Raw genomic sequence first — 56,470 nt, forward strand, 5'->3', positions numbered from 1 at the left:
GACGGACCACCAGGGTCAGGGGTTCCGGGTGCAGGCTGAACATCGCGCGCAGGTGGGAGGCCGCGCCGAAGTCCTCGAAGCGGCCGGTGCCGTGGTAGGCGTGATATTGCAGGTCGGACTGGGCAACGCCGAAGTCCATGTCCCCCGAACGCACCATGTTCAGGTTGAAGACCGAGCCGCCGGTGCTTTCCGCGGTGCAACGCATGCCGTGTTCGGCCCGGCGGGTGTTGAACAGCCGGCACAGGTGCTGCCCGGCCGGGTAGTAGACCCCGGTGACTCCCCCGGTCCCGATATTGATGAAGCGCGACTCCGCAGCGAGCGCGGGGGCCGCCAGGGCTAGCCCCAGGCCGAGCAGGCCGCTGACCAGGCGGCGGCGTACGGAACAGGGGCGGTCGGGATGTCCTCGCATGCCTTCTCCGGGGAACGGGGGTATCGGAAGTTTAGGGAAACACGCCTTAATGTACAGCGTATGGCGTCCATGGCCGCCGACGCGTAGTGTGAAAGCCCCCTTTGCCGGAGGCCCCGCCCATGTGGCTGCAGACGCGCTGCGACTTCGAGTTCGAGATCGCCGAGCCCACGCCATTCGTGCTGATGCTGCGTCCGCGCAGCGGCCCGCTGCAGTGGGTCGCGCGCGAGGAATACCGTCTGACGCCCCATGCCCCGGTGTCCGAGTTTGTCGATGTCTACGGCAATCTCTGCCAGCGCCTGATCGCGCCGCCGGGTCCGTTTTCGATCCATACCTCGGCCGAGGTGAAGACGGCCGATGCCCTGGACCGTGCCCCGGGCGCGCCCTTCGTGGAGGTGCAGGCGCTGCCCGACGCGACCCTGGGCTACCTGCTCCCGAGCCGCTACTGCGAGTCGGACCGCTTTAATCAGATGGCCTGCGAGATCACCGCCGGGCGCGCGCTTGGCTATGACCAGGTGGCGGCGATCGAGCAGTGGCTGCGGGCCCGCATCCAGTACATCCCGGGCAGCAGTGACATCCCCATCTCGGCGGTGGAGGTCAACCAGCGCGGGCAGGGTGTGTGCCGCGATCTGGCGCATCTGGGCATCGCGCTGTGCCGCAGCCTCAGCATCCCGGCGCGCATGGTCGTCGGATATCTGCATGGTCTGGAGCCGATGGACATGCATGCCTGGTTCGAGGCCTTTGTCGGCGGGCGCTGGTACACCTTCGATGCGACCCAGACCGAGCTGCGCGGCGGCTACGTGGTGGTGGGCTACGGGCGCGATGCCGCAGACGTCGCGATCTACACTCAGTTCGGCCTGCCGGTCTTCCCGATCCGGTATGAGGTCGACGTCCACCGGATCACCCCGCCCGGGCCGAATCCGGCCACCACCGACTGATTTGTATGCCGGGGGGCGCGCCCCGGGGCATGCGAAGGATTACCCGGTGCCCTTCGGGGCTTCGTCCGGTTTCCTGAGAGGCCGTGCGCGCGGCCCGAAACCCACTGATTCCGGGGCCGGAATCCGGCCTCGTCGCGGTAGCCGCCCGGGAGTCGGCCTGAAATGAAGGCCGCAATAGCGTATGCTGATGGACCTTTTCGACGGCGGCGTCCCAGAGAGGACGCGGGTCCAGTCGCACCTCCGCGCGGGGACATTCGGTCCCCAGTCTGGCGTCTCGGTGTGCCTGTCCGGCGAGGCTGCGCTGCAGCGGCCGCAACCGGACAGCAAGCCTTCCGAGCCGTGCGCGGACGCGCGACTGCATCTGCGTTTCCCCGATGGCTGGCGCGCCGAAAATCCAGTATCCAAGGCTTTGAACGGGAGATCCGAATGTTTTCGATCGACATGAGTATCCACGGCTACGACGACGAACTCTGGGGCGCCATCAGCAAGGAAGCACAGCGCCAGGAAGAGCACATCGAGCTGATCGCGTCGGAGAACTACACCAGCCCGCGCGTGATGGAGGCACAGGGTTCGGTGCTGACTAACAAGTACGCCGAGGGCTACCCGGGCAAGCGTTACTACGGTGGCTGCGAGTACGTGGATATCGTCGAGCAGCTCGCGATCGACCGCCTCAAGCAGCTCTACGGCGCCGATTACGCGAACGTGCAGCCGCATTCCGGCTCGCAGGCCAACGCGGCCGTGTACATGGCCCTGCTGCAGCCGCATGACACTGTGCTGGGCATGAGCCTGGACGCCGGTGGTCACCTGACCCACGGCGCCAAGCCGAACTTCTCGGGCAAGATCTACAACGCGGTGCAGTATGGCATCACTGACGAGGGACTGATTGATTACGACGAGGTCCAGCGTCTGGCCACCGAGCACCAGCCGAAGATGATCGTCGCCGGCTTCTCCGCCTACTCGCGCGTGGTCGACTGGAAGCGCTTCCGCGAGATCGCCGATTCCGTGGGCGCCTACCTGATGGTGGACATGGCCCACGTCTCCGGCCTGATCGCCGCCGGTGAATACCCGAACCCGATCGACCATGCCCACGTGGTCACCTCCACCACGCACAAGTCCCTGCGCGGGCCGCGTGGCGGCTTCATCATCACCAAGGGTCAGCCGGAGCTGAACAAGAAGTTCCAGTCGCTGATCTTCCCGGGGACCCAGGGCGGCCCGCTGATGCACGTGATCGCCGGCAAGGCGGTGGCGTTCAAGGAGGCCCTGGAGCCGGAATTCAAGACCTACCAGAAGCAGGTGATCGCCAACGCCCGCGCGATGGCCGAGGTCCTGGTCGAGCGCGGCTTCGACATCGTCTCCGGCGGGACTGACAACCACCTGTTCCTGCTGAGCCTGGTGTCCAAGGGCATGACCGGCAAGGCCGCGGACGCCGCGCTGGGCCGCGCCAACATCACGGTCAACAAGAACGCCGTGCCGAACGATCCGGAGTCCCCGTTCGTGACCTCCGGTATCCGCATTGGCACCGCCGCGCTGACCACGCGCGGTTTCACCGAGGCCGAGTCGCGCGAGCTGGCCGGCTGGATCGCCGACGTGCTGGACGACCACGAGAACGAGCAGGTGATCGACGCGACCCGCGCCAAGGTCGTCGAGATCTGCCGCCGCTTCCCGGTCTACGGCGCCGGCGAATAGGCACGGCCAGCGCGACAGGCTGACGGCCAGGATTGACGGCACGGGATGCGCTGTCCGTCCTGTCATGCCCAGGACACCCGCGTAGTCGATTCGCGGGTCGCCGGTCCGGAGCAGGAGCAGATCCGGCGCCGGCGCCAGTGCCGCGCCTGCGGGGCGCGTTTCACCACCTTCGAGCGGGCGGAGTTCAGCCTGCCGCGGGTGGTCAAGCGTTCCGGCGAGCGCGTCGCCTTCGACGAGGAAAAGCTGCGCAGTGGTCTGCGCCGGGCCCTGCACAAGCGCCCGGTGAAGACCGAGGATGTCGAGCGCGTGATCGACGACATCAAGCGTCAGCTGTCGGCCCTCACCGCACCCGAGGTCAAGTCCGACCGCATCGGCGAGATGGTGCTGGCGGCCTTGCACGTGCTCGACCACGTGGCCTATATCCGGTTTGCCTCCATCTATTTGAGCTTCGCCAGCGTGCAGTCCTTCCGCGAAGCCATCGAGCGGCTGGAAGAGGATCTCAGCCCCGAGATGCGCCGTTCGCAGCTGCGCCTGATCGACGAGGAGGCAACGGACGGGGCCGGGGATCCGGCTGCCGGAAAACGGCGCGATCCCGGGATGGGGCGCGATCCGCAGGAGGGTGCGTGATGGAAACAGCGACCACGGCGCAGACGGCCCACGACCGGCGCCACATGGCGCGGGCACTGGAGCTGGCGGACTACGGCCGCTTCAGCGCCGACCCCAACCCGCGCGTGGGCTGTGTGCTGGTGCGTGACGGCCGCGAGGTGGCCGCCGGGCTGCACTGGCAGGCCGGCGCCGCGCATGCCGAGGTCAATGCCCTCGCGGCCGCCGGAGTCGCCGCCCGCGGCGCGACCGCCTACGTCACCCTGGAACCCTGCAGTCACCATGGGCGCACCCCGCCCTGTGTCGCGGAGCTGATCCGCGCGGGCGTGGCGCGGGTGGTGATTGCAATGCAGGACCCGAACCCGCGGGTCTGTGGCGGCGGGATCGCGGCACTGCGGGACGCGGGTGTCGAGGTCATTACCGGCGTCCTCGAGGAGGCGGCGCGGGCGCTGAATCCGGGTTTCGTCCAGCGCATGGAACACGGGCGGCCCTGGGTGCGCGTAAAGCTCGCGGCCAGTCTGGACGGGCGTACCGCGATGGCCTCCGGCGAATCGAAATGGATCACCGGCCCGGCCGCACGCCGCGACGTGCAGCTGTGGCGCGCACGCGCCGGCGCGATCCTGACCGGTAGCGGTACCGTGGTCGCCGACGACCCGCGTCTGACCGTGCGTCTGAAGCCCGGCGAGCTGGCGGCCCAGGCGGGCTTCCCGGATCTTCCGCAGATCCACGATCTCCCGCCCCGGCAGCCGCTGCGCGTGATCCTGGACGCACGCCTGCGCACGCCGCCAGGGGCGCAGATCCTGCAGACCGGGACCGTGTGGATCCTCACCGGGCCCGAGATGGCGCAGACTCCGGCGGCGGACGCCCTGCGCGGGCGCGGGGCGGAGGTGCGCCCGGTTCCACTGGCGGACACGGGGGCCGAAGGCGGACTGGATCTGGCGGCGGTGCTGCAGGAGCTGGGTCGCGCCGAGATCAACGAACTCCACGTCGAATCCGGCCCGGGCCTGGCCGGGGCCCTGGCTCGCGGCGGCTGGGTGGACGAGTGGCTGATCTACCAGGCGCCACTGCTGCTGGGCTCGAATGCCCGCCCGCTGGTGGAATGGCCACTGGCCCGCATGGACGAACGCGCCGAACTGGAGATCATCGAGAGCCGCTGGGTCGGCGACACCCTGCGCCTCCGCGCCCACCCGCGCTCCTGAACGCCACGTTCTCTACGCAAAAGGTCAAGGGCGATTTCACAGGAAGAAGGGAAGGGTGGAAGGATGACTGGGTTTGCAATGGCGTGCACACCGGCATTGCTGGGGCCGACCATGGCCACCCGCCATTTTTCTTCAACGTATCCCCCTTCCAGTCTTCCCATCTTCCTGTGAATCGCCCTTGACCTTCCGCGTGTGCTGCGTGGCGAACAAGGGGTTTCCCGGGAAGAACCGGGCAAAAGGCCGGGTCGTGGTGCGAATCCATTAGGGTTTCCCTATGATGGTCGCCTTGTCGTGCCCCATGCCGGGGCCGCGTACCAATGAAACAAGGCCCATGTTCACCGGAATCATCGAGACTCTTGGCAGCCTGGATCGCTTGACCCCCAGCGGCGGCGACGTGCGCCTGTACGTGAATGCCCCCGGGATGGACCTGTCGGACACGCGCCTGGGCGACTCCATCGCGGTCAACGGCGTGTGCCTGACCGTGACCGACCTGACGGCCGCGGGCTTCGCCGCCGATGTCTCGCGCGAATCCCTGAACGTGACCACGCTGGGCGGACTGGGGCCGGGCGACCGGGTCAACCTGGAGCGGGCGCTGGCCCTGGGCGACCGCCTCGGCGGCCACATGGTCTCGGGCCACGTGGATGGAGTGGGCGAGGTGGTCGCGATGGAGCCGGACGCACGCTCGACCCGAGTGCGTTTTCGTGCCCCCGCCGCGCTGGCACGCTACGTCGCCGCGAAGGGCTCGATCACCATCGACGGCACCAGCCTGACCGTGAACCGGGTCGACGGGGCCGAGTTCGAGGTCAACATCATCCCCCACACCTGGTCGCTGACCCGCTTCTCCGTCTACGCGGTGGGCACGCCGGTGAACCTGGAGGTGGACCTGATTGCCCGCTACCTGGAACGGTTGATGCTCGGCGAGCGCGCGGCCGAGCCGGGCATGGGCGCAGGTGACCTGTCCGAGGCCTGGCTGGCCGAACAGGGCTTCCCCAATCATTCCGGGCCGCGCGACTGAACGCACGGCCCCTGACCGAAGGCACGCATGGAATTCTCCAACACCGAAACTATCCTCGAAGAACTGCAGGCCGGACGCATGGTGGTCATCGTCGACGACGAAGACCGCGAAAACGAGGGTGATCTGTTGATGCTCGCCTCGCATGTGCGCCCCGAGGACATCAACTTCATGGCCAAGTACGGCCGCGGCCTGATCTGTCTGACGCTGACCCGCGAGCGCTGCAAACAGCTCGCGCTGCCGCTGATGGTGACCGACACCAACGATGTGCACGGCACCAACTTCACGTTGTCGATCGAGGCCGCCGAGGGCGTGACCACGGGTATCTCCGCCTATGACCGCGCGCACACCATCCGCACGGCCGTGGCCCCGAACGCGCAGCCGGACGACATCGTCCAGCCGGGGCATGTCTTTCCGCTGATGGCACAGCCCGGCGGGGTCATCGTGCGCGCCGGCCACACCGAGGCCGGCTGCGATCTGGCGCGTCTGGCCGGGGCCGAACCGGCGGCGGTGATTGTCGAGATCCTGAACGAGGACGGCAGCATGGCTCGGCGTTCGGATCTCGAGCGCTTCTGTGCCGAGCATGACCTCAAGATGGGCACCATCGAGGACCTGATCCGCTACCGCATCGAGAACGAGAAGACCGTGCGTCGGGTCTCGGAGCGCCCGTTCCCGACCGAGCATGGCGAGTTCCGCCTGCTGGCGTTCGAGGACGAGGTGGATCACGAGCTGCATTTCGCACTGGTGCGCGGGGAGCCGAAGCCGGACCAGGAGACCCTGGTGCGTGTCCACCTGGAAAGCACGCTGTACGACACGCTGGGCTATGCTGGTCCGGATCGTGGCTGGCCGCTGGATGACGCCCTGCGCCGGATCGACGCGGCCGGCGAGGGCGTGGTGGTGGTGCTGCGCAAGCACGAGAGTGCAGAGGCACTGGCCCAGCGTCTGGAGCATATCGGGCAGCCGCCGCAGGAGGAGCGCGGTGGGCGCGAGAACTCCGCGGAGTGGCGCATGTACGGTATCGGTGCCCAGATCCTCGCCGACTGCGGGGTGGGGCGCATGAAGCTGATGTCCGCGCCCAAGCGCTTCCATGGCCTTGGTGGCTTCGGCCTGGAGGTCGTGGACTACGTCCACGAGTAGCCCCCGGCCGGCAGGCGGCCCGTTGCCCGATTCGGGCGGGTGCGCTCTACCGCGCGGGTTCGCGGTGCTACACTAGGTGGCCTTTGTAACTCGGCCCCGCGGGTCGGCCCCGAAAGGTCGCCTCGTCTCCGTCTCAATCGGAATAAAACCATGCACGACATCAAGACCCTGGAAGGCGTATTCACCGACGCCGCCGACCATCGCTATGGCCTGCTGCTGGCGCGCTTCAACAGCCTGATCGTCGAGCGCCTGCTGGAAGGTGCAGTGGATACCCTGAAGCGCCACGGCGTGCAGGAAAAGAACCTGACCATCGCCCGTGTGCCGGGTGCCTACGAGCTGCCGCTGGCGGCCCAGGCCATGGCCCGCTCCGGGCAATACGATGGCGTGATCGCGCTGGGCTGCGTGATCCGGGGCTCCACCCCGCATTTCGACTATGTCGCGGGCGAGGCGGCCAAGGGCCTGGCCCAGGTGCAGATGGCCGAGGACCTGCCGATCAGCTTTGGCGTGCTGACCACCGACTCCATCGAGCAGGCGATCGAACGCGCCGGCACCAAGGCGGGCAACAAGGGCGCGGACGCGGCCATGGGCGCGATCGAAATGGTCAGCCTGCTGCGCCAGCTGCGCGGCTGAGCCCGCGCCGTTCCATGCCGTCTGCCGATACCAACAGGCCTGCCGTGACAGAATCCTCCGACTCCCGCCCCGAAGGCCGCAGCCCGCGCGACCACAGCGCCAGCGGCAAGACCGGCCGTGCCCGGCGCCCCCGCAGCACGCCCGAACAACGGGCGCGGCACGCGCGTTCCTTCGCGCGCCGGCGCGCGATGCAGGCGCTGTACTCCTGGCAGATGACGGGTGCGCATCCCAAGGACATCCTGGCCGAGTTCCGCGAAGACGAGGAACACGCGAAGGCGGATGCCGAGTATTTCCGCGAGCTGCTGATCGGCGTGACCCGTGACCGCGAGGCCCTGGATGCGCGCATGGAACCCTACCTCGGGCGCCCGCTGGCGCAGCTCGACCCGGTGGAGCACGCGCTGCTCTGGCTGGGGCAGTGGGAGCTGGCCGAGCGCATCGAGGTGCCCTACCGCGTAGTGATCAACGAGGCGGTGGATCTCGCCAAGCGCTACGGGGCCGAACAGTCGCACCGGTATATCAATGGTGTGCTGGACCGGCTCTCGGTCGATCTGCGCGGCCCGGAACGTTCTGCCCCGCGCTGACCCGGGCGGGTCAGCACCACGGCCATGGCCGGCCCCGATTCCGAATTCGACCTGATTCAGCGCTATTTCGACGCGCCGGCGGCGGCGCTGGCGCCCGGCGCTGGCGTGCGCCTGGGGATTGGCGATGATGCCGCGCTGCTGGCGCTGCGCGACAACCACGAGCTGGTGGTCAGCGTCGACACCCTGGTCGAGGGCACCCACTTCTTTCCCGATCACCCCGCGGCGAGCCTGGGCCACAAGGCCCTGGCCTCGAACCTGAGCGACCTGGCGGCGATGGGCGCCGAACCGCTGGGGGCGCTGCTGTCGCTGACCCTGCCCCGCGTGGACCACGACTGGCTGGCCGCTTTCAGCCAGGGCTTTCTGGATCTGGCCGGGGCGGCGGCCGTCCCGCTGGTGGGCGGCGATACCACGCGCGGGCCGCTGGCGGTCAGCGTGACGGTGCTGGGGCAGGTCCCCGCGGGGCAGGCCCTGCGGCGCGCCGGGGCCCGTCCCGGTGACCGCCTGGTGGTCTCGGGCGCGCTGGGCGGCGCCGCCTTCGGGCTGGCGCACGAGACCCGCCGCCGCGCCGCGGGCACGGCCGCAGTGGATAAGGAGCCTGCCTGCGAGCGGCTGTTCTGGCCCCGCGTCCGGCTGGAGCTCGGGCGCATGCTGCGCAAGCGGGCGCGGGCGGTGATCGACATCTCCGACGGCCTGCTGGCGGACCTTGGCCACCTGTGTGCGGCCTCCGGCTGCGGCGCCCGCATCGACTGGCCGGCGGTTCCGCTGGACCCGCTGCTGGCGCAGGCGCCGCCGGCGCAGGCGGAGGCCGCCGCGCTGGGTGGCGGCGAGGACTACGAACTGCTGTTTGCACTGCCGCCCGGCGAGTCGCTGGATCTGCTCGCGTTCGGGGTGGATGCCCCGCTGACGGTGATCGGCGAGTGTACGGAGGCGGCCGGGGTCGTGGTGGTGGATGCAGCGGGCCAGCCACTGGACGTGGCCCGGGCGGGCCACGACCATTTCGCCGGGGGCGAGGCGCACGAGGTGGAACCAATGCCAACGGGACAGGGGACCGATGTCAAAGCCAAAGACTGACAAACCGACGATGCCGCCGGCGAAGACCGTGTTCGGCGATCCGATTCACCTGCTGGCCTTCGGGTTCGGCAGCGGGCTGTCGCGCTGGGCGCCGGGCACCACCGGCTCGCTGGGCGCGCTGGTGCTGTACTTCGCGATCATGAACGTGCCCGAATGGGCCTATATCGCGATTACCGTAATCGTGGTGATGGCCGGCTTCCATATCTGCGGCGAGAGTGCGCGCAAGCTGGGCGTGCACGACCACCCCGGGATCGTCTGGGACGAATGGGCCGGCATGCTGATCACGCTCGCGTTCGCCCCCGCCGGGCTGATGTGGGTCGTGATCGGCTTCCTGCTGTTCCGCCTGTTCGACATCCTCAAGCCCTGGCCGGCGAACTATTTCGACCAGAAGTGGCACGATGGCCACGGGATCATGATGGACGACGTGGTCGCCGGCCTGTACGCCGGCTTTGCCCTGGTGATTCTCGGCGGCCTCTACCAGCAGTTGGTGCTGGGGGCCGCCGCGTGATCCGTGTATTCATGAGTGTGTACATGGATCAGTGTTTCCCTGGGAGCCTCTCGGGTTTGGGCGGTTGTCGTGAGCGTAGGGGAAGAGTGAGGCTTTTTTCGGTCTCTTGAGACGCAGCATAGTCGGGCCTGTGTAACGAGAGAGAGCGGAAAAAGGACTGCTCTCTGAGACGCGCAGCAGATCCGTTTCAAATTCGACAGACTCTCAGGGCTGGGAATCTTCGGTTCGCTGCGCCAGACTGGCTTATATGACACGGAAAATTGTTGGTGGAGCGTCGACGGCGGTACGACCGGAACGCCTGGCGGAAAAGCCGGTGCTAGTGGTCGACGACTTTCACAATATGCGCAGTACCCTGCGTCAGATGCTGTTGACCGCGGGGTACGCGGCGATCGACGTGGCAGTGCACGGCGAGGATGCGATCGACAAGCTGGCGCAGCGGCGCTACGAGATCGTGCTGTGCGATTACAACCTGGGCGAGGGCCTGGACGGCCAGCAGGTCCTGGATCTGGCCCGCGCGCGGCGGCTGATTGACCTCTCGACACTGTTCATTATGGTCACGGCGGAGACCACCAGCGACATGGTGATGGGCGCGGTCGAGAGCATGCCCGACGGCTATCTGTCCAAACCCTTTAGCAAGGATCTTCTGGCAGTGCGACTGGATCGCGCGCTTCGCCGCAAGCAGTCACTCAAGCCACTGGACCCGCTGGTGCGTCGGGATGACCTGGCGGGGGCCATCAAGGAAGCCGGGCGGATGCTCGACGAGGGCGAGGGCCGGGAATCGGATCTGGTCCGGCTGCGGGCCACCTGGGCATGGCGGATCGGGGATACGGATCTGGCCCGAGCCTCCGCCAGCACCGCATGGGCGAGTGCGCGTCCGGCCTGGGCGGGAAGCCTGCTGGCCGATCTGGATGCACTCGCCGGCGAGGTCACGGCGGCCGAGGCCGGCTATCGCGAGGTGATGCGGGAGACCCCGCAGTTCATGCCGGCCCACGACCACCTGGCCGCGCTGCTGCGGGAGCAGGGTCGGGGCCCGGAGGCGCTGGAAATCCTGCGCGCAGCAGCGGAACGTTCCCCAAAGTCGCTGGAACGTCAGCGTGCCCTGGGCGAACTGGCGCTGGCGAACGGGGATGCAGAACGGGCCCTGCAGGCCTGGCGACGGGCGTTACGGATCGCGCGTCAGCTTGGCCAGCCACACCCGTCGGATGCGGTGGCCCGAATCGAGGCCCTGCTCGCCAGTGGGGACAGCCGCAAGGCGCGTCAGGCGGTGCGCGACCTGGACCGTGATTTTTCGAGTCATCCGGAGTGTCCCTGGTATTCCGTGCTGGCACGCCTGCGACTGGCTGCGGCCGGGTCGCGGGACGAGCTGGATGGTGCGCTGCGCGAGCTCGAGGCCCTGCCGGATGCGGGTATGCCGGAGCCGGTGCGCGAGCCGCTCAACCGGGTGCTTGCCGAACTGGGGCAGGTTTGATGCCGGCCAGGGCGCTCGCCCATCCCATCAGTCCGGCGCATCCGCTGGCCGGCGCCCATGGCCTCAGACCATGGCAAGTGAGGCGGCCGCAGTGAACCGAGTGGATTTCAATACGCTGATGGCGATCGGCATTCACGACATGAAGGGGGCGCTGAATGCGGTGATCAGCACCATCTCGGACCTGGTGGATCCAGTCACGGGCGAGTGCCGCTGCGAGCGCGAACGTCTGATCCATCTGCAGTACGAGGCGCAGCGCGTCAACGACACCCTGGTGCAGCTGCTCACCCTCTACCGCCGCAACGAGGGCTTCTATACCCCGCGGTTCGTCTCCACCGCGGTCTACGACCTGCTGGAAGAGCAGGCCCTGCGCCAGAAGCCGCTGATGGATTATCGCGGCGTGGTCTGCGAGATCGATTGCGACGAGGATCTGATCTGGCCCCTGGATACCGAGTTGATGGGCGGGCTGCTGGAGAACGTGATCACCAACACCATCCGCTATACCGGCGGCCGTATCCTTTTGACGGCGGCACGTGACGGGGACTGGCTGCGGATTGCAATCGAGGACGACGGCCCCGGATTCCCCGAGTCCATGCTCGGCCGGCGCGATGAGGATCAGCAGGGCGTGCTGGATCGTTCCGCCGGACGTACCGGGCTGGGCCTGTACTTCTGCGCGGTGGTCGCCCAGTTGCATGCGGGCCCCCGACCGGAGGAAGGGGATGAAGGCGCGGCCGATTCGGCCCCGGCACACGGCGGACATGTCGAGCTCCGCAACCACGGGCTCCTGGGGGGTGGAACATTCGTTGTGACTCTCCCCCGGCTTTATCCGGGCTGAGGAGGTGTCGAGGCCCGTTTTCCTGATTTGATCGCTTGGCAGATCATGATCAGCCACGAGCGTCAGCCAGTGGCGGGGCCATTCGGGGACGTGCATGGCCCGCCCGGGATTGCGTTGATCCAGGCCTTCCTGGGAATGTCACCATCCCGGGGCCCTTACCCCCGCCCTGTCAGCCCGATCGGAGCGCATCCTGATGGTGATCCCGGCTGTAGCGCAGCGGAGAGCCGGGATCTCCGCACGCCGGTCCAGCCCCGACGTACGGGTACCCCTTACCCAGGAAAACGCTGATTAGTGTGCACACTCGCGTTCGAGTCGCTTTTGCGTGCTTTTGATGCGCGGTGACGGCCGTGCAGCCATTCTGCACAAGGGAGCCGCAACGCCGTTCCCGAGCCCGTTTTCGATCAACAACGGGCGTCCGAGCCTCTACTTTCAATGACTTGTGGGGTTGGTGCCCCCCCCGATTCTGAATGAATATGGCCCGATCCTGCGTTGCGCCCCGCAACCCATCAAGAGCGGGCGGGTAGAACCACTACCCGCTGCACTCCTTGTCTCGGAACGCTTTGTCTCGAAAAACTGGGGGGCACCAACGTGGACGTGCTGATTCAATCAGCGTTTCCCTAGAGGGCCTTGCGGCCCAGCTCGCGCATGCGTTCCAGCCAGCGCTCGCGCGTGGCGGCGTCGCCGCCGTTGCGCCCGATCAGGGTGTGGCGGACCGGGCCAAAGCCGCAGAAGCGCAGGATGTTCCGTTCCAGGTTCTTCAGGCTGTGGGCGCCGAACCACCAGCGGTAGGCGAGGGCGGGCATGCCCATGCTGACCACGATGCGAACGGAGCGGCCTCGCAGGCGCGTGTGACGCAGTGCGTTCATGTCGCCGTCAGCCACGAAGGCCGGGCGCAGGGTCTGTTCGAGGAAGGCCTTGACCCCGGCCGGCATGTCGCCGAGCCACAGCGGATAGATGAGGAACAGGTGCCCCGCGCTCTCGATCAGTTCCTGGGCCTCCAGCACCGCCGGTGGCACGCTCTCGTCGAGAAACTCGGCCTGGTTGTGCAGCAGCGGGATGTCGCGCCGGGCGATGGTGTAGGTGTCGACCGCGTGCCCGCTCTGTTCGGCCCCTTCCTGGTAGGCGGCTGCCAGCGCGTGGTCGAGATGCCCCGGTTGCGGATCGGGATGGCCCTGCAGGATCAGGATGCGGGTCATGCGCGGTTCCTCCAGCCGATGAAGCCTGCTGTCTGGAGCTTAGATCAGACGCCGCGGGGAGGCAGGGTGCCGCCATGCCGGGTGATTGCACCGCATCGTGACTGGACTATGATCGCGACTGTAGCGATTCGGGGTGCCGGCACACGGAGGCGAGATGGCATTCGATCCAGTTGTCCTGTTCTTTCTCCTGGGCGCGGTCGCGGGGCTGGCGAAGTCGGATCTGAAGATCCCGATGGCGATCTACGAGGCGCTGTCGATCTATCTGCTGCTGGCCATCGGCCTGATGGGCGGGGTCAAGCTGGCCGAGAGCGAACTGCTGCCGCTGTTGCTGCCGGGTCTGGCGGTGCTTGCCGTTGGCGCGCTGATACCGCTGATCGCCTTTCCGGTCCTGCTCTGGCTGGGGCGCATGCCGCGCGCGGACTCGGCCTCGATTGCGGCCCACTATGGTTCGGTCTCGGTGGTGACCTTTTCCGTGGCGGTGGCGCTGCTGGCCGCGCGCGGGATCGACTACGAGGGCCACATGGTGGTCTTCCTCGTGCTGCTGGAGATCCCGGCGCTGATTATCGGCATCCTGCTGGCACGGATGGGAACGCCGGGCACCACCCGCTGGGGCAAGACGTTGCACGAGGTGGTCTTCGGCAAGAGCATCTTCCTGCTGGCCGGTGGCCTGGTCATCGGCTTCATTGCCGGGCCGGTGCACATCGAGCCGCTGGAGCCGCTGTTCTTCGACCTGTTCAAGGGTGTGCTGGCGCTGTTCCTGCTGGAGATGGGTCTTGTCGCCTCCAGCCGCATTGCCGATGTTCGTCAGTACGGCGTGTTCCTGGTGCTGTTCGCGATTATCATGCCGGTCGGCTCGGCGGTACTGGGTACGCTGCTGGGATTTGCCCTGGGTCTGTCGCTTGGCGGCACGGTGCTGCTGGCCACGCTGTACGCCAGCGCGTCGTACATCGCCGCGCCCGCGGCGATGCGAATCGCGGTGCCCCGCGCCAACCCGGCCCTGTCGATCGGGGCCTCGCTGGGGGTGACCTTCCCGTTCAATATCTTCCTGGGCGTGCCTCTTTATTTTTGGATGGCCCAGACGCTGTACTCGCTGGGAGGCTGATGCGATGCAATCCGAGGAGATGTTCCTGCTGACGGTGGTCGCCGAGGCGATCCTGGAGGAGATGCTGATCGAGGAGATCCGTCGCCAGGGGGCCGCTGGCTATACGGTCACCGACGCGCGGGGCTGGGGGCGGCATGGAAAGCGCCGTGGCAACTGGCGCCAGGGAGGCAACATCAAGGTCGAGGTCGTCGCCAGCGCCGAGCTGTGCGACCGGATCGCCGCCCGCTTCAAGGAACAGTTCGAGGCCGACTACGGGTTGCTGATGTTCACGGTCCCGGTGACGTTGAAGAACTGATCCGCGGTGCCACGAAGTGAAGCATTTCGCGAAATTTGGGGGAACTCGGGTCGGCGGTTTGAGGAATCCCGCTCCCGGCTGCTACGCATAGTGGCTCAGTCATCGGGCACCTACGCCCCGAAGGAGGACCTGAATGTCGCAATTCCGCACAACCGCGCTGCTGGTCGCGCTGAGTTCCCTGTTCGTCGTGGGCGCGGCCCACGCCCAGGCCCCGCAGCAGGGTGATCAACCCGGGCAGGGGGGCATGGGGCAGGGCATGCCGCCCGCCGAGCGGGGTGCGCCACCGGCAGGCGGGCAGGATGTCCCCGGGCAGGGTGGCATGCCGCGCGGGCAGGGCGGCGGGCCGGGCCAGGAGCGTGGCCAGGAACGCGGTCAGGGCATGCCGCCTGGGCAGCCGCAGCAGGCGCCCGGGCAGCCGCCGGGGCAACAGCCGCCAGGCCAGATGGACCGGGAGCGACCGCAGGCGCCGGGGCCGACCGGCACACCGCCAGGCCAGGGCCAGCCGCCTGAGGACCCGCCCCCGCTGGGGCAGGATGGGCAGCCGGACGGTCAGGATGCGCCGCCTCTGGGCGGGCAGTCGCCCACGCGCCCTGACACCGGCGCCCCGCCGACCGACGCGGCCCCGTCCTCCGACCCGCCGGCCTCGGGCAATCTGCCGCCGCTGGAGTAGTCCATGCGCCCGTGCTGCTGCCGCCGCCGGCGGCGGCCGGGCCGGGGCGTTTCAGGTCTGGGCGAGGAGCCGGTATGCGCCGGGGTGCCCGTCGCGGCCGGACTCGACCAGCACCACCGTGTCCGCCCGCCAGCACACGGGCGGCTCGACCCGCTCGCGCGCGGGCGGGTCCGCGTGCCGACGCAGGGACACGTGGGGCCGGAATGGCCGTGCCGGGCCCAGATCAATGCCACAGTCCCGGCACAGGTCGCGTGCCCGCTCGGCGAGGGCGGACAGCGCCGGTGGCGCGGTGCTGGGGCCAATCCAGGTGATGCGCGGGCCGGCGAAGTGGCCCAGGCGGTCCAGCGTCAGCTCGATGGGATTCGTCGCAAGCTGCCGAATGCCCGCGGACAGGCATGCGGCCTGCGCGCCGGCTACACGGCCGGCAAACGCGAGGGTCAGGTGCAGGTGCGCACGGGGAACGGCGCGGCCGGGACCGTCCAGGCTTGCGCCCACGCGTGCCAGTGCGGCGCGGGTCGCGCCGTCCGGCCACAGGGCCAGAAACACACGCCGGATCTCGGGCTCGGTGGCCATCACGCCACGGCTCAGGTGCGCGGGCGGGGCAGGTTCTCGCGCTGGCGGCGTTCCCACAGGGTCTTGCGGCTGATCCCCAGGGCCCGCGCCAGCTCGGTTTCGGTCATCCGGTCCTGGTTTTCCTGCACGAACTGGCGGAAGTACTCGTTCAGGCTGGAGCCCCTGGGTTTGCGCCGGGTGGGAAACGCCGGGTTCGGCACGTCATCGCTGCCCTCCGAACGGCCCGTCTCCAGGCCCATGTGCTCCGGCCCGATGTGGCCGTCGGGGCTGAGTACCCAGCCACGCTCCACGGCGTTAGCCAGTTCCCGCACGTTGCCCGGCCATTCCTGCGCCTCGAGTGCGTCGCGGGCGGCCGGGGTGAGCTGTGGCGCCGCATCCGGCCCGGCGAGGCCCTCCAGAAAATGGCGCGCCAGGGGCAGGATGTCCTCGCGGCGCTCGCGCAGCGGGGGGATGGAGAGCTCCAGCACGCGCAGGCGGTAGTAGAGGTCGGCGCGGAAGGCCTGCTCCTCGATCATGCCCTCCAGGTCGCGGTGGGTCGCGGCGAGCAGGCGCACATCCACTTTCAGGTTCTCGTTGGCACCGACCGGACGGATCTCGCCATCCTGCAGGACCCGCAGAAGACGTGCCTGCGCGGCGGGGGCGAGCTCGCCGATCTCGTCCAGGAACAGCGTGCCGCCGTGGGCGCTCTGAATCAGGCCGGTGCGGGCCTTGACCGCACCGGTGTAGGCGCCCTGGGCGTGCCCGAACAGCTCGGCCTCGACCAGACCCTCGGGGATGGTCGCGCAGTTGACGGCCACGAACGGGCCCCCGGCGCGCGGGCTCAGCTCGTGCAGGGCGCGCGCGGCCAGTTCCTTGCCGGTACCGGACTCGCCGCGCAGCAGCACGGTCGACTGGGTCGCGGCCACGCGCTGGATCTGGTCGCGCAGCTGGCGCATGGCCGCGCTGTCGCCGACCAGCCCCAGGCCCGGGTGTGACGGGACGGCGGCCCCCGGGCTGGCGGCCCCGGACGGGCCGCGCTCGCGATCCGCGCGTTCGCGCAGGGCGGCCCGGAGGGTCAGCAGCAGGGCGTCGTGGTCGAAGGGCTTGGCGATGTAGTCGGCCGCACCCTCCTTCATTGCGTTGACCGCCGAGGGGACCGAGGCATAGCTGGTCATGATGACCGTAGGCGTGCCGGGGAACTCGGACAGCAGTTCGATGCCCTCGCCGTCCGGCAGGCGCAGGTCGACCAGCTGCAGGTCGTAGGGGTCCGCGGCCGCCAGGGCGCGCGCCTCCGCCAGGTTCTCGGCCACGCCGACCTCGAAGCCATGATGCTCCAGGAACCGGCGCACGGCGCGGCGGATCGGGGCTTCGTCGTCTACGAGCAGGATGCGGGTCATGGGTCTTGGCGTGGCAGCGTCAGGAGGAATCGGGCCCCGCCTTCGGGGCGGTTGGCGGCTATCAGGGTACCACCGTGATCGCGCACGATGCTGTAGGCCACCGGCAGGCCCAGACCGGTGCCCTGACCCGCCGGTTTGGTGGTGAAGAAGGGCTCGAACAGGCGTTCCAGGCTGGATTCTTCGATCCCGGGCCCGGCATCGTCAATCGTGATCTGGATGTGGCGGCCATGCAGCCGCGCCGCGATGGCCACCGTGGAGGCCTCGGGCGCGGCCTGTTCGGCATTGGTCAGCAGGTTGATGAACACCTGCAGCAGGGTGGCGTGGGAGCCGCGTACGTGCAGCCCTTCCAGGCCACGGGTGGTGAACTGCAGGTCCTTGCGCCCCGCCAGACGGGTCAGGCGAATGGCCTCGGCCACGAGATCATCCAGTGCGATGGTCTCGAAGCGTCCGGCGGAGGGCCCCTCGTCGGCATGGGCAAAGGTAATCAGGGACTGGACGATGGCGTTGATGCGTCGCGTCTGCGCAAGGATGTCGTCGGCGATGCCGCGGATCTCCTCGGGATCGTCTTCCAGTGGCACGGTCTGCGCCAGCGAGGCGATCCCGGTCAGGGGGTTGCCGATCTCGTGGGCGACCCCGGCGGCAAAACGGCCGATGGAGGCCAGGCGGTCGCCGTGGGCGATTTCGGACTCGAGCTGGGCGCGTTCGGTCACGTCCTCGATCAGGACGACCCGACCCTCCAGCTGGCCGTGGGCATCCTGCAGCTCCGAGCGGTGCAGGTTCAGACGGCGACTGCCAGCTGGCAGGTCCACGTTCAGCTTGTACCACTGCCGGTCCGGGGACTCGAGAAAGGCCGTCAGCAGGCCGCTCCAGGGGCTGTCCAGCTGTGCGACGTTCTGGCCCACGGCGTCTTCCGTGGGGACATCGGTCAGCCGCGCCAGGGCCTGGTTCCAGCCGGTAATCTCGCCGGCGTTGGTCAGGCTGGCCACCCCCAGCGGCAGTTCGTGCAGGATCTGGCGGTGAAAGCGGCGCAGGGCGTCCAGCTCGGCGGCCAGGCCGGACAGCGGCAGGGCGCGGGTCTCGAGCTGTTCCTCGATGCGGCGCAGGCTCTCGCTGAGGGTGTGGCGGCCGGCGGCATCCAGGCGCAGGTGCTGGTCGACGATCATGCGCGCCAGCACGGGCCCGAGCAGGCCGGACAGGTTGCGTTCGATGCGCTCGCGCAGCTGTCGCAGGTCGCCGCGCGAGCGTGTATGCCGCGGCAGCCCCAGGTCGTCCAGAGCCCGCTGCACCTCGTGGTGAGCGGCACCGGGGCCCAGCGTGGCCGCGAGTGCGGTTTCCATTTCGGTCACGTCGCCGGCGAGAGGCAGGCCGGTACCGCCACCGCCGGATTCATTCGGGCAGCAGGCCCGCCCGGCCTCGATCTCTTCGCGGTTGGGGCGGCTCAGCAGGGAGCCGACCACAAACAGCACCGCGTTGGCGCCCAGGCTCAGCATCAGGGCGAAGGACCACGGGTCCAGTATCCCGGCGCGCAGCAGCTGCTGCGGGTCCGGGAGTCCGGTGGCGATGCCGGCATCCGACAGCAGAGGCATCACCAGCGTGAACGCCCAGCCGGTAATGCCCGCAGCCAGACCGAGCAGGAAGCCGACCCGGGTGGCCTGTTTCCACAGCATCAGGCCGACCAGCCCCGGCAGCAGCTGGGCCACCGCGGCAAACGAGATCAGCCCCAGCTGCGCCAGCCCCTCGACCACCTGCAGCAGCCCGTAGAACGCGTAGCCCAGGCCAATGATGAAGACGATCCAGATCCGGCGACCCCAGAGCAGGCGGGTGTAGATGTTGGCGCTGCGCTCTTCCTCGTGCAGTCGCGTCAGCGGGGAGAGGTAGTTGGTCCCCATGTGCGCCAGCGCAAGGGTGGTCACGATCATCATGGCGCTGGCGGCGGACAGGCCGCCGATGAAGACCAGCAGCGCCAGGCTGGGCGACTGCAGGAGCCCGGCGATGCCGATGGCGTAGTAGTTGGGCGAGATGTCCAGGCCCACGGCCTGGCCGGCCCAGTAGAGCACCGGCATGGGCAGGTTCAGCAGCAGCAGGAACGCGGGGAACGCCCAGGCCGCGGTGTTCAGGGCCCGCGGGTTGATGTTCTCGGTAAACAGCATGTGGAACTGCCGCGGCAGCAGGAACGCCGCGGCAAACGCCAGGATCATCATCGCGAACCAGCCACCCTCACGCACCGGGGCGTACAGGGCATCGACCGCCTCGGGGTGCTCGGCCAGCCAGTCGTTGAGGCCGCCGAGGCCGCCAAAGACCGCGTACAGGGCGACCCCGGCGATGCCGAGAATGGCAATCAGCTTGACGATGGACTCGAAGGCGATGGCGAGTACCAGCCCGGCGTGTTTCTCGCGCGGGGCGATGTGGCGAGCACCGAACAGGATCGCGAACAGTGCGATGGTGGCGCTGAAGGTCAGGGCCAGCAGGTGGGGCGGGGTCTCGGCGGTCAGGACCGCGGCGGATTCGGCTACAGCTTTGATCTGCAGCGCGATGTAGGGGAGTACCCCGGCCAGCATGAACAGGGCCACCACCGGGCCGGTGAAGCGGCTGCGATAGCGAAAGGCGAACAGGTCGGCCAGCGAGGTCAGCTGGTGCTCGCGGGTCAGGCGCAGGATCGGACGCAGCAGCCACGGTGTGGCGGCAAAGGCCAGGGTGACCCCGAGATAGATCGTCAGGTACAGGTAACCCTGGTCGGCGAGGAAGCCGAGGTTGCCGTAGAAGGTCCAGGAGGTCGCGTAGACCCCCAGTGACAGGCTGAAGACCCAGCCGTTCGCCGCGATGCGGCCGATCCGCGGCACGCGATCGGCCAGGAAGGCGATGCCGAACAGCAGAGCCAGGTAGGCGACCCCGACGGTATAGATCAGGCCGAGGCTAAGGGTCACGCCGGCCGCTCTGGCTGAAGGCCGCAATCGCCGCAACAAACGCCGCCCAGGCGGCGAACGGCCACCACCACGCGGGGCTCAGGTAGGCCACCCAGATCACCAGGGGGCTCAGGAACAGCAGGGCCCCGAGAAGGGCAATCAGGATCGCGCGCGTGGCGTCCACGTTCAGACGCCCGCCCGCGCGCACCCGTCACGGGACGCGAGTACCTGCGGGGCCTTCCGGGTTGGCGCGCGGCGGGGCAGCATGCGGCGAGTCTACACCGCGCCGGCGTCTCCGGGCAGCGTTGCGCGCACGGGCAGGGTCTCCGCCAGCGGCCTTTGCTGCAGGCGCTCCAGCCCCTCGGCCAGCTGGCGATCCGGCCGGTCCGGGGCCCGCATGTCGCTCGGGGCCAGGCCGATCCGCGCCAGGGTGTCGGCCAGCTGGCGGCGCGCCGCATCGGCACGAATGGCAGCCGCGCCGGTGGCCTTAGCCAGTTTGTGGCCGTCCGCGGCGACCAGCACCGGGTGGTGGGCGTAGACCGGCGGGGGCTGGTTCAGCATACGGTAGAGCTGCATCTGGCGCGGTGTGGAGCCCAGCAGGTCGATGCCGCGGACAACATGGTTCACACCCAGGGCGAGGTCGTCGACCACCGTGGCGAGCTGGTAGGCGACGATGCCGTCGGCCCGGCGGATCACGAAGTCGCTGCCCAGGGCCTCCAGATCAAAGGCCACGGCGCCCAGGAAGCGGTCCTCGATGGTCCAGTGACGGGTGTCGACGCGGGCGCGCAGGGCCCGGGGTTCGCGCTCGGGTGGCAGGCCGTTGCGACAGGTGCCCGGGTACACTGGCCCTTCCCAGCCGTGCCGGCCGTGGTGGGCCAGATCCTTGCGGGTGCAGCCGCAGGCAAAGGCCTGCCTGGTGTCGAGCAGGGCCTCCAGAGTCTGCTGGTAGGCGGGGGCGTGCCGGCTCTGCCAGGTGACGGCACCATCCCAGCCGAGGCCGTAGGCCTCGAGAGCACCCAGAATGGCATCGGCCGCCCCGGTTCGAACCCGGGGGCGGTCGATGTCGTCGATGCGCAGATGCCAGTCGCCGCCGACGCTCCGGGCGTCCAGCCAGGAGACGACGGCGGCGAGCAGGGAGCCCGCGTGCAGCGGGCCGGAAGGGGTCGGGGCGAAGCGGCCAACGTAGTGCCTGGCCGCCGAGTTCGGTTCGGGCGTGTGATTCACGACCCGGCCGGCATCAGGCCCGCTGCTTTTCCTTGATCTCGTCGAGCTGCTTGCAGTCGATGCACATGGTGGCCGTCGGGCGGGCCTCCAGGCGGCGGATGCCGATTTCGACACCGCAGGTTTCGCAGTAGCCGTAGTCGTGGGTCTCGATCTTGCGCAGGGCCTCGTCGATCTTCTTCGACAGCTTGCGCTCGCGGTCGCGGGCGCGCAGTTCCAGGCCGAACTCTTCTTCCTGGGTGGCGCGGTCGGCCGGATCGGCGAAGTTGGCCGCGTCCTGGCGCATGTGGCCCACGGTGCGATCCACTTCCTCGGCCAATTCCTGGCGCCATGCCTGCAGCAGGCTGCGGAAATGGTCCAGCTGCTCCGAGTTCATGTACTCTTCGTCCGGCTTCGGCTGGTAGGGCGCAATGCCCCCGGCGACCATGTGCTGGGTGGAGGGTTTGGCGGTCTTGTTGTCGGCAGCCATGCGGGCTTTCTCCGGCTGGAAAAATGAGGCGCACTAAGTACCAGAGTCAGGCGGGCCGGGCAAGCCCCGTGCCATGAACCCTGTGCGCAGTCCCGGGGATTCTGTCGGGTTTGACCCACAACGCGGGGCGCCGCAGCAGCCATCCACGCATGCAACAGACCAAGGGACGGGAGCAGCAGAATGAAGCAATTGCAGGCACTGATCTTCGACGTGGACGGCACCCTGGCCGATACCGAGCGTGACGGGCACCGGGTGGCGTTCAACAAGGCGTTCGCGGAGGCCGGCCTGGACTGGGACTGGAGTGTCGCGCGCTACGGCGAACTGCTGCGGGTCACTGGCGGCAAGGAACGTATTCGCCAGTACCTGTCGGAAGATCATCCCGAAGCCCTCGAGGCACCCGGGATCGACGCCCGCATTCGCGAGCTGCACGCGGCCAAGACGCGTCACTATGTGGCGATGCTGCAGACCGGTGCGATCCCGCTGCGCCCTGGTGTGCGCCGGCTGCTGGACGAGGCGGAGGCGGAGGGGCTGCGCCTGGCGATCGCGACCACGACCACGCCGGAGAACGTGACCGCCCTGCTGGAGGCGACCCTGGGCAGCGACGGCCCCTACCGCTTCGAGGTGATCTCCGCCGGTGACGTGGTGCCGGCCAAGAAACCCGCGCCGGATATCTTCACCCATGCGCTGGAGGCGATGAACCTGCCCGCCAGCGCCTGCCTCGCCCTGGAGGATTCCGACAACGGGGTGCGTGCCGCGCGCGGCGCCGGGCTGGAGGTGGTGGTGACCACCAACGACTACACCCGGCAACAGGACTTCGATGGCGCGCTGGCGGTGCTGGACGGGTTCGGCGAGCCGGACGCACCGGCGAGGGTTCTGGCCGGTCCCGCGTTGCCGAGCCCGGCGGTGGATGTGGCCACGCTGCGCGCCTGGCACGCCGGCGCCCAGTCGTAGCGGAACGGGGCAGGTCAGTCGAGATCGCGCGTCGGAACGCGTGGGTCCTCGACCTCGTGCTCGTCCAGCATCTGCGTATCCAGCATGAAGCCGATCGCGGCGTCGCTGATGCCGTTGATCACGAACTGCACGGCCAGTACCGCGAGGATCAGGCCGAAGACCTTGGTCAGGATGTCCTTCCCGGTGTCGCCCAGGTACTGGACGATGTAGCGCGAATAGATCATCGCGTAGTAGCAGGCCGCCATGCAGGCCAGCACGCCGAGGAATACGAGCCCCGTGTGATAGACCGTTGGGGCCTCGCTGGTCAGGATCATCACTGTGGCGATCGCGCCCGGGCCGCTCATGAACGGGATCGCCAGCGGGATCACCGAAATGTCCTCGGTGACGTGCCCCTTGTCGGCCTTGACCTCCTGGGCAGTCTCCTTTTCGGTCGCCCCCTTCTGCCGGATCATGCCGATCGCGATGCCGAACAGGATGATGCCGCCGGCGATACGAAACGCCGCCAGGGTGATCCCGAACAGCTGGAAGATCACCCCGCCCAGCAGGGCGAAGGCGAACAGCAGGGAGGTGGCCACCTTGACCGAGCGCAGCGCGATCGCCCGGCGCTTCTCCTCCGAGGCGCGCGGCAGCATCGCCGTGAAGATGAACGCCGTGGTCAGCGGGTTCACGATCACGAACACCGCCAGGAAGGTAACGACCAGGTATTCGAGTAACACAAGCATGTGTTCGAGCTTAGGCCGGAATCGCGGCGGTTTCGAGAGGGAAAGGCATGGCGGCGGCTCCGGAGCGCGCGGCGACATGCGTGGGCAGGGACGGGGCCCGGTCGTTATACTCTGCGCGCATGAAGAAACGCCTGCATCCCGAATCCTTTCCGAGCCTCGAGCACTTTGTCGGCAACACGCCGCTGGTGCGCCTGCAGCGCATGGCGGCCGACCTGCCGTCCACCGTGCTGGTGAAGCTCGAGGGCAACAATCCCGCCGGTTCGGTCAAGGACCGGCCCGCGCTGAACATGATCCAGGCGGCCGAGCGCCGCGGTGACATCCAGCCCGGCGATACCCTGATCGAGGCGACCAGCGGCAATACCGGCATCGCGCTGGCGATGGTCGCGGCGATGAAGGGCTATCGCATGATCCTGGTGATGCCGGACAACATGTCCGCCGAGCGCCGCGCCTCGATGAAGGCCTTTGGCGCCGAGCTGGTGCTGGTCTCGCGCGAGGAGAGCATGGAGGGCGCGCGCGACCTCGCCGACCGCATGGAGGCCGAGGGCAAGGGCCGGGTGCTGAACCAGTTCGGCAACCCGGACAACCCCGAGGCCCACTACATCGGGACCGGGCCGGAGATCTGGCGCGATACCGAGGGCACGGTGACCCATTTCGTCTCGGCGATGGGGACCACCGGCACCATCATGGGGGTGTCGCGCTATCTGAAGGAGCGCGATCCCGGCGTCCAGATCGTCGGTGTGCAGCCCGCCGAAGGGGCCTCGATCCCGGGCATCCGGCGCTGGCCGGAGGCGTACCTGCCGACCATCTTCGAGGCCTCCCGGGTGGACCAGACCGTGGACGTGACCCAGGAGGAGGCCGAGGACACCATGCGCCGGCTGGCCGCCGAGGAGGGCATCTTCGCCGGGGTCTCGTCCGGGGGTTCCGTGGCCGCGGCCCTGAAGCTGGCGGCCGCGACCGAGGGCGGGACCTTCGTCGCGATCATCTGTGACCGCGGCGACCGCTACATCTCCACCGGCGTGTTCCCCGCATGAGCGCCCCGATCCTGATCTTCGATCTCGAGACCGTCCCCGACATCGATGGCGCTCGGCGCCTTCACGACTTCGAGGGTCTGAGCGATCACGAGGTGGCCGAGGCGCTGTTCGCCCTGCGCCGCGCGCAAGCCGGAACGGAGTTCCTCAAGCACCCGCTGCACCGGATCGTCTCGATCGGTGTGCTCTACCAGGGTGGCGACGCGCTGAAGCTCTCCGCCTTCGGGCGCGAGGGCGAGGACGGCCAGGCGCCGACCGAGGCCGAGCTGCTGCGCCAGTTCTTCGACGTGATCGACAAGCGCACGCCGCAGCTGGTCAGCTGGAACGGCGGTGGCTTCGACCTGCCGGTGCTGCACTACCGCGCGCTGGTCAACGGCGTACAGGCCCCGCGCTACTGGGAGCAGGGCGATGACGACCGCGAGTTTCGCTACAACAACTACCTGTCGCGCTTCCACTGGCGCCACGTGGACCTGATGGACGTGCTGGCCGGTTTTCAGGGCCGCGCGGTCACCAGTCTCGACATGATGGCGAGCCTGCTTGGCTTCCCCGGCAAGCTGGGCATGGATGGCTCCAAGGTCTGGCCGGCCTGGCGTGACGGCCGTGCCCGCGAGATCCACGACTACGTGGAGCACGACGTGCTGAACACCTACCTGGTCTGGCTGCGCTTCGAGTACATGCGCGGCAATCTGACCGACGCGGCCCTGGCCAGTCGGCAGGAGCAGCTGGCCGAGTACCTGGAGGCCAGCGGCGCGGGCCACCACCGCGAATTCCTCGACGCCTGGCAGCCGGCCGGACGCGCGGACTGATGGCACGCATCGACAAGACCCCGTTCGAGGCCACCATCGAGGAGGTCACGCTGGACGGCCAGGGCGTGATCCGCCGCGATGGCAAGGCCTGCTTCATCCACGGGGCGCTGAAGGGCGAGCGTGTGATGGCCCAGCAGACCGGGCGCAAGCGCCGCTTCGACAGCGCCGAGGTGGTCGAGGTGCTGGAGCCGGCCCCGGGCCGGGTCGAACCGCCCTGCGAGTTCTTTGGCCTGTGCGGCGGCTGCAAGCTGCAGCATGCCTCCATCGAGACCCAGCGTGCGATCAAGGAGCAGGCCCTGTTCGATGCCCTGGAGCGTATCGGCCACGTGACCCCCGAGGCCCGTTTCGAGCCGCTGACCGACACCACCCTCGGCTACCGCCGCACCGCGCGGCTGGGGGCGAAGTACGTGCCGAAGAAGGGCGGGGTGCTGGTCGGCTTTCGCGAGCGTGGCAGCCCGTATCTGGCCGAGATGACCCACTGCGAGGTGCTGCACCCGGCCGTGGGGCAGCGCATCCGGGCCCTGCGCGAGCTAATCGGTGGACTCGAGGCGCGCGACCGCCTGCCGCAGATCGAGGTGGCGGTGGATGATGACGAGCGCGTGGCGCTGATCTTCCGCAACCTCGATCCGCTGTCCGAGGCGGACAGCGCGCGCCTGTCCGCCTGGGCGGAGGCCGAGGGCATTCAGGTGTATCTGCAGCCTGGCGGCCCGGAGACGGTGGAACCGCTGGCCGGGCCGATCGAGCCGCTGCTCTACCGCCACCCGGATTACGACGTGTCGGTCCCGTTCATGCCGACGGACTTCATCCAGGTGCATGCCGGGATCAACCGCAAGATGGTCCCGCAGGCGCTGGCCGCGCTGGACCTGCAGCCGGGCCAGCGGGTGCTGGATCTGTTCTGCGGGCTGGGCAACTTCACCCTGCCGCTGGCGCGCAGCGTGTCGGATGGCGAGGTGCCCGGCGAAGTGGTTGGCGTCGAGGTGGACGACGCGATGCTGGCACGGGCGCGCGCCAATGCCCGCGACCAGGGCATCGCCAACACCCGCTACGAACGCGCCGATCTGGATGACGTCGAGGCCCTGAAGAACGCGGCATGGCTGGTCGAACGCTACGACCGCGTACTGCTGGACCCGCCGCGCACCGGCGCGGCCGCGGTGATCGAGGCTCTGGCGCCGCAGCGCATCGAGCGCATGGTCTATGTTTCCTGCAACCCGGCCACGCTCGCCCGTGACGCCGAGCGCCTGGTGCATCATCATGGCTATCGCCTGGAGCGGGCCGGGATCATGGACATGTTCCCGCATACCGCCCATGTGGAATCCATGGCCGTGTTCCGGCGCGACTGACGCGCCGGCCCGACGAGCCAAGAGGGAGAGACCGAATGCTGGAGATCGTACAGGCAGGCGGCTGGCTGATGCTGCCGATCCTGCTGTGTTCCGTACTCGCGGTGGCCATCGTGCTGGAGCGGCTGTGGACGCTGCGCCGCTCGCGCGTGGTCCCGCCGCGCCTGCTGACCTCGGTGTGGGAGCAGATGCGCACCCAGGGCCTCAAGCTCGACGACATCCAGCGCCTGCGCGCGGGTTCGCCGCTGGGCGCGATCTTGGCCGCCGGTCTGGCCACCCATGACCGCGCGCGCCAGATCACCCAGGAGAGCATCGAGGAGGCCGGCCGTCGCGTGGCCCACGAACTCGAGCGCTACATGAATACGCTGGGCACCATCGCGATGATCACCCCGCTGCTGGGCCTGCTCGGCACCGTGGTCGGGATGATCGAGGTCTTCACCGTGATTACCGAGATCGGCGTTGGCAGCCCGCGCGATCTGGCCGGGGGTATCTCCCAGGCACTGATCACCACTGCCGCCGGCATCGGCGTGGCGATCCCGGCGCTGGCCTTCCACCGCTACTTCCGCGGGCATATCGACGAGCTGGTGCTGGAGATGGAGCAGGAGGCCACCAAGCTGGTCGAGGTGATCCACGGCGAACGCCCGTCCGGCGCCGCCGAAGGTGAGGCCCGGGCGTGAATTTCCGCACCCCGCGACGACAGGAGGAGCCGGGCGTCAACCTGACGCCGCTAATCGATGTCGTCTTCCTGCTGCTGATCTTCTTCATGGTCTCCACGACCTTTGACCAGCACGCGGATATCGAACTGACCCTGCCCTCGGCCGACCGCGAGGCCGAGGCGGTGGAGCGCGCGTGGATCGACATCATCGTGGATGCCAACGGTAACTACTTCGTGAATGGGCAGGAGCTGGTCAACCGCCGCGCCGAGACCCTGGAGCGGGTGCTAGCCGAGGCACTGGAGGGGCGCGAGAGCGATCCGGTGCTGATCCGGGCCGATGCCAATGCCAGCCACCAGTCGGTGGTGCGTGCCCTCGATGTGGTGGGCCGCCTCGGGATCACGTCGGTCTCCATTGCGACCCTGGGCCAGGGTGCCGATGACAACTGACGAACATCACCCGCAGCATTTTGATTCCGGCTGGACGGTCTATCGCCGTCTGCTGAGCTATGCCTTCGTCTACTGGCCGCTGCTGGTGATCGCGACCGTGGCCATGCTGGGCATGGCGGCGACCGAGGCCGGATTCGCGGCCTTGATGAAGCCGCTGATGGACGAGTCCTTCGCCGAGGGCGAGGGCCATGCACTGGTGGCTTGGATTCCGCTGGCCCTGATCGGCCTGTTTCTGGTTCGCGGCGTGGCCGAATTCGGGTCCGTCTACGCGATGCGCTATGTCGGCCGGCAGGTGGTCAAGCGCCTGCGCGAGGAGTTGTTCGAGCGCCTGCTGCACATGCCGGTGCAGCGTTTTCAGGAACAGAGCAGCGGCGAGCTGATCTCGCGCGTGACCTACAACGTGGAGCAGGTGGCGACGGCCGCGACCGACGGGTTCAGCACCCTGGTGCGCGACACCCTGACGATCATCGCGCTGCTGGCCTGGATGTTCTGGCTGACGCCGACCCTGACCCTGACCATCCTGATTATCGCCCCGGTGATGGCCGTGCTGGTGCGCGTGGTGACCAAGCACTTTCGCCGCATCTCGCACCGCCTGCAGTACAACATGGGCGATGTCACCCACGTGACCCAGGAGGTGATCGAGGGCCACCGGGTGGTGCGCATCTTCGGCGGCGAGACCTACGAACGCGGGCGCTTCGAGGACATCAACGAGCGCAACCGTCGGCTGCACATGCGCATGGAGGGCATCAAGGCGGCCTACACCCCGACCATCCAGTTTCTGGTCGCGGCGGTGCTTGCCTTCGTGATCTGGGTCGCGACCTCCGACTTCGGTGACGACACGGTCACGGCCGGCACGTTCGTCTCCTTCCTGACCGCCATGCTGCTGCTGTTGAGCCCGATTCGCCGGCTGTCGATGATCAACGCGACCCTGCAGCGCGGCATCGCCGCAGGGCAGAGCATCTTCGCGGTACTGGACGAGACGCCGGAGCGCGACACCGGCCACGTGCCGCTGGACCGCGCCGAGGGGCAGCTGGCATTCGAGGACGTGGCGTTTCGCTACAGCGCGGACGGCCCGGACGTGCTCAAGGCCATCTCCTTTGCGGTGAAGCCGGGCGAGAACGTGGCCCTGGTCGGCCGCTCGGGCAGTGGCAAGACCACGCTGGTCAACCTGCTGCCACGCTTCTATCACCCGACCGAGGGGCGCATCCTGCTGGACGGCCACGACCTCGAGACCATCCGCCTGCGCGACCTGCGCCGGCAGATTGCCTATGTCGGCCAGAACGTCACCCTGTTCGCGGATACCGTGGCCGCCAATATCGCCTACGGCCGGCCCGAGGCGACCGAGGCAGAGATCCGCGAGGCGGCGCGCGCCGCGCATGCACTGGAGTTCATCGAGCGCCTGCCCGACGGCATGCAGACCCTGGTGGGGGAAAATGGCACCCGTCTCTCCGGTGGCCAGCGCCAGCGTCTGGCGATCGCCCGCGCCCTGCTGCGGGACGCCCCGATCCTGATCCTGGACGAGGCCACCTCCGCCCTGGACAACGAATCCGAGCGCCAGGTGCAGGCCGCGCTGGATGCGCTGGTGAGCACGCGTACCACGCTGGTCATCGCCCACCGCCTGTCCACGGTCGAGGGCGCCGACCGCATCCTGGTGATGGACAACGGCCGCATTCTGGAGAGCGGGCGGCACGAGGAGCTGATCGCCCGTGGCGGGGTCTACACCCACCTGCATCGCCTGCAGTTCCGCGAGGAGGCGGGGGATGCCGGGTGATGCCGGGGGGTACGGGGATCACCCGCTCCCGGTCTGGCGTGCGACCTGGCGCGATTACCGTCGGGGCGATGGCAGTCGGGCACGGGCCCGGCGGGGTTTCCTCACCCCGCCCGCGGATCGCGGGCGGCTGATCTGGATCAAGGCCGGCGGCAGCCCCGAGGACGTGCGCCTGGGGATCGAGCTGCTGGGTGCGGTGCGCGACAAGCGCCAGGACGTGCGTATCGTCCTGACCTTCGAGCAGGATTACCCGGAGCTCTTCGAGCGCCACATGCAGCCATTTCGCAAGGTTGGGGTGGGCTACGGCCCCTGCGACCGGCCGCGGGTGGTGCGCCGGGTGCTGCGGCGCTTTCAGCCCCACGGCATCCTGCTGGCCGGTGGCCGGGCCCCGGTCAACCTGTTGCAGGAGACCGAGGCGCCGGTGATCGCGGTGAACACCGTGCCGGCCACCGGGGCCATGTCCCCGGTGGCCTGCCACTGGCCCGTTGATCCCGTCGCCGCCGATGGCTGGCCGCTCGCCGCCCGCGCGCGGGCGCTGGACCCGGCCGACCCCCAGGCCCGGTTCGTCGAGGCGCAGGCCGATGTGGTGCTGCGCTCGCTGGTCGGGGGCGGGGTGGAGCGCCTGTGGTGGTGGCATGGTACGCCGGCGCAGTGGCCGGCCTGGCGGGCGGCCTGGGAGGCCTCCGGCTGGGGTCAGACCGACATCCTGCTGGCCAGCCTGCGCGGGGAGGCGGACGCCGTCCCGTTGCCGGGTTCCGACCAGGTGGTCTCGGACTGGGACCGGTCGGCGCTGGCACCGGGCACCATCCTCCATCTGGACGACCGGCGCTGGTTCGCGGCCGCGGCCAGTGCCGCCCATGCGGTGCACCTGGCCGCGCCGGATCGCCAGGCCCTGTGGCAGGGCCTGGCTGGCGGGGCGGCCGTGAGCCTGGGCAAGCCGCCGGCCGCGGAGGTGCCCTGTCCGGTACTGGGCGAGTCGGCTGCGGTGCTGGCGGCCTGGCAGGCACTGCGCGACGACCCAGCGGCGCGGCGCCAGCAGGGTGATGCCGCACGCCGGCGCTTCTGGGACGAGCGGCGCCAGGTGGATGCGAACTTCGACGCCGTGCTGCAGCAGGTCTGGGACTGGTAGCCATGGGATCGCTGCAGGCATGGCTTGGTGCCCGGCTGTGGGATCAGTGGAGCCAGCGCGGGCCATTCGCGGCGGCGATGTTTCCGCTGTCGCTGGTATACGCCGGTCTCGCCGAGTGGAACCGTCAGCGCCAGGAACAATTGCGGCGCGACATCACCATCCCGGCCAAGGCGGTGATCGTGGTGGGGAACCTGACGCTGGGTGGCAGCGGCAAGACGCCGATGACCGTCTGGCTGGCCAAGCGTCTGCGTGCCGCCGGGTATCGGCCGGGCATTGTCAGCCGTGGCTACGGCGGTCGCGGGGACGTCGCCGGGATCGCGGTCACGGCCGATTCCGACCCGGTGGTGGTGGGCGACGAGCCGCTGCTGATCGCGCGGCGCACCGGGGTGCCGGTGCAGGTGGACCGCGACCGGGTCCGCGGCGCGCGGGCCCTGACCGAGCAGGGGGTGGACGTGGTGATTGCCGACGACGGCATGCAGCACCACCGCCTGCCGCGCGACATCACCATCCTGATGGTCGACGGCAAGCGCCGCTTCGGCAACGGGCTGTGCCTGCCGGCGGGGCCGCTGCGCGAGCCCAGGCGGGCCCGCGAGCGGGCGGATTTCGTGATCGTGACCGGGGGCGAGCCGGGCCCCGGCGAGATCGCGATGGAACTGGTCCCGGCCAGCCGGCTGCTGCGGGTGGACGGGGCCGACGAGTCGCGCAAGCCCCACCGGTTCGCCCGGCGCGATGCCCACGCGATCGCCGGTATTGCCGATCCGGAGCGCTTCTTCCGTACCCTCGAGGCGGCGAAGATCGGTATCATTCGACATCCGTTTCCCGACCATCATCGGTTCCTGCCGCACCAGATCCGCTTCGATGACGAGTTGCCGGTTCTGATGACTGAGAAGGATGCCGTAAAATGCCGGTCGTTTGCGCAGGACAATCACTGGTACTGGCCGATCGCGGCCCGGTTGCCAACCACTTTCGAGCCGGCGCTGCTCGCGCGTCTGGAGACCGTCAGTCGGCTCAAACACCTGGGGTAATGCATGGACAAGCGTCTGCTCGATATTCTGGTCTGCCCGGTCACGAAGGGTCCGCTGAAATATGACCGCGAGAACCAGGAGCTGATCTCGGTCTCCGCCGGGCTCGCCTATCCGATCCGCGACGACATCCCGGTCATGCTGGAGGACGAGGCCCGCGCGCTCTCCGAGGACGAGAAGGAACGCTGGCGCGCGGCCTGAGCGTCCGCATGACGGGCTTCGTCGTGGTGATCCCGGCCCGCATGGCCTCCAGCCGGCTGCCGGACAAGCCGCTGGCGGCGGTTGCCGGGCGCCCGCTGATCGCGCATGTGATCAGCCGCGCGCAGGAGAGCGCCGCGCGCCGCGTGATCGTGGCCGGGGATGACGAGCGCATCCTCGCGGTCGCGCGCCAGTGCGGGGCCGAGGCCTTCCTGACCGACCCCGCGCTGCCCTCGGGCACCGACCGCATCGCCGCGGTCGCGGCCGCCGAGGGCTGGGGGGACGAGTCCATCGTGGTCAACCTGCAGGGCGACGAGCCGCTGACCCCCGGGCCACTGCTGGATGACCTGGCGGCCCTGCTGGCGCAGACCCCGCAGGCGGATATGGCCACCCTCGGCGTGCCCATCCGCTGCGAGCAGGACCTGGCGGACCCCAATCAGGTCAAGCTGGTGACGGACCGCAACGGCCGGGCCCTGTATTTCTCCCGTGCCCCGATCCCCTGGGATCGTGAGGCCCACCGCGCCGGGCGCGCCTCGGCGCTGGATCAGGCGACCCGCCATCTGGGGCTGTACGCCTACCGCGCCGGCTTCCTGCGGCGCATGAGCGCCGAGCCGCCGGCCCCGCTCGAGCAGCTCGAGCAGCTGGAGCAGCTGCGTGCTCTGCACATGGGCGCGTGGATCCAGGTCGGCCGCCGTGCCGAGGCCCATCCGCCCGGCGTCGATACCCCCGAGGATCTGGACCGCGTCGACGCCTTTCTTTCGGGCACGGCCCGCGCGTAAGGCGCAACCGAACGGCTGCCAGCCGCCCGCTCGCAGCTGCTGGGGGCGTGGTGGAGTTTCCTTTTCTGACCGGCCTGGGTTCGGGAGCGCCGGCTAGTCTTTTACGGGTTCCGGTTGTCAGGGTGGGTCGGGTCGAGGGCCGCGAGCAAGGCCTCGTGCTCCAGGCGCGCATCCTCGATTTCGTCGAGGACACCATCGACGTCCGGGGTTTCTTCGCTGTGCACGAAGTGCCCGGTCAGGGGTGTTTCCGGGGTCAGGGCGCCGTTGGCGAACAGGTCCCACATCTCGTGGGCGTATTGCGTTTCCAGCAACGCGGGCTCCGCGCGGCCGAAGGTTGCGCGCATGTTGTTCACGTCGCGCTGCAGCATACGGAATGCGTTGTTGTTGCCGGCCGCGTTGACGGCCTGGGGCAGGTCGATGATGACGGGCCCGTGCGCATCCACCAGCACGTTGTACTCGGACAGGTCACCATGGATCAGGCCGGCGCACAGCATGCGCTGGATCTGCCGGATCATGAAGGCGAACCACTCGCGCGCCGTCTCGGGGGACAGCTCGACTTCGTGTAGCTGGGGTGCGGTGTTGCCGTCGGCGTCCAGTACCAGTTCCATCAGCAGGACGCGGTCGAATACGCCGTAGGGGACGGGTACTCGCACGCCCGCGTCAGCAAGGCGATAGAGCGCCTCGACTTCGGCGTTCTTCCACTGGGTTTCCTCGACTTCGCGGCCATGCCGGCCGCGTCGGGCCATGGCCCGCGCATCGCGACTGCCACGGACCTTGCGGCCTTCCTGGTACTCGGCCAGTTTGTGGAAGCCGCGATGCTGCGCTTCCTTGTACGCCTTGGCGCAGCGTGTCGTACCGCCGCAGCCGACGAGGTAGATGTTGGCCTCCTTGCCGCTTTGCAGCTGCCCGAGGACGGAATCAATGACGCCGTCTTCGATCAGCGGCTGGAGGATCTTGGGGGTTTTCATGAGTGGCTACGGGGTCAGGGAAACGCTGGATGCCGACCTGGGGGGCTCGGAAGCCGGCGTGGTGTGTTCCGAAATGGTTGGGACCGGGCAGAAGGACCTTGGGCTTGCGTTTCTCCATTCGGGAAACACGGCTCAGTGTTTCCCTGGAGCGTTACAGCCTGCTCGTTGCTGTCGCGCTTACGACCCATGCTCTTCATGGGGTGGGTCCTCCGGGGTGCCGGATGCGTCATCCGGCTGATTGCGAGCCCGTTTCTGCTGACGTTTCTCTTCCTGCTTGGCGGCTTTTTTCAGCTCGCGCTGGCGTTTTTCGTATTGGTAGTTCGGTTTGGCCACAGGGCAGCAGGGTCTCCATCGGGGTGTCGCCAGCGAGGCGGGGTCACGAAGTGTGATCGCTCCACAATAGCACCGAAACATTGGTGCAGGGGCGAGCGCCGCAGCCGTCCGGGGGGGCGCCCGGAGTTTTCGTCTCCGTCCCGTCCCGTTCAGGCGGGCGAGTGCACGCCGGCCCGCAGGGCGCGGGCCAGGGCCTGGCCTTCGGTAATGGCCTGTTCCGGTGTGGGGTGGTGTGGTTTCAGGGTCGCAATTACCCGGTGTTCGAGCTCGGGTTCGGTCAGGACCGGGTTCGGGTCGATATAGCCGTTGTCGCTGAGCCATTCGGACAGCCGTTCGCGGGCGCTGCTCTGGAAGCGCTTGACCGTACCGCCCTCCAGTTCGAGCAGGAGCTGTTCGGCGTCGCCATTCAGCTGGCTCGCCAGGTCCGAGACGGCCTGGATGAAGGTCGCACTGACGGCCTCGGACGCCTCCAGGGCCGCTCGGTCTACCGGGCGGCCGCGACCCTGGCGCCAGGCGCGAATCCAGACGCGAGTGGCCTCGCTGCGGGCCTTGAGCATTTGGTATTCCGGAGGCTCCAGCAGCGAGTTGGCGGGGCCTTCTAGCAGCGATTCCAGAGCGCCCAGGCGATCCACCCCCAGTTCCAGGAGACGCTGCAACAGTTCCAGACGGTCCCGCAGCAGGTGAAACAGATGGATGCCCGCTGGGTCCTGCCAGGGATCGATCACGGGAATGCCCCCGATCCGCTGCGCGTAGTCCTCGGGTGTATCGCTGCCGGGGGCGGGTACCGGTTCGGTTGCCGGAAGGGTCAGCTGGTCCGGGCTACCCAGTACTTGCTGTCCCCAGCGACGTGCGGCCAGGTCGATGATCTCGACGCTGGAGCCCTGTGCCTGCCAGTAACGGGCGTCTTCGGGTTGAGCGGTCAGGTAGAAGACCTGTCGGCCGGCTTCGTGGGCCAGGGCCTGCAGGCTTTCGGCCACCGCCCGGAAGCGGTTCGGGTCCGCCGTGCCCAGCGCCTCGTCGAGGATGAGCGGGAGCGCACTGCGTCCGCGTTCGGCCTCCAGCGCAAAGGCCATGCGTACGGCGAGCAGAAGCTGCATCCGCGTCCCGCTGGAGAGTTCGGTGAGCGAGCGAATGGCCCCGCTGGCGGTCTCGCGGGCGCTGAACCGGGTCGCGGCATGAGGCGAGAACTGAAGTTGGTATTGATGGCGAGTGAAACGCTGGAACCACTCGCGGGCCTGGCGCAGGGGCACAGGCTGCACCGCCTGTTCGTGTTCGATCTCGATCTGGTCCAGCAGGACGTTTCCGGCCGTGGCAAACAGCGCCTGCTCGAGGCGCTCGCTCAGGGTGTCGCGGGCGCGCTCGCGGCGAGCGCGTGCGGCTTCCAGTTGGCGTTCGTGTCCAGCCCGGTCGATGGCCGCTTCGATGCGGGCGATCTCCTCGCTCAGTCGGTCGCGTTCCGCGGCCTGGTCGCGCAGCGTCTGAAGCTGCGATTCCAGGGAATCCGCGGCATCGGCCTCGACCGCGTCCAGCAGGTCCGGGCGGTCTTCGAGGTGGCGGCGGCGATCCCGCTCGCGTTCGTACACATTAGCCAGTTGCGCGCTCAGTTCCTGCCAGTCGGGCCACAGGCGCAGCCGCTCGCGCAGGGTCGCTTCGTCATCATTCTCCAGGCCGGCCGCTGCGTACAGCGCGGCGATCTGTTCCCGAGCGCGATCTGCGTCTCCTTGCAGGCGCTTGAGTTCGCGCTGGGCGGCCTTTTCCTCGCGCTGGGCGGTGTCCCGCGTCTGCAGCCGGGCGGCGAGACGGTCCAGGCGCTGGGCCAGGGCATCCGCCGAAGGGTGGGCGGCAGGAGGGGCCACGGAATGCCGGGAGAGAAAGTCCAGCACGGGTGCCCGGGTCGTCTCCAGTTCGGCTGTCAGGCGTTCCTGCTCTGCCCGGGCCGCGTTAACGGCCTGACAGGCCCGATCATGGTTGGCGGTCAGGTGGATCCAGCGTTGCAGCGAGGCATCCATGCATCCGGGGTCGAAGCCGACCTGCCGGGCAATCGCTTTCAGGTGCACCTCTTCCTGCTCGCGGGCGGCGCGGCGCTCTTGCAGTTCCCGTTCGAGTCGAGCGCGACGCTCCGCCGTTCGCAGTGCGGCCTCCGCGGTTCCCAGCTCATGCTCCAGATGGGCCAGGCGCTCGCGGACCGCGTCGGTCTGCCAGTCCGAGGGCTGCGCCAGACCGCTATCGCGGAAGCGCGCCCTGGCAGCCTCGCGCGAAATGTCGTGGGCCGCCGGGCGCGCAGCGACATAGGCGCCCCAGGCGACCGGCAGGGCGAGTACGGCGAAGGCGGGGTGTATCAGTGCCGTCGCTGTGCCGATGGCGCCGCCCGCCGCGAGCAGGGCGATCCCGGCGGCGGCCCGGCGCAGGCCGGTCCAGGGAGTGGGACGCGGGGCCCCCAGCCAGTGCAGCAGCTCGTCGCGGCCGCGTCGCAGTGTGTCGGGGGCGGGCAGGGTGTCCTCAGTTGCAGGCAGGGAGGCGAGTTCGTCCTCCCGTTGCGCGATTCCGGCCTGTAGCCCGCGCAGCGTCTCCAGAGACTGTTCCACCCGGTGGAGCGTGGCGGGATCCAGGGCCGGAGCCGTCTCTGGCGTGCCCCCCAATCCTTCGGCTGCCTGGCGCAGTGTCGCCTGCGCCTCGTGCAGCTCACCCGTGGCCTGTTCCAGCCCCCTCTCCAGATCCAGCAGTCGGCGAATCGCGGGGCGTTGATCGTCCACGTGATCCGCATCCAGATCGGGGTCTGTCAGTCCGGTTTCCTCGCAGCGCTGGCGTGCGTCTTCCAGGCGTGTTCGGGCCTGTTGTTGTTCGTGTTCCAGACGGCGCAGCTCGTCGTGGATCAGGGCGAGGCGTTGCAGCTCGTCGCCGCGAAGTTTGTCCAGGCCGGGAGGCAAGGCAGCCATCCGGGTCTTCAGGTCCCGGTGCTGGCGGCGCGCCCCCAGCAGATCCAGGGCGCGTTCGTATTGATCGGCCTCGTGGGTGGCGCGCTGGGTCTGCCGGCGTTGCGCCTTCAGGTCGGTCAGGCGTTGTTCGTCGTGCTGCAGGCCGCGTTGCTGCTGGCGGCGCTCGCGCAGTTCCTGTTCTGCGGCTGTCAGCGCCTGGGACTCGCTGCGGGCATGGGTCGTCTTCAGGCTCAGTGCGGGATCGTCGCGCAGGGCGGGCAGGTCGTAGCCGCCGGCCAGCTCGCGGGCCAGGCGCAAGCCGATCTCCTGCTCGGTGCCGTGGTCGGCGTTCAGCAGGTCCTCGATGTGCAGGGTGTAGCAGTCGATGAAGCGATGATCGGGCAGTGGGGGCGCCTCGATGCGTTCGCCATTGCGCGACCAGGACAGATCGGTCCCCAGCCGATGGGCCTGTAATGGTCCCTCGGCGTCGATGAAGGTAGCCTCGATGTGGACCCCGGTCTGGCGCAGTTCCTGGGTATACAGCACGGATCGCAAGGCGCGCACCAGGCTCGATTTCCCGGACGCGTTGGGTCCGACCACCACGTTCACGCCTGATTTCAGGGCCTCCAGGCGGAAACCCGGATGGAGGCCCGGCATACGGACGATATCCAGCGAGTCCAGCTTCATGTGGTCCTCATGATTCGCTCTCGCGCTGGAGCAGCAGCCGATCCAGGGCGTGCAGCGCGGCCGCTTCCAGGTAGCGGGCGACGGCCTCGTCATCCGGGAGGTCGGGGGCGAGGGCGCGATAGCGCGGGTCATGGATCACCTGGGCGAGAGGATCGCGGGCCTTCTCCAGGAGTTCGCGGCGGGCCGTGTTGTCCGGGCCTTGCAGCAACTGGAGCTTGCGGGCCAGCAATGCGGCGGGATCGCTGCCCGCGGCGAGTTCCGCCAGATCCAGGTCGGGCAGGGCCTCCAGGCGCCAGTCGTGGACGAAATACAAGCGGCCCCCGAGGTCCTGCGGTGTGGCGCGCGGGTCGTCGGCGTGCAGGCTGCGCTCCAGCGCATGGCGTTGATCGCTGCGCCCGGTAAAGCGCAGGCGGCAGCCGACGGCTGCAGGCCTGTGGCTCCAGGTCTCCAGCTCGGCATGCAGGGCTTCCATGGCCTCGGTCACCCGGCGGTGGATGTCGGCCGCTTGCTGCAGGCCATCCACGGGGATCTCGAGGGTATGCCAGTACAACGGTGCCAGTGGAATCTGTTCGATCGCGAGGTCGCCCCCCGGGGTGATCTCGAGACACCAGGGGCCATGGCGGCCGGGCTCGCCCGGGTCCATGCCGGACAGGGAGCCCAGATAGCCCATCGGCCGGGGTGCGGCCAGTGGATCGGGGCGGTGGATATGGCCCAGCAGCCAGGCCTCGACCGGCGCGGCGTCGAGTTCGCGGCTGCGCACCGGGGCGTGCGGGCTGCGGGACTGGTCACGATCACAGTGCAGCAGCCCGACGGTAGGGCAGTCTGCGGGAGCGGGGAAATCGCCTTCCAGCGGGCTGGTGGTGACGCGCGCTTCGGGGAACGACCAGCCGGCAATCCGCAGGCGCTGGCCCTCATGCCCGCGCAGTTCGCGGGTTTCCCACTGCCCCCCGGCCCCCAGCAACTCAAAGGCCGGCAGCGATTCGGCCAGGCGTGGCAGGACCTGGACGTCATGGTTGCCGGCGACGCCAAGTACCCGGATGCCCGCTTCGGTCAGGCGTTCGACACCCGCCCTCAGGTCACGGTAGGCCTCGTAGAAATCGTCCTCCTGCTCGACCACGTCGCCGGCCAGTAGCACCGCGTCGATGCCTTGTTCCACGGCGTATTCCACGCTGCGGCGCCAGGCGGCGGCCGGGCCGAGGTTCGCAATGCCGAGTGCCTCGTCCACTGCGGGCGGGATGCGTGAAGGCTGGCGGCCCAGGTGGATGTCGCCCACGCACAGCAGCTTCATGGACGCAGGGGGGTCGTCGAAATCATGGCGGCAGTTTGGAAGAATCGGGCCGCAAAGCCAATCCCGGATCGCAGGATGGGCCTCTTCATCGCTTCTGGCCCGTGGGAGCCTGCTTGCAGGCGAAGCCCCTGCCAGAGTCGGACGCGGGCGGGGGCTTCGCCTGCAAGCAGGCTCCCACGGGTGTGGTGGTGAGAGGGGTCAGGTGGAGATGCCGAGTTGCCGGGGCAGCTGGCCGAGACGGCCCAGAGTCAGGCAGGGGCGCGGGTGGCCGTGTTTCCAGGGCATGGCGTCGGGGTTGAACCAGGCGGCGCGAAAGCCGGCCTGCAGGGCGCCGAGGACGTCGGCGGCGCTGTCATCGCCGATGTGCAGGATTGCGTCGCCATCCACGCCGGCCTGCGCGCGGGCCTGGTCGAAGATGCGCGGGTCCGGTTTTGCGGCACCGGCGGGACCGGCGGCGATCGCAAAGTCGAAGTAGCGCCCCAGCGAGGTGCGGAAGACATCGGCATTGCCGTTGCTGATCGCGCCGACCCGGTAGCGGCCTCGCAGCACGCTCAGCATGGCTTCGGCCTCGGGAAACGGGGTGACTTCGTTGCGCGCGTGCCAGAACACGTCGAAGCCCTCGCCGGAGAGCCGGTCCGGGCAGCAGCCGCATTCGCCGGCGAGTTCGCGCAGCCACTGTTTGCGCAGAGCGGTGAGGTCGTGGCGCTGGTGCTCCGGGGCCGCGCGCATAAAGGCTGCACGTCGGGCGACCAGTGCCTGCGGGTCGTAGCGTTCGCAGACCCCGGGTTCTGCCTCGCGCAGCCAGGCGTAGAAGCGTGCCTCGGCGCGGTGGATGACCGGCATCACCGGCCACAGGGTGTCGTCCAGATCAAAGGTCAGGCAGCGGATGCGGTCCGGATTGAGTGGTCGCGGCCGGGGCTGTCTGGTGATGGGGGTACGGTTCATTTAGCCAAGGTTAGCGTGGGTACCGCACAAGGTGGACAAACGGCCGACGACGCTGGGGGTACTTCGGGCGCGGTGGCCTGATAGGGTGTGGTCCGGGGTAACAGGGTCGATTGGTGGAGGTGGTTCGGTATGCGACAGCTAGGGGATGCGGCCGTTTGGCACCGCTACAGTCTTGCTCAGCGCATCCTGCACTGGCTGGTGGCGTTGCTGGTGCTTGCGGCACTGGCACTGGGCGGTCTGATTGGCTGGTACGGCTTTGAAGGGCTGCAGGACCGGTTCGGTGACGCCACGACCAATGCCCTCTACACCTGGCACAAGTCTTTCGGGGTGCTGATTCTGTTGCTGATGCTGCTGCGCATCGGGCTGCGTCTGCGGCATGGCAGGCCGTCCTATGCAGTGCCTTTGCCACCGGTCCAGCGCATCGCGGCCGAGTCGGTGCACGGGCTGCTGTATCTGCTGCTGCTGGTGATGCCGGTGATCGGCTGGTGGGCCACGGCCGCCGGTGGCTATCCGGTGCAACTCGGCCCGATGATCCTGCCGGGGCTGTTTCCGGAGAATGAGGCGCTCTCGGACACCCTGTTTGTCTGGCACCAGTGGCTGGGGCGGACCCTCCTGCTGCTGGCGCTGGGGCATATCGCGGCCGCGCTCTACCACTGGCGTATTCGCCGCGACGGGGTGATGCAGCGCATGACCTTTGGCTCCTAGGGAAACACTGATCCATGTACACGCTCGCGTTGGTACCCCAGGTTTTCCGAGACAAGGCGCGGTGCGCAGCCGGTAGTCGTTCTACCGGCAAGGGGCGCAACGCAGGATCGGGGAACCTGGGGTGCCAACCCCACAACTTAATGAACGAAGGGGCTCGGCCGACCGTGATTATCAAAAACGGGCGCGCGCACTGCGTTGCGGCTCCCTTGTGCAGAATGACTGCACGGCGGTCACCGCGCCTTGTTCGCACGCAAAAGCGACTCGAGCGCGAGCGTGTACATGGATCTGTGTTTCCCTAGGCGACGCACGTGCTGCGCCTGCTGCTGACGCTGGCCGCGCTGAATGGCCTGCTGCTGGCGCTGGAGGTCCCGGCCTACGCGGGGTTCTCCGGGCGCTGGCTGGCCTGGGAGGCGCTGCTGCTGGCGGGCCTGTTCCTGCTGTTGCCGGCGGGTCGTGTCGCCCGGGGCCTTGCCGGGGTCGCGGCGGTCGGTCTGCTGGCGCTGGTGCTGCTGGCCCTGTTCGATGCCCTGACCCGGGTCAGCCTGAGCCGGCCGTTGAATACGCTCCAGGACTGGGTGCTGCTGGATGCCGTGTACCGACTGGTCACCGGCAATCTGGATCTCTGGGCGACCCTGCTATTGGCGCTCGTGCTGGTCGTCGGGCTGGTGTCGGTGGTCGCGGGCGCGGCGCGCGGCCTGTACGCACTGAGCCGGCAGCCGCTGGGTGGCGGGCGCGGGCGGTCACTGGCCGTTGCGGGGGGGCTGTTCACGCTCGGGCTGGTGGGGGCGGCGGCCACGCTGTGGGCAGTGGCGCCCCCGGGGACGGCCGCGCCGGGGGTGGCCCTGGTGCAGCAACAGGTGGTGGCGGGTCGGGCGGGACTTGCGGAGAACCGCGGGTTTCGCGCCGGTCTGGAGCAGACCCGCGACCAGGCCGAGGGGCGTCAGTTGCCGGGCCTTGCCGACGTCGACGTGATCCTCGGTCTGGTGGAGTCCTACGGGGTCTCGAGCGTGTTCGACGGGCGCTATGGGCCGGTGATCGTGCCGAGCCTCGAGTCCATCGGCGATCAGCTGGCCGCGGCGGACCTGCACGTGGTGACCGGTGTACTGGAGGCCCCGATCGCAGGGGGCCAGTCCTGGCTGGCGCAGGCCTCGCTGCTGGCTGGCCTGCAGGTACGCTACGCCGGACATTATGACCAACTGCAGGCGCGCACCCGCGACACCCTGGTGCAGGATTTTCAGGCCACCGGGCACGCGACGGCCATGCTGGCGCCGGCGATCCAGCTCGACTGGCCGGAGGGGCGCTGGTTTCGCTGGGACCGGATCGTGGACCGGCACGAGTTCGACTACGCCGGGCCCCCTTTTTTCTGGGTGACCATGCCCGATCAGTACACCTGGTCGTTCTTCGAACGCGAAATTCGCGCGCCTTCCGAGCAGCCGGTCTTCGCGATGCTCGCCCTGATCAGCTCGCATGCGCCGTGGACCCCGGTCCTGCCGGTGCTGGACGACTGGGAGGCGATCGACGATGGCGCGGTCTTCGATCAATGGGCGGGGCAGGGGCCGGCGCCGGAGGTGCTGTGGCGGGACTTCGAGCGTGTGCGCGATTTCTACGCGGAGTCCGTGCGCTACTCGCTGGAGGTGACCGGGGCCTATGCGGCCGAATACGTCGATGACCGGACCTTGTTCGTGATGCTGGGGGATCATCAGCCGGCCGCACTGATTACCGGACAGGACGCCAGCTGGGCGGTGCCGGTACACGTGATCTCGGGCGATCCGGAGTTGCTGGAGCCCTTCCGCACGCGCGGCTTTGTGCCGGGGATGCAGCCGCCGTCCGAGTCCGCCGAGTATGGGTTTGACGCCCTGCGAGGCTGGCTGCGTGACGCGTTCGGCGCGTCCCCAGAGGTGGATGGGTGACGCGGCCTGTCCGCCGCCGGTCGAGCGTTCCAGCTGCCCGGCCCTACCACGACCCTGATTCGGTATCCGGTGTTTGTGTCTTTCGTCCGGCCGCCTGCCTCATGGTGGCTAAGGGGAAGGCGGCCGGACCGAAGGCACCGTGAACGCGGAATGACGACAAAGGCCGGCGACCGAGACAGGGTGCGGCGGAAGCCGGTCGGGCTAGGGAGACGCTGATTTAATCGCACGTCCGCGTTGGTGCCCCCTGTTTTCCGAGACAAGGCGCGTCGTGCAGCGGGTAGTGGTTCTACCCGCAAGCGGCGCAACGCAGGATCGGGGAACAGGGGGCACCAACCCGACAAGTGATTGAAAGAGCGGGCTCGGCCGCCCGTTGTTGATCAAAAACGGGCGCGCGCACGGCGTTGCGGCTCCCTTGTGCAGAATGACTGCACGGCAGTCACCGCGCCTTGTTCGCACGCAAAAGCGACTCGAGCGCGGACGTGCAATTAAATCAGCGTCTCCCTAGGGGGCGTGATGACCTGCGTATACGTCCCGGTCGGGCTCAGCTCCCCGGCGGCAGCTCTTCCGGGTCGGGCAGGCGCAGCGCATTCTGCGGGACCCCGACCCCGTCCTGCCAGCGGTTCGCGATCTGGCAGAAGATATCCGCCGTCTTTTCCGCATCGAAGGCCGCGCTGTGAGCGGCCTCCGTATCCCAGCCCAGCCCGGCGGCATCAGCCGCCCGCGCCAGCACCGTCTGGCCGAAGGCCAGGGCCGCCAACGATACCGTGTCCAGGCTGGAAAACGGGTGGAACGGGTTGCGCTTGATCCCACAGCGCTCGGCGGTCGCATGCACGAAGCCAAGATCGAAGTGGGCGTTGTGCCCCACCAGCACGGCGCGCTTGCAGTGGTTGACCTTCACCTCCCGCCGTACCTCACTGAACAGCTTGCCCATGGCCTGATCCTCCGGCCATGCTGCCCGCAGCGGGTGGTAGGGGTCGATTCCGTTGACTTCCAGTGACTTCGGGTCCAGCTCCGAGCCTTCGAACGGGCGCACATGCAGGCTGACCGTGCGGTCGCGCACCAGGTGATCGTTTTCGTCGCGGCGCAGGAAGACCGCGGCGATCTGCAGCAGGGCATGCCGGCGGCAGTCGAAACCACCGGTCTCCACGTCGACGACCACCGGAAGAAAGCCGCGGAAGCGGTTCGCCATCGGGCGGTGGTTGGGGTCCAGCTGCAGGGATTCGGGCATTGGGGTACTCGGTTTCGCGCGAGGCGTCGGTTCGGGATGTGGATCGTGTCGGGCCAGGTGCGGGCCCCGTTTTTTTTGGGGTTCGGGCGGGATTGGTGCGGATTGCGCACGTTCCCCCAATTTTTCCCGACGATCGGCGCCATAGGAGGCTTTCGCTTGACCTGTTGGCGGCTCAGTCGGGATACTTGCGCCTTTTATGCCCGCCCGACACCGGCGCATGGTAGCAAATGCCCGCCCGCCCGGTGGCCTGGAGCCGTGATGGCATCCTGATTCCCAACCCGTTTTCAGGGGTAGACGCATGGACCCGAACGCGACCGAACACGATATCGACCCGCAGGAGACCCAGGAGTGGATTGACGCCCTGGCCTCGGTGCTGGAGACCGACGGCCCCGAGCGGGCGCACGCCCTGCTGGAGCGGCTGGTCGACAAGGCGCGGCGCAGCGGGGCCTACCTGCCGTACTCCGCCAATACCGCCTATGTGAACACCATCCCCACGCACCTGGAGCCCGAGTACCCGGGCGATGGTGCGGTGGAGCATCGCATTCGGTCCTACATCCGCTGGAACGCAATGGCAATGGTGGTCAAGGCCAACCGCGCCTCGGCGGAGCTGGGCGGGCATATCGCGACCTTCGCGTCCGCCGCCACGCTCTATGATGTCGGCTTTAACCACTTCTGGCATGCGCCGTCCCACGATCACGGCGGCGACCTGCTGTTCGTGCAGGGCCATTCTTCGCCAGGCGTCTACGCGCGTGCGTTCATGGAAGGTCGTCTGAGCGAGGAGCAGCTGGACCACTTCCGCCGCGAGGTGGATGGCAAGGGCCTGTCCTCCTACCCGCATCCCTGGCTGATGCCGGACTTCTGGCAGTTCCCGACCGTGTCCATGGGCCTGGGCCCGATCATGAGCATCTACCAGGCGCGCTTCATGCGCTATCTCCAGGATCGCGGCCTGGCGCAGACCAGGAATCGTCGTGTGTGGAGCTTTGTCGGTGACGGCGAGGTGGACGAGCCGGAGACCCTGGGGGCGATCACCCTGGCCTCGCGCGAGAAGCTGGACAACCTGACCTGGGTCGTGAACTGCAACCTGCAGCGCCTGGATGGTCCGGTGCGCGGCAACGGCAAGATCGTCCAGGAGCTGGAGGCGATCTTCCGCGGCGCCGGCTGGAACGTGGTCAAGGTGCTGTGGGGTCGTTACTGGGACCCGCTGCTGGCGAAGGACACCGACGGCCTGCTGCAGAAACGCATGATGGAGGCGGTCGACGGCGACTACCAGAACTACAAGTCGCGCGACGGCGCCTATGTGCGCGAACACTTTTTTGGCAAGTATCCCGAACTCAAGCGCATGGTCGCCAACATGTCCGACGAGGACATCTGGCGCCTGAATCGCGGCGGCCATGACCCGGTCAAGGTCTATGCGGCCTACAAGGAGGCCACGGAGCACAAGGGACAGCCGACCGTGATCCTCGCGCACACCGTGAAGGGCTACGGTATGGGTTCGGCGGGCGAGGCCCAGAACCGCACCCACAGCCAGAAGAAGATGGACGCGGACGACATGAAGCAGTTCCGCGACCGCTTCAACATCCCGCTGTCGGACGAGCAGGTGGAGCGTGCCGAGTACATCAAGCCGGATCCCGACTCCGAAGAAATGAAGTACATGCACGAGCGGCGCAAGGACCTCGGCGGCTACCTGCCGGTGCGCCGCCCGCTGGCCACCCCGCTGGAGATCCCGGGGCTGGACGCCTTCAACGGTCTGCTGGAGTCCTCCGGCGAGCGCGAGATGTCCACCACCATGGCCTTCGTGCGCCTGCTGACCCTGCTCGCGCGCGACAAGAAGATCGGCAAGAACATCGTCCCGATCGTGCCCGACGAGGCGCGAACCTTCGGCATGGAAGGGCTGTTCCGCCAGCTGGGGATCTACTCCTCGGTCGGCCAGCTCTACGAGCCGCAGGACAAGGACCAGGTGATGTATTACAAGGAGGACAAGAAGGGCCAGATCCTGGAAGAGGGGATCAACGAGGCCGGCTCCATGTCCTCCTGGATCGCGGCGGCCACGTCCTACTCCACGCATGGCGTGGCGATGGTGCCGTTCTACATCTTCTATTCGATGTTCGGCTTCCAGCGCATTGGCGACTTGATCTGGGCCGCCGGCGACATGCGTGCCCGCGGCTTCCTGATGGGGGCGACCGCCGGGCGCACCACGCTGGCGGGCGAGGGCCTGCAGCACGACGACGGCCACAGCCTGATGATGGCCGCCAACGTGCCCAACTGCATCGCCTACGACCCGACCTTCGCCTATGAGCTGGCGGTGATCGTGCAGGACGGCATGCGCCGCATGTACGCGGAGCAGCAGAGCGTCTTCTACTACATCACCGTGATGAACGAGAACTACCCGCAGCCGGCCATGCCGAAGGGCGCCGAGGAAGGCATCCGTCGCGGCCTGTACCGGCTGCAGGCGGGCGGGCGCAAGAAAAAGAAGGTGCGCCTGCTGGGCTCCGGCACCATCCTGCGCGAGGCCATTGCCGCCGCCGAACTGCTGGACAAGGACTTCGGCGTGGCCGCCGAGGTCTGGAGCGCGACCAGCTTCAACGAACTGGCCCGCGATGGCCGCGATGCCGAGCGCCATGCGCGCCTGCATCCGGAGGCCAAGCCGCGCACGTCCTGGGTGGAGGAGTGCCTGGGTGGTTCGGAGGATCCGGTGATCGCCGCGACCGACTATGTGCAGGCCTATGCCGACCAGATCCGCGCCTTCGTGCCGGCCGACTATCGCGTGCTGGGGACTGACGGCTTCGGTCGCTCGGATACCCGCGCCGCGCTGCGCCGGCACTTCGAGGTCGATCGTTACCACATCGCGGTCACGGCCCTGAAGGCCCTGGCCGATAACGGGACCGTCGAGGTCAAGACCGTGAGTGATGCGATCAAGAAGTACAAGATCGACGTCGAACGGCCCAACCCGTTGCAGGCCTGAGGCCGCCGGACCCGAGGCAGGAGCAGACATGAGCAACACGACTACTGTGCACGTCCCGGATATCGGCGACTTCAAGGACGTCGAGATCATCGAGGTCATCGTCAGCCCCGGCGACACCGTGGCCCCCGAGGACCCGCTGATCACGCTGGAGTCCGACAAGGCCTCCATCGAGATCCCCGCCCCGCAGGGCGGGACGGTGAAGGCCCTGAAGGTGAAGGCCGGCGACCGCGTCAACCAGGGCGACCCGATCCTGGAGCTGGAGCCCTCCGACGAGGGCGCCGCCGAGGACACCTCTGCCAAGGACGAAGCACCGAAGCAGGAAGCGTCGTCTTCCGCGGAGGCCCCGGCCGAGCCGGCTCCCGCGGCCGAGAAGCCGCAGCCATCCCCGGCACCGAAGGCCGCCGACCGGGCCGACCCGCGGCCCTCGCCGACCGAGCACATCCGTGACGAATCGGCCTTCCGCAAGGCCCACGCCTCGCCGGTGGTGCGCAGGTTCGCGCGCGAGCTGGGCGTGGATCTGAGCAAGGTCGAGGGTTCCGGGCGCAAGGGTCGCATCCTGCGCGAGGACGTGCAGGGCTTCGTCAAGCGTGCGCTGAGCCAGGGCGCCGGCGGCGGCCTCGGCGTCGAGCCGATGCCGGAGATCGACTTCTCCGAGTTCGGCCCGATCGAGACCCAGGCGCTGTCGAAGATCAACAAGCTCACCGGCAAGAACCTGCACCGCAACTGGGTCACCGTCCCGCACGTGACGCAGTTCGACGAGGCCGATATCACCGAGCTCGAGGACTTCCGCAAGTCGCTGAAGGCCGAGTACGAGAAGAAGGGCGTGAAGGTCACCTTCCTGCCGTTTCTGATGAAGGCGGTGGTCTCCGCGCTCAAGCAGTACCCGCGCTTCAATGCCTCGCTGGATGCGACCGGCGAGAACCTGATCCTGAAGCAGTACTACAACCTCGGCATCGCGGTGGACACGCCGGACGGCCTGGTCGTCCCGGTGGTGCGCGACGTGGATCGCAAGAGCCTGGTGGATATCGCAGCCGAGCTGATGGATATCTCTCAGCGCGCCCGCGACAAGAAGCTCAAGCCCGCGGACATGCAGGGCGGCTGCATGACCATCTCCAGCCTCGGCGGGATCGGCGGCACCCAGTTCACGCCGATCGTGAATGCCCCCGAGGTGGCGATCCTGGGCGTGTCGCGCTCCAGCATGAAGCCGGTCTGGAACGGCAAGGAGTTCGAGCCGCGCCTGATCCTGCCGCTGGCGCTGTCGTACGATCACCGGGTGATCGACGGCGCCCTGGGCGCCCGCTTCGCCACCACGCTGAGCGCATTGCTGTCCGACATGCGCCGCATGCTTCTGTAATCGCAACCGGAGTGACTGGATGAGCCAGACGAAGACCATCGAGGTCCCGGATATCGGGGATTTCAAGGACGTCGAGATCATCGAGGTCCTGGTACAGCCGGGCAGCGAGATCGCACCGGAGGACCCGCTGATCACGCTGGAGTCCGACAAGGCGACCATCGACGTGCCCGCCCCCGAGGCCGGTACGGTGAAGAAGCTGCATGTGAAGGTCGGCGACAAGGTCTCCAAGGGCAGCAAGCTCCTGGACCTCGAAGCCAGTGGCGATGCCGCGGGCGGAAGCGAGGACGCCCCCGCATCCGGCGGCGAGAAGACCGAATCCGCCAAGGCGGAATCGGCCGCCGCGAGCGAGTCGCAGCAGGACGTGCCCAAGGCCGCCGCCGATCCGAACACCGACAGCCAGTGCCAGGTGCTGGTGCTGGGCTCCGGCCCCGGTGGCTACACCGCCGCCTTCCGTGCCGCGGATCTGGGGCTGGACGTGGTGATGGTCGAGCGCTACCCGCAGATCGGCGGGGTCTGCCTGAACGTTGGCTGCATCCCGTCCAAGGCGCTGCTGCACGCCGGCGAGGTCCTGCACGAGGCTGAGCGCTTTGCCGCGCTGGGCATCAAGTTCGGCGAGCCGGAGATCGATCTCGACGGCCTGCGGGGCTACAAGGACAAGACGGTCAAGAAGCTGACCGGCGGGCTCAAGCAGCTGTGCAAGCAGCGCAAGGTGCGCGTGGTGCAGGGCACGGGCGAGTTTGTCGGCGCCAACAGCATCGCGGTCGAGGGTGATGGCGGCCGCGAGGTGATCGGCTTCGAGCACGCGATCATCGCGGTCGGTTCACAGGCGATCAAGCTGCCCGGCTTCCCCTGGGACGACGAGCGGGTGATGGACTCCACCGATGCCCTCGACCTGGCCGACATCCCCGAGCGCATGCTGGTGGTCGGCGGCGGCATCATCGGGCTGGAGATGGCCTGTGTGTACGAGTCGCTGGGGGCGAAGGTCACGGTGGTCGAGCTGTCCGATACCCTGATGCCGGGCGCGGACCGCGACATCGTGCGCCCGTTCGAGAAGCGTGCGAAGAAGCGCTTCGAGAATATCTTCCTCAAGAGCAAGGTCGCCGAGGCAAAGGCCACCAAGGCCGGGATCGTCTGCCAGTTCGAGGGCGAGGCCAAGGGCCTGCCGGAAGAGGATACCTTCGACCGTGTGTTGGTCGCCGTGGGGCGCAGCCCGAATGGCGCCAAGATCAAGGCCGAGGCGGCGGGCGTGCAGGTGACCGAGCGCGGCTTCATCGAGGTCGACAGCCAGCAGCGCACCAACGTCGAGCACATCTTCGCCATCGGCGACGTGGTCGGCCAGCCGATGCTGGCGCACAAGGCCACCCATGAGGGCAAGGTCGCAGCCGAGGTGATCGCCGGGCACAAGGTGCACTTCGACGCCCGCGCGATCCCGTCGGTGGCCTACACCCACCCCGAGGTCGCCTGGATGGGCGTGACCGAGGAACAGGCGAAGGCCGACGGCATCGAGTACACCAAGGGCGTGTTCCCCTGGGCCGCCTCCGGCCGCGCGATCGCGCTGGGCGCCGAGGACGGCATGACCAAGCTGCTGTTCGACGCCGATGGCCGGGTGATCGGTGCGGGGCTGGTGGGGCCCGCCGCCGGCGACCTGATCGGCGAGGCGATGCTGGCGCTGGAGATGGGGGCGGAGATGGAAGACATCGGTCTGACCGTGCATCCGCACCCGACCCTCAGCGAGACGGTGGCCTTCGCCGCCGAGGTCGCGCACGGCTCGATCACCGATATCCTGCCGCCCAAGAAGAGCTAGCGGGCGATGGCCCGCCTGCGCCAGTGGCTGTGCCGTCTCCTTCCGGGGATGCTGCTGGGCGCGCTGGCGGCGGGTACGGCAGGGGCCGCCCCCTACGTGGAACCGCTGGAGCGCAGCGACTGGGCGCTGTTTGACGAGGCAGATGTCTGCCGCATCGAGCAGGCCGTGCGCCACGGTGGCAGCCTGTATTTCGAGATGCGGCCGGGGTTGTTGCCGGCCGCGTTCTGGCGCGCCCCGCACGCGCTGCCTGCGGATGCCGTCCCCCGTTTGCGTACCGGTGCTCCCGAATGGCTGCGGCCGGCCACGAAGGCGCCGCTGGATCTGCGGCTGCAGGCCTGGGACGAGCGTCGGTTCCGAGTCCCGCAGGGTCAGGTGCAAGCCCTGCAGGCGCGGCTGCTGGCGGGGCATGATGTGCGCATCGACTTTCCCGACAGCGAGGACTCGGTGCAGTTTCGCGGCATTCGCTTCGCCCTGCGCGCGCAGGAGTTCCGGGCCTGTGCCGGTGACCATGCCCTGCCCCCGGCGGCGCCGGAGACCGGGGCCCTGGGGCGCTGGAGCGTGCATTTCGAGACTGCCAGCGCAGGCCTCGACGCCGCGGCGCGCGCGACCCTCGGGCAGGCCGTTCAGGCCCTGGGAACGGCCGCGGCGCCGCGCATCCGGGTGGTCGGCTGGACCGATGCCGAAGGCCCGCTGGCGGTGAACCAGGCCCTCAGCCGCGAGCGCGCCCGCGCCGTGCGCAACGCCCTGGTCGAGGCCGGGATTGCGCGGGACAGGATCGAGATCGAGGCGCCGGGGGTGGACCCCGCCGCCGACGGCGAGCGAGCCGCCTCGCGGCGGGCCGACATCTGGTGGCTGGAGAGCGGCGAAGCGGCCGCCGATCCGGGGGGAATCCAGCCCCTCCAGGCCCCGGGTACGCCCCGCGCGGAAGACCCGGGCGGTGCGTCCGGGACAACGCCTCCGGCGCCGGCGACGACCCCGGCGTGGTAGTCGCCCTGATCGAAAACGACTATACCTTCACGTTAAGACAAGGACAGGCCCTCTTATGAGTTCCACGATCAACCGCGTCGTGCTCGCCTACTCCGGCGGGCTGGATACCTCGGTCATCCTGAAATGGCTGGAGGAGCAATACGGCTGCGAGGTCATCACCTTCACCGCCGATCTCGGCCAGGGCGAAGAGGTCGAGCCGGCCCGCGCCAAGGCCGAGGCCCTGGGGGTCAAGCAGATCTACATCGAGGACCTGCGCGAGACCTTCGTGCGCGACTACGTGTTCCCGATGTTCCGCGCCAATACGATCTACGAGGGCGAGTATCTGCTGGGCACCTCGATCGCGCGGCCGCTGATCGCGCGGCGTCTGGTTGAGATCGCCGAGGAGACCGGGGCCGATGCCATCGCGCACGGTGCGACCGGCAAGGGCAACGACCAGGTGCGCTTCGAACTGGGCGCGTATGCGCTGAAGCCGGGTATCCAGGTGATCGCCCCCTGGCGCGAATGGGACCTGAATTCGCGCGAGCGCCTGATGGCCTACGCCGAACAGCACAACATCCCGGTGGACTACAAGAAGCAGGGCACCAAGTCGCCGTACTCGATGGACGCCAACCTGCTGCACATCTCCTACGAGGGCGGGCCACTGGAGGACCCATGGACCGAGGCCGAGGAGGACATGTGGCGCTGGTCGGTCTCCCCGGAAGCGGCCCCGGACGCGTCCGAGACCCTGACCATCGGCTTCGAGAAGGGTGATCCGGTCTCGATCAATGGCGAGCGCATGAGCGCGGCCGAACTGCTCGCAAAGCTGAACGAGCGTGGCGGGGCCCACGGTGTCGGCCGTCTGGATATCGTCGAGAACCGCTATGTCGGGATGAAGTCGCGCGGCTGTTACGAGACCCCGGGCGGGACCATCCTGCTCAAGGCGCGCCGCGCGCTGGAGTCGATCACCCTGGATCGCGAGGCCGCGCACCTGAAGGACGAGCTGATGCCGCGCTATGCCAGCATCATCTACAACGGCTACTGGTGGAGCCCGGAACGGCGCATGCTGCAGGCCGCGATCGACGACACCCAGGGTGTGGTCAACGGCGAGGTGCGCCTGCGCCTGTACAAGGGCAACGTCATCGTCGCCGGCCGTCGCTCCGAGGACACCCTGTTCGACGACGCCATCGCCACCTTTGAGGACGATGCCGGCGCCTACGACCAGAAGGATGCCGAGGGCTTCATCCGCCTGAACGCGCTGCGCCTGCGCATTGCGGCCAGCCGGAACCGCAAGCCGACATGACATGACGGGGCCGGGCCGGGGGGATTCACCATTCGCGGCGACCGGGACCCGTCGCGCGCGAACCGGCTGGAGGTCTGGCGGCCTGGCCCTGCTGTTGCTTTGCCTGTGGTGGTCGCCACTGATGCCCGCGCTGGCGGAAGCGGCGTCGGAGTCGGCCGCGTCCGGTGAGGAACGCCTGGTGCTGGGGGTGCTTGCCCACCGCGGGCAGGAAGCCGCCCGCAACCAGTGGGGCCCGTTTGTCGAATACCTGACCGAGCAGGTGGAGGGCGCCCGCTTCGAACTCGAGGCGGTGGATAACGACGACCTTCAGGCCGCGGTGAGTGAAGGCCGCTTCGACCTGATCCTGACCAACAGCGGTTCCTACGTGATGCTGGAGCAGCGCCACGGGATCTCGCGCATCGCCACCATGCAGCCGATGCAGGTGGGGCGTGACGAGGACCGCTTTGGCGCGGTGGTGGTCGCCCGCGCGGACCGTGATGATCTGGTCGAGCTTCGCGATCTGCGGGGGCAGCGCCTGTCTGCCGTGCATCCGGATGCCTTCGGTGGCTGGTGGATGACCTGGCGCGAACTGCAGGCTGCGGGGCTGGATGTGGAGCGCGACCTGGGAGCGCTGGTGTTTACCGGTTTCCCGGTCAGCCGCGGGCTGGACTGGGTCATAGAGGGCGAGGTCGATGCCGCGACCTTCCGCACCGGCATCCTCGAGGATCTGGCGGCGCGCGGGGATCCGCGGGTGGACCAGGTGCGCGTGGTGGGTGAGCGCGCGATCCCGGCATTCTCGCATCGTTCCAGTACCCGCTTGTATCCGGAATGGCCCCTGGCCATGCGCGGCGACCTGGATACCGAACTGGCCCACGCCATCCTGCTGGCGACGCTCGCGCTGGATGCGCAGCACCCGGTGAGCCGCGCCGCCGGCATTGGCGGCTGGGCGGCGCCGCGTTCCTATGAGGATGTGCACGCCCTGATGCACGAACTGGGTGTGGGGCTGTACGCCCCGCAACCCTTCGAGATCCTCGCCTGGCTGCGGGCGCATCTGGTATGGCTGGTTTCGGCCCTGGCGCTGCTGGCCGTGCTCGCCCTGCTGTACGTCTCGCGCGTGCATGCCCGGGTCCGTCGCTCCGGCCGCAACCTCGAGCGCAGCATGGACGCGATGCCGGATGCGGTGGTGACGCTCGATGCCCACGGTGGTATCTCCTACATGAACCCGGCCGCGCGCGAACTGGCCGGCCTGACCCGGGATCAGGTCCTGGGTTGCTCGCTGGACCAGTTGCTGGACCTGCGCGAACTGGGTTCGGATCAGCCCCTGCTGCCGGCGGGTGCGCGCGGCGAAGGCCTGGAGCAGGCCCTGGGGGATCGTCGCGAGGCACGTCTGGTCCGGCGCGGTGGCCACGAGCTGATCGTCCGGATTGCACGGACGGGGCTGGATCCGGTGCTCGGAAGCTCGGTCCGCACCGTGCTGGTGGTGACCGATGTCTCCGAGGAACGCAAGCTGGTGGACCGGCTGGTGCACGAGGCCAGCCATGACGGGCTTACCGGGCTGCTCAACCGGCGCGCCTTCGAGCGCGAGCTGGAGATCGCCATGCATGCCGCGCGCGAGAACCGGGCCGTCTCCAGCCTGCTGCTGGTGGATCTGGATTATTTCAAGGACGTCAACGATCGTCATGGCCACCGCGTCGGTGACGAACTCCTGCGCCAGGTGGCCCATGTGCTGCGCCAGCTGACCCGTGGCCATGACGCGGTCGCGCGCATCGGCGGGGACGAATTCGCCATCATCGCGCGGGACAGCAACGCCGAGTACGCGCGCATCCTCGGGCAGCGCATCTGCTCGGCGCTGGCGGACCGGCCGTTGCAGGTGGAGGCCCGGGACGTCACCATTGGGGCCTCTGTCGGCGTGGTGGAGCTTGGTGCGGACGTGCCCGGTGTGGACGAGGCCTTCGTGGCCGCCGACCGTGCCTGTTATCAGGCCAAGCACCGCGGCCGTGGTCAGGTCGGGATCGCCCGCAAGTCCGACATTCACCCGATTACCGGGGCCTGACCACGCGCGGTGCCCGCGCCGGCCGTGCCGACGGGCGCCTGTATGACCATGGGCGTCCGGATCACAAAAGGAATCACATGACTGTTTTTCCCCGCTTGCGAACGGGCCTGCTGGCCATGCTGCTTCTTTTTCTGGCCGGCTGCGCGACGGTGCCCAGCGAAGACCGCCACCCGGACGACCCGTGGGAGTCCTATAACCGTGCGGTGTTCGAGATCAACCAGGATTTCGACCAGTCACTGCTGCGCCCGGCGGCGGTGCAGTATCAGCGTCTGCCCGATCCGGTGCAGACAGGGGTCGGGAACTTCTTCTCGAACCTGAATGACTTCAGCGTGCTGTTCAATAACCTGTTGCAGGGCAACTTCGAGAATGCCGCCTCCGATACCGGTCGCATCCTGTTCAACAGCACCTTCGGGCTGTTCGGCCTGATCGATGTCGCCTCGCCGATGGGGCTGGAAAAGAACAACGAGGACTTTGGCCAGACCCTTGGCGTCTGGGGCGTGCCCCGCGGGCCCTACCTGCAGCTGCCGCTGCTGGGGCCGAGCACCGCGCGTGATGCCCCTGCGCGGATCGTCGACGGCTACACCAGTCCGCTTTACCACACGAATCTGCGCAAGGATCACACCGGCTGGTGGGTGGGGCTGATTGCGCTGGACGTCATCGACCTGCGTGCCGGCCTGATCTCCACCGAGCGCATGCTGGAACAGCTGTCGGATGACCCCTACATCGCGATGCGCGAGGCCTGGCTGCAGCGGCGCGATTACCTTGTGCGCGGCTCCAGCGACGAACGCGCCACCGAGATGCTGGACGAACTGGACGAGCTCGAGGCCCTGGAGGCCATGGAGTCCGAGGAGGAGGCGCGGTGAACGGCCTGGCGGCCATGCTGAACATCCTGCGTCTGAGGGCCGGCCCGCAGGATCTGCCGGCGGACAACGGCACCCTGGTGTTCTGGGTGGGTATTGCGCTGATCGCCGGGATGGTGATCGGGATTCCACTGTACGGTTTTGGTGGGGCCCTGGCGCTGAACGTGATGGATCTGGTGGTGCTGTATGCCTTCGTGGCCATCGTGCTGGGGGTGCGCGGGGTGCCGGACCGATGGCGCCAGACCTTCACCGCGATGGCCGGAACCGGCGCCATTCTCGGTCTGCTGATGGCCCTGCTGATGCTGCTGGCGGGCGGCCCGGACCCGGGGCGCGAACCGGAGGACATCGCCACGGGTGTGGTCCTCGGGATGCTGACGCTGCTGGCGTGGTTGCTGCTCGTGTTCGGACATATCCTGCAGCAGGCGCTGGACATGGGGTCGCGTCTGGTCGGCATGCTGCTGGCACTGGGCTACATCGTGATCTCCAGCGCGATCACGCAGACCGCGATCGGGCTGTTGCAGTGAGCGCCGGACACCTCCACGTGCTCGGTATCGGCGGCACCTTCATGGGCGGACTGGCCCAGCTCGCGCGTGCGCGCGGCTATCGGGTCACCGGGTCCGACCAGAAGCTGTACCCGCCGATGAGCGAACAGCTGGAGCAGGCCGGCATCGACTGGCACGAGGGGCACGACCCGGCGACCCTGCCGGAGCAGGGACCGGTCGTGGTTGGCAACGTGATGACCCGGGGCATGCCGGTCATCGAGGCGCTGCTGGATCGCGGCCTGTCCTATACCTCCGGTCCGCAGTGGCTGGCCGAGCATGTGCTGCATGACCGCTGGGTTCTGGCGGTGGCCGGTACCCACGGCAAGACCACGACCGCCAGCCTGCTGGCCTGGATCCTGGAACATGCGGGCCTGCAACCGGGCTTCCTGATCGGCGGCGTGCCCGGCAACTTCGGTGTCAGCGCACGGATGGGCGAGGCCCCGTTCTTCGTGATCGAGGCGGACGAATACGACTCCGCCTTTTTCGACAAGCGTGCGAAGTTCGTCCACTACCGCCCGCGTACCCTGGTGCTGAACAACCTCGAGTTCGACCACGCGGACATCTACCCGGACCTGGCCGCGATCGAGCGCCAGTTCCATCACCTGGTGCGCACCGTGCCGGGCCAGGGCCTGATCCTGACGCCCGCAGGCGATGCCGCGCTGGAACGGGTGCTGGAGATGGGCTGCTGGACCCCGGTGGAACGCCTGAGCACCGCGCCCGCTTCGGGGGCGGCGCCGGCGCTGGCCGCCCGCGCGCTGAATGCCGATGCCTCCGAGTTCGAGGTGCTGGCGGATGAGGTCGTGGTCGGTCGAGTCGCGTGGTCGATGAGCGGTCGCCACAACCTGGCGAACGCCCTGGCGGCCCTGGGCGCGGCGCGGCATGCCGGGGTGCCGCTGGCGGCGGGTATTGCCGCGCTGCCCGAATTCCGCGGCGTGCGGCGCCGCCAGGAACTG

General features: G+C 68.5%; 52 protein-coding genes (2 of these 52 only partly in view). 37 read left to right on the forward strand and 15 right to left on the reverse strand.

The features are described from left to right. Window positions 1-409, reverse strand: partial view of a TAXI family TRAP transporter solute-binding subunit gene (locus tag D000_RS0106315; RefSeq protein ID WP_018872696.1) — the beginning only. 596 nt of this gene lie to the left of the window's left edge; 409 of the gene's 1,005 nt are visible here — the first part of the coding sequence; it begins with the start codon at window positions 407-409; its stop codon lies off the left edge, out of view. A 119-nt stretch (window positions 410-528) separates the two neighbouring features. Between D000_RS0106315 and D000_RS0106320 the strand changes: the two genes are divergently transcribed. The 12 genes from D000_RS0106320 to D000_RS0106380 all read left to right on the forward strand — a co-directional run bounded on the left by D000_RS0106320 (window position 529) and on the right by D000_RS0106380 (window position 12,071). Next, entirely contained in the window at window positions 529-1,344 is an 816-nt protein-coding gene (locus D000_RS0106320) for a transglutaminase family protein (protein ID WP_018872697.1), read from the forward strand. 426 nt (window positions 1,345-1,770) lie between these two features. Next, window positions 1,771-3,030, forward strand: coding sequence for a serine hydroxymethyltransferase (gene glyA / locus D000_RS0106325; protein ID WP_018872698.1), 1,260 nt, complete (start codon window positions 1,771-1,773; stop codon window positions 3,028-3,030). 45 nt (window positions 3,031-3,075) lie between these two features. Continuing rightward, window positions 3,076-3,657, forward strand: a complete 582-nt coding sequence (gene nrdR, locus D000_RS0106330) for a transcriptional regulator NrdR (RefSeq protein WP_018872699.1) — start codon at window positions 3,076-3,078, stop codon at window positions 3,655-3,657. After that, window positions 3,657-4,832 (forward strand): bifunctional diaminohydroxyphosphoribosylaminopyrimidine deaminase/5-amino-6-(5-phosphoribosylamino)uracil reductase RibD, encoded by a 1,176-nt coding sequence (gene ribD, locus D000_RS0106335; protein WP_018872700.1) that lies wholly within the window; start codon window positions 3,657-3,659, stop codon window positions 4,830-4,832. The genes nrdR and ribD overlap by 1 nt, the downstream gene beginning before the upstream one ends. A 331-nt stretch (window positions 4,833-5,163) precedes the next feature. Further along, window positions 5,164-5,847, forward strand: a complete 684-nt coding sequence (locus D000_RS0106340; RefSeq protein ID WP_018872701.1) for a riboflavin synthase — start codon at window positions 5,164-5,166, stop codon at window positions 5,845-5,847. Between the two features lie 27 nt (window positions 5,848-5,874). Beyond that, window positions 5,875-6,981: a bifunctional 3,4-dihydroxy-2-butanone-4-phosphate synthase/GTP cyclohydrolase II gene (gene ribBA, locus D000_RS0106345; protein WP_018872702.1), complete on the forward strand. Its 1,107-nt coding sequence runs from the start codon at window positions 5,875-5,877 to the stop codon at window positions 6,979-6,981. Between the two features lie 150 nt (window positions 6,982-7,131). Further along, the gene (ribE, locus tag D000_RS0106350; protein ID WP_018872703.1) at window positions 7,132-7,611 is read left to right on the forward strand and encodes a 6,7-dimethyl-8-ribityllumazine synthase; all 480 of its coding nucleotides are present in this window, start codon (window positions 7,132-7,134) and stop codon (window positions 7,609-7,611) included. A 44-nt stretch (window positions 7,612-7,655) separates the two neighbouring features. Next, on the forward strand, window positions 7,656-8,192 hold the full coding sequence (gene nusB, locus D000_RS0106355) for a transcription antitermination factor NusB (RefSeq protein ID WP_155999236.1): 537 nt from the start codon (window positions 7,656-7,658) through the stop codon (window positions 8,190-8,192). Window positions 8,193-8,216: 24 nt separating this feature from the next. Further along, window positions 8,217-9,263 (forward strand): thiamine-phosphate kinase, encoded by a 1,047-nt coding sequence (thiL, locus tag D000_RS0106360; RefSeq protein WP_018872705.1) that lies wholly within the window; start codon window positions 8,217-8,219, stop codon window positions 9,261-9,263. Next, window positions 9,244-9,771, forward strand: coding sequence for a phosphatidylglycerophosphatase A (locus D000_RS13390; RefSeq protein ID WP_038047586.1), 528 nt, complete (start codon window positions 9,244-9,246; stop codon window positions 9,769-9,771). Before thiL ends, D000_RS13390 begins: the two co-directional genes overlap by 20 nt. A gap of 247 nt (window positions 9,772-10,018) precedes the next feature. Then, window positions 10,019-11,239, forward strand: a complete 1,221-nt coding sequence (locus D000_RS0106375; RefSeq protein ID WP_026279810.1) for a response regulator — start codon at window positions 10,019-10,021, stop codon at window positions 11,237-11,239. A gap of 91 nt (window positions 11,240-11,330) precedes the next feature. Next, complete coding sequence (locus tag D000_RS0106380) at window positions 11,331-12,071, forward strand: sensor histidine kinase KdpD (RefSeq protein WP_155999239.1); 741 nt, start codon at window positions 11,331-11,333, stop codon at window positions 12,069-12,071. Between the two features lie 617 nt (window positions 12,072-12,688). On the opposite strand, the gene D000_RS0106385 is transcribed toward D000_RS0106380, so the two are convergent. Further along, window positions 12,689-13,267 carry an NAD(P)H-dependent oxidoreductase gene (locus D000_RS0106385; protein WP_018872709.1) on the reverse strand — a complete coding sequence of 193 codons (579 nt, stop codon included), beginning with the start codon at window positions 13,265-13,267 and terminating at the stop codon, window positions 12,689-12,691. Between the two features lie 154 nt (window positions 13,268-13,421). Between D000_RS0106385 and D000_RS0106390 the strand changes: the two genes are divergently transcribed. The 3 genes from D000_RS0106390 to D000_RS0106400 all read left to right on the forward strand — a co-directional run bounded on the left by D000_RS0106390 (window position 13,422) and on the right by D000_RS0106400 (window position 15,334). After that, the gene (locus D000_RS0106390; protein ID WP_018872710.1) at window positions 13,422-14,369 is read left to right on the forward strand and encodes a sodium-dependent bicarbonate transport family permease; all 948 of its coding nucleotides are present in this window, start codon (window positions 13,422-13,424) and stop codon (window positions 14,367-14,369) included. A 4-nt stretch (window positions 14,370-14,373) separates the two neighbouring features. Next, a complete protein-coding gene (locus D000_RS0106395; RefSeq protein WP_018872711.1) occupies window positions 14,374-14,664 on the forward strand; it encodes a hypothetical protein in 291 nt (96 codons plus the stop codon). 133 nt (window positions 14,665-14,797) lie between these two features. After that, window positions 14,798-15,334, forward strand: a complete 537-nt coding sequence (locus tag D000_RS0106400; protein WP_018872712.1) for a hypothetical protein — start codon at window positions 14,798-14,800, stop codon at window positions 15,332-15,334. Between the two features lie 51 nt (window positions 15,335-15,385). On the opposite strand, the gene thpR is transcribed toward D000_RS0106400, so the two are convergent. From thpR to dksA, 6 genes are all read right to left on the reverse strand, one after another. Further along, the gene (gene thpR / locus D000_RS0106405) at window positions 15,386-15,907 is read right to left on the reverse strand and encodes an RNA 2',3'-cyclic phosphodiesterase (RefSeq protein ID WP_018872713.1); all 522 of its coding nucleotides are present in this window, start codon (window positions 15,905-15,907) and stop codon (window positions 15,386-15,388) included. A gap of 11 nt (window positions 15,908-15,918) precedes the next feature. Further along, window positions 15,919-17,283: a sigma-54 dependent transcriptional regulator gene (locus D000_RS0106410; RefSeq protein ID WP_018872714.1), complete on the reverse strand. Its 1,365-nt coding sequence runs from the start codon at window positions 17,281-17,283 to the stop codon at window positions 15,919-15,921. Beyond that, window positions 17,280-20,207: a sensor histidine kinase gene (locus D000_RS0106415; RefSeq protein WP_018872715.1), complete on the reverse strand. Its 2,928-nt coding sequence runs from the start codon at window positions 20,205-20,207 to the stop codon at window positions 17,280-17,282. The genes D000_RS0106410 and D000_RS0106415 overlap by 4 nt, the downstream gene beginning before the upstream one ends. Next, window positions 20,197-20,370, reverse strand: coding sequence for a hypothetical protein (locus tag D000_RS14285; RefSeq protein ID WP_196800594.1), 174 nt, complete (start codon window positions 20,368-20,370; stop codon window positions 20,197-20,199). The genes D000_RS0106415 and D000_RS14285 overlap by 11 nt, the downstream gene beginning before the upstream one ends. A 92-nt stretch (window positions 20,371-20,462) precedes the next feature. Next, window positions 20,463-21,410, reverse strand: a complete 948-nt coding sequence (gene gluQRS / locus D000_RS0106425; RefSeq protein WP_018872717.1) for a tRNA glutamyl-Q(34) synthetase GluQRS — start codon at window positions 21,408-21,410, stop codon at window positions 20,463-20,465. Window positions 21,411-21,423: 13 nt separating this feature from the next. After that, the gene (gene dksA / locus D000_RS0106430) at window positions 21,424-21,876 is read right to left on the reverse strand and encodes an RNA polymerase-binding protein DksA (RefSeq protein WP_018872718.1); all 453 of its coding nucleotides are present in this window, start codon (window positions 21,874-21,876) and stop codon (window positions 21,424-21,426) included. Window positions 21,877-22,056: 180 nt separating this feature from the next. Here dksA and D000_RS0106435 point away from each other — a divergent pair, with 180 nt between their 5' ends. Continuing rightward, window positions 22,057-22,827 carry an HAD family hydrolase gene (locus D000_RS0106435; protein WP_018872719.1) on the forward strand — a complete coding sequence of 257 codons (771 nt, stop codon included), beginning with the start codon at window positions 22,057-22,059 and terminating at the stop codon, window positions 22,825-22,827. Between the two features lie 14 nt (window positions 22,828-22,841). Here the strand turns inward: D000_RS0106435 and D000_RS0106440 are convergent, their stop codons facing one another. Continuing rightward, a complete protein-coding gene (locus D000_RS0106440; protein WP_018872720.1) occupies window positions 22,842-23,549 on the reverse strand; it encodes a MarC family protein in 708 nt (235 codons plus the stop codon). Between the two features lie 119 nt (window positions 23,550-23,668). Here D000_RS0106440 and cysM point away from each other — a divergent pair, with 119 nt between their 5' ends. Genes cysM through kdsB form a run of 10 tightly spaced genes read left to right on the forward strand, consistent with a single transcriptional unit; the run spans window position 23,669 to window position 32,718 of the window. Continuing rightward, the gene (gene cysM, locus D000_RS0106445) at window positions 23,669-24,580 is read left to right on the forward strand and encodes a cysteine synthase CysM (protein WP_018872721.1); all 912 of its coding nucleotides are present in this window, start codon (window positions 23,669-23,671) and stop codon (window positions 24,578-24,580) included. After that, entirely contained in the window at window positions 24,577-25,383 is an 807-nt protein-coding gene (locus tag D000_RS0106450) for a 3'-5' exonuclease (protein WP_018872722.1), read from the forward strand. The genes cysM and D000_RS0106450 overlap by 4 nt, the downstream gene beginning before the upstream one ends. Further along, window positions 25,383-26,723 carry a 23S rRNA (uracil(1939)-C(5))-methyltransferase RlmD gene (gene rlmD / locus D000_RS0106455; RefSeq protein ID WP_018872723.1) on the forward strand — a complete coding sequence of 447 codons (1,341 nt, stop codon included), beginning with the start codon at window positions 25,383-25,385 and terminating at the stop codon, window positions 26,721-26,723. The genes D000_RS0106450 and rlmD overlap by 1 nt, the downstream gene beginning before the upstream one ends. A gap of 35 nt (window positions 26,724-26,758) precedes the next feature. Next, window positions 26,759-27,397 (forward strand): MotA/TolQ/ExbB proton channel family protein, encoded by a 639-nt coding sequence (locus D000_RS0106460; protein WP_018872724.1) that lies wholly within the window; start codon window positions 26,759-26,761, stop codon window positions 27,395-27,397. After that, window positions 27,394-27,822: a biopolymer transporter ExbD gene (locus D000_RS0106465; RefSeq protein WP_018872725.1), complete on the forward strand. Its 429-nt coding sequence runs from the start codon at window positions 27,394-27,396 to the stop codon at window positions 27,820-27,822. Before D000_RS0106460 ends, D000_RS0106465 begins: the two co-directional genes overlap by 4 nt. Then, on the forward strand, window positions 27,812-29,593 hold the full coding sequence (gene msbA, locus D000_RS0106470; RefSeq protein ID WP_026279811.1) for a lipid A export permease/ATP-binding protein MsbA: 1,782 nt from the start codon (window positions 27,812-27,814) through the stop codon (window positions 29,591-29,593). Before D000_RS0106465 ends, msbA begins: the two co-directional genes overlap by 11 nt. Further along, window positions 29,583-30,719, forward strand: a complete 1,137-nt coding sequence (locus D000_RS0106475; RefSeq protein ID WP_018872727.1) for a glycosyltransferase N-terminal domain-containing protein — start codon at window positions 29,583-29,585, stop codon at window positions 30,717-30,719. The genes msbA and D000_RS0106475 overlap by 11 nt, the downstream gene beginning before the upstream one ends. A 2-nt stretch (window positions 30,720-30,721) precedes the next feature. Beyond that, entirely contained in the window at window positions 30,722-31,744 is a 1,023-nt protein-coding gene (gene lpxK, locus D000_RS0106480; protein WP_026279812.1) for a tetraacyldisaccharide 4'-kinase, read from the forward strand. A 3-nt stretch (window positions 31,745-31,747) separates the two neighbouring features. Continuing rightward, window positions 31,748-31,942: a Trm112 family protein gene (locus tag D000_RS0106485; protein ID WP_017942319.1), complete on the forward strand. Its 195-nt coding sequence runs from the start codon at window positions 31,748-31,750 to the stop codon at window positions 31,940-31,942. Between the two features lie 8 nt (window positions 31,943-31,950). After that, window positions 31,951-32,718: a 3-deoxy-manno-octulosonate cytidylyltransferase gene (kdsB, locus tag D000_RS0106490; protein WP_018872729.1), complete on the forward strand. Its 768-nt coding sequence runs from the start codon at window positions 31,951-31,953 to the stop codon at window positions 32,716-32,718. Window positions 32,719-32,819: 101 nt separating this feature from the next. Here the strand turns inward: kdsB and D000_RS0106495 are convergent, their stop codons facing one another. The 5 genes from D000_RS0106495 to D000_RS0106510 form a co-directional block, all read right to left on the reverse strand. Beyond that, complete coding sequence (locus D000_RS0106495; protein ID WP_018872730.1) at window positions 32,820-33,686, reverse strand: PA4780 family RIO1-like protein kinase; 867 nt, start codon at window positions 33,684-33,686, stop codon at window positions 32,820-32,822. A gap of 177 nt (window positions 33,687-33,863) precedes the next feature. Beyond that, window positions 33,864-34,019, reverse strand: coding sequence for a hypothetical protein (locus D000_RS14290; protein WP_196800595.1), 156 nt, complete (start codon window positions 34,017-34,019; stop codon window positions 33,864-33,866). 149 nt (window positions 34,020-34,168) lie between these two features. Further along, window positions 34,169-37,621: an AAA family ATPase gene (locus tag D000_RS0106500; protein ID WP_018872731.1), complete on the reverse strand. Its 3,453-nt coding sequence runs from the start codon at window positions 37,619-37,621 to the stop codon at window positions 34,169-34,171. 7 nt (window positions 37,622-37,628) lie between these two features. After that, window positions 37,629-38,909 (reverse strand): metallophosphoesterase, encoded by a 1,281-nt coding sequence (locus D000_RS0106505; RefSeq protein ID WP_018872732.1) that lies wholly within the window; start codon window positions 38,907-38,909, stop codon window positions 37,629-37,631. A 198-nt stretch (window positions 38,910-39,107) separates the two neighbouring features. Next, entirely contained in the window at window positions 39,108-39,854 is a 747-nt protein-coding gene (locus D000_RS0106510) for an HAD family hydrolase (protein ID WP_018872733.1), read from the reverse strand. Between the two features lie 129 nt (window positions 39,855-39,983). Here D000_RS0106510 and D000_RS0106515 point away from each other — a divergent pair, with 129 nt between their 5' ends. Next, window positions 39,984-40,559 carry a cytochrome b gene (locus D000_RS0106515; RefSeq protein ID WP_018872734.1) on the forward strand — a complete coding sequence of 192 codons (576 nt, stop codon included), beginning with the start codon at window positions 39,984-39,986 and terminating at the stop codon, window positions 40,557-40,559. Between the two features lie 308 nt (window positions 40,560-40,867). Beyond that, window positions 40,868-42,469 (forward strand): hypothetical protein, encoded by a 1,602-nt coding sequence (locus D000_RS0106520; protein WP_018872735.1) that lies wholly within the window; start codon window positions 40,868-40,870, stop codon window positions 42,467-42,469. Window positions 42,470-43,010: 541 nt separating this feature from the next. Here the strand turns inward: D000_RS0106520 and rnt are convergent. Then, window positions 43,011-43,697 (reverse strand): ribonuclease T, encoded by a 687-nt coding sequence (gene rnt, locus D000_RS0106525; RefSeq protein ID WP_018872736.1) that lies wholly within the window; start codon window positions 43,695-43,697, stop codon window positions 43,011-43,013. A gap of 298 nt (window positions 43,698-43,995) precedes the next feature. Between rnt and aceE the strand changes: the two genes are divergently transcribed. The 9 genes from aceE to mpl form a co-directional block, all read left to right on the forward strand. Beyond that, window positions 43,996-46,659: a pyruvate dehydrogenase (acetyl-transferring), homodimeric type gene (gene aceE / locus D000_RS0106530; RefSeq protein ID WP_018872737.1), complete on the forward strand. Its 2,664-nt coding sequence runs from the start codon at window positions 43,996-43,998 to the stop codon at window positions 46,657-46,659. Next, window positions 46,604-48,013: a dihydrolipoyllysine-residue acetyltransferase gene (aceF, locus tag D000_RS0106535; protein ID WP_081616647.1), complete on the forward strand. Its 1,410-nt coding sequence runs from the start codon at window positions 46,604-46,606 to the stop codon at window positions 48,011-48,013. The genes aceE and aceF overlap by 56 nt, the downstream gene beginning before the upstream one ends. 19 nt (window positions 48,014-48,032) lie before the next feature. Continuing rightward, window positions 48,033-49,817 (forward strand): dihydrolipoyl dehydrogenase, encoded by a 1,785-nt coding sequence (lpdA, locus tag D000_RS0106540; protein WP_018872739.1) that lies wholly within the window; start codon window positions 48,033-48,035, stop codon window positions 49,815-49,817. A 6-nt stretch (window positions 49,818-49,823) separates the two neighbouring features. Continuing rightward, window positions 49,824-50,804 carry an OmpA family protein gene (locus tag D000_RS0106545; RefSeq protein ID WP_018872740.1) on the forward strand — a complete coding sequence of 327 codons (981 nt, stop codon included), beginning with the start codon at window positions 49,824-49,826 and terminating at the stop codon, window positions 50,802-50,804. 55 nt (window positions 50,805-50,859) lie between these two features. Next, window positions 50,860-52,083, forward strand: coding sequence for an argininosuccinate synthase (locus tag D000_RS0106550; protein WP_018872741.1), 1,224 nt, complete (start codon window positions 50,860-50,862; stop codon window positions 52,081-52,083). Between the two features lie 121 nt (window positions 52,084-52,204). Further along, window positions 52,205-54,115, forward strand: a complete 1,911-nt coding sequence (locus tag D000_RS0106555) for a diguanylate cyclase domain-containing protein (RefSeq protein ID WP_018872742.1) — start codon at window positions 52,205-52,207, stop codon at window positions 54,113-54,115. A 77-nt stretch (window positions 54,116-54,192) separates the two neighbouring features. Further along, window positions 54,193-54,978 (forward strand): VacJ family lipoprotein, encoded by a 786-nt coding sequence (locus D000_RS0106560; RefSeq protein ID WP_026279814.1) that lies wholly within the window; start codon window positions 54,193-54,195, stop codon window positions 54,976-54,978. Next, on the forward strand, window positions 54,975-55,499 hold the full coding sequence (locus D000_RS0106565; RefSeq protein ID WP_018872744.1) for a hypothetical protein: 525 nt from the start codon (window positions 54,975-54,977) through the stop codon (window positions 55,497-55,499). The genes D000_RS0106560 and D000_RS0106565 overlap by 4 nt, the downstream gene beginning before the upstream one ends. After that, window positions 55,496-56,470, forward strand: partial view of a UDP-N-acetylmuramate:L-alanyl-gamma-D-glutamyl-meso-diaminopimelate ligase gene (gene mpl / locus D000_RS0106570; RefSeq protein WP_026279815.1) — the 5' portion only. The gene runs 414 nt beyond the window's last position; only the first 975 of its 1,389 coding nucleotides appear in the window; the start codon lies at window positions 55,496-55,498; its stop codon lies off the right edge, out of view. Before D000_RS0106565 ends, mpl begins: the two co-directional genes overlap by 4 nt.

The organism is Thioalkalivibrio sp. ALJ16 (genome assembly GCF_000377345.1).
GTDB lineage: Bacteria > Pseudomonadota > Gammaproteobacteria > Ectothiorhodospirales > Ectothiorhodospiraceae > Thioalkalivibrio.

What these genes read in the sequence shown, in the direction of transcription:
- lpxK (WP_026279812.1), top strand. Translation starts at nt 30,722, where the DNA reads ATGGGATCGCTGCAGGCATGGCTTGGTGCCCGGCTGTGGGATCAGTGG.
- D000_RS0106555 (WP_018872742.1), top strand. Translation starts at nt 52,205, where the DNA reads ATGCCCGCGCTGGCGGAAGCGGCGTCGGAGTCGGCCGCGTCCGGTGAG.
- D000_RS13390 (WP_038047586.1), top strand. Translation starts at nt 9,244, where the DNA reads ATGTCAAAGCCAAAGACTGACAAACCGACGATGCCGCCGGCGAAGACC.
- D000_RS0106560 (WP_026279814.1), top strand. Translation starts at nt 54,193, where the DNA reads ATGACTGTTTTTCCCCGCTTGCGAACGGGCCTGCTGGCCATGCTGCTT.
- D000_RS0106460 (WP_018872724.1), top strand. Translation starts at nt 26,759, where the DNA reads ATGCTGGAGATCGTACAGGCAGGCGGCTGGCTGATGCTGCCGATCCTG.
- D000_RS0106450 (WP_018872722.1), top strand. Translation starts at nt 24,577, where the DNA reads ATGAGCGCCCCGATCCTGATCTTCGATCTCGAGACCGTCCCCGACATC.
- D000_RS0106545 (WP_018872740.1), top strand. Translation starts at nt 49,824, where the DNA reads ATGGCCCGCCTGCGCCAGTGGCTGTGCCGTCTCCTTCCGGGGATGCTG.
- D000_RS0106385 (WP_018872709.1), bottom strand. Translation starts at nt 13,267, where the DNA reads ATGACCCGCATCCTGATCCTGCAGGGCCATCCCGATCCGCAACCGGGG.
- D000_RS0106510 (WP_018872733.1), bottom strand. Translation starts at nt 39,854, where the DNA reads ATGAACCGTACCCCCATCACCAGACAGCCCCGGCCGCGACCACTCAAT.
- aceE (WP_018872737.1), top strand. Translation starts at nt 43,996, where the DNA reads ATGGACCCGAACGCGACCGAACACGATATCGACCCGCAGGAGACCCAG.
- ribD (WP_018872700.1), top strand. Translation starts at nt 3,657, where the DNA reads ATGGAAACAGCGACCACGGCGCAGACGGCCCACGACCGGCGCCACATG.
- thiL (WP_018872705.1), top strand. Translation starts at nt 8,217, where the DNA reads ATGGCCGGCCCCGATTCCGAATTCGACCTGATTCAGCGCTATTTCGAC.
- D000_RS0106390 (WP_018872710.1), top strand. Translation starts at nt 13,422, where the DNA reads ATGGCATTCGATCCAGTTGTCCTGTTCTTTCTCCTGGGCGCGGTCGCG.
- rlmD (WP_018872723.1), top strand. Translation starts at nt 25,383, where the DNA reads ATGGCACGCATCGACAAGACCCCGTTCGAGGCCACCATCGAGGAGGTC.
- ribBA (WP_018872702.1), top strand. Translation starts at nt 5,875, where the DNA reads ATGGAATTCTCCAACACCGAAACTATCCTCGAAGAACTGCAGGCCGGA.
- D000_RS0106395 (WP_018872711.1), top strand. Translation starts at nt 14,374, where the DNA reads ATGCAATCCGAGGAGATGTTCCTGCTGACGGTGGTCGCCGAGGCGATC.
- kdsB (WP_018872729.1), top strand. Translation starts at nt 31,951, where the DNA reads ATGACGGGCTTCGTCGTGGTGATCCCGGCCCGCATGGCCTCCAGCCGG.
- D000_RS0106550 (WP_018872741.1), top strand. Translation starts at nt 50,860, where the DNA reads ATGAGTTCCACGATCAACCGCGTCGTGCTCGCCTACTCCGGCGGGCTG.
- D000_RS0106410 (WP_018872714.1), bottom strand. Translation starts at nt 17,283, where the DNA reads ATGACCCGCATCCTGCTCGTAGACGACGAAGCCCCGATCCGCCGCGCC.
- D000_RS0106400 (WP_018872712.1), top strand. Translation starts at nt 14,798, where the DNA reads ATGTCGCAATTCCGCACAACCGCGCTGCTGGTCGCGCTGAGTTCCCTG.
- D000_RS0106495 (WP_018872730.1), bottom strand. Translation starts at nt 33,686, where the DNA reads ATGAAAACCCCCAAGATCCTCCAGCCGCTGATCGAAGACGGCGTCATT.
- D000_RS0106320 (WP_018872697.1), top strand. Translation starts at nt 529, where the DNA reads ATGTGGCTGCAGACGCGCTGCGACTTCGAGTTCGAGATCGCCGAGCCC.
- rnt (WP_018872736.1), bottom strand. Translation starts at nt 43,697, where the DNA reads ATGCCCGAATCCCTGCAGCTGGACCCCAACCACCGCCCGATGGCGAAC.
- D000_RS0106485 (WP_017942319.1), top strand. Translation starts at nt 31,748, where the DNA reads ATGGACAAGCGTCTGCTCGATATTCTGGTCTGCCCGGTCACGAAGGGT.
- lpdA (WP_018872739.1), top strand. Translation starts at nt 48,033, where the DNA reads ATGAGCCAGACGAAGACCATCGAGGTCCCGGATATCGGGGATTTCAAG.
- nrdR (WP_018872699.1), top strand. Translation starts at nt 3,076, where the DNA reads ATGCGCTGTCCGTCCTGTCATGCCCAGGACACCCGCGTAGTCGATTCG.
- aceF (WP_081616647.1), top strand. Translation starts at nt 46,604, where the DNA reads ATGCGATCAAGAAGTACAAGATCGACGTCGAACGGCCCAACCCGTTGC.
- cysM (WP_018872721.1), top strand. Translation starts at nt 23,669, where the DNA reads ATGAAGAAACGCCTGCATCCCGAATCCTTTCCGAGCCTCGAGCACTTT.
- msbA (WP_026279811.1), top strand. Translation starts at nt 27,812, where the DNA reads ATGACAACTGACGAACATCACCCGCAGCATTTTGATTCCGGCTGGACG.
- D000_RS0106435 (WP_018872719.1), top strand. Translation starts at nt 22,057, where the DNA reads ATGAAGCAATTGCAGGCACTGATCTTCGACGTGGACGGCACCCTGGCC.
- D000_RS0106515 (WP_018872734.1), top strand. Translation starts at nt 39,984, where the DNA reads ATGCGACAGCTAGGGGATGCGGCCGTTTGGCACCGCTACAGTCTTGCT.
- D000_RS0106440 (WP_018872720.1), bottom strand. Translation starts at nt 23,549, where the DNA reads ATGCTTGTGTTACTCGAATACCTGGTCGTTACCTTCCTGGCGGTGTTC.
- D000_RS0106500 (WP_018872731.1), bottom strand. Translation starts at nt 37,621, where the DNA reads ATGAAGCTGGACTCGCTGGATATCGTCCGTATGCCGGGCCTCCATCCG.
- thpR (WP_018872713.1), bottom strand. Translation starts at nt 15,907, where the DNA reads ATGGCCACCGAGCCCGAGATCCGGCGTGTGTTTCTGGCCCTGTGGCCG.
- ribE (WP_018872703.1), top strand. Translation starts at nt 7,132, where the DNA reads ATGCACGACATCAAGACCCTGGAAGGCGTATTCACCGACGCCGCCGAC.
- D000_RS0106375 (WP_026279810.1), top strand. Translation starts at nt 10,019, where the DNA reads ATGACACGGAAAATTGTTGGTGGAGCGTCGACGGCGGTACGACCGGAA.
- D000_RS0106505 (WP_018872732.1), bottom strand. Translation starts at nt 38,909, where the DNA reads ATGAAGCTGCTGTGCGTGGGCGACATCCACCTGGGCCGCCAGCCTTCA.
- D000_RS0106340 (WP_018872701.1), top strand. Translation starts at nt 5,164, where the DNA reads ATGTTCACCGGAATCATCGAGACTCTTGGCAGCCTGGATCGCTTGACC.
- D000_RS0106475 (WP_018872727.1), top strand. Translation starts at nt 29,583, where the DNA reads ATGCCGGGTGATGCCGGGGGGTACGGGGATCACCCGCTCCCGGTCTGG.
- dksA (WP_018872718.1), bottom strand. Translation starts at nt 21,876, where the DNA reads ATGGCTGCCGACAACAAGACCGCCAAACCCTCCACCCAGCACATGGTC.
- glyA (WP_018872698.1), top strand. Translation starts at nt 1,771, where the DNA reads ATGTTTTCGATCGACATGAGTATCCACGGCTACGACGACGAACTCTGG.